This window comes from Streptomyces sp. MAR4 CNX-425 (assembly GCF_048656465.1).
In the GTDB taxonomy this organism is placed as follows: Bacteria; Actinomycetota; Actinomycetes; order Streptomycetales; family Streptomycetaceae; genus Streptomyces.
This window is the reverse complement of record NZ_JBMDLF010000004.1, coordinates 115,344-173,014: the sequence shown is the minus strand read 5'-3', so window position 1 is coordinate 173,014 and position 57,671 is coordinate 115,344. Positions and strand designations below refer to the sequence as shown.

Below are 57,671 nucleotides of genomic sequence, written 5' to 3'. Positions count from 1 at the left end.
GGGGCGACCTCGTTGCCCATCAGCAGGTTGAACACCTGCTCGGCGGCCTCCAGGTCGCTGATGTTGATCCGCCGCAGCGTGCGGTACCGCGGGTCCATCGTGGTCTCGGCGAGCTGGTCGGCGTCCATCTCGCCGAGGCCCTTGTAGCGCTGGATGGAGTCCTTGAAGCGGGTGCCCTTCCGTTGCAGGTCGAGCAGGGTCTCGCGCAGCTCGTTGTCCGAGTACGTGTAGATGTACTTGTCCTGGCCCTTCCTGGGCTGGACCAGCTCGACGCGGTGCAGCGGCGGCACCGCGGAGAAGACCCGGCCCTCCTCGACCATCGGGCGCATGTAGCGCTGGAAGAGGGTGAGCAGCAGGGTGCGGATGTGCGCGCCGTCGACGTCCGCGTCGGCGAGGAAGATCACCTTGCCGTAGCGCGCCTGGTCGATGTCGAACGTCCGCCCCGAGCCGGCCCCTATCACCTGGATGATCGCGCTGCACTCGGCGTTCTTCAGCATGTCCGCGACCGACGCCTTCTGGACGTTGAGGATCTTGCCGCGGATCGGCAGCAACGCCTGGAACTCGGAGTTGCGCGCGAGCTTCGCCGTGCCCAGCGCGGAGTCGCCCTCGACGATGAACAGCTCGGAGCGGTCCACGTCGTCGCTGCGGCAGTCCGCCAGCTTGGCGGGCAGCGAGGAGGACTCCAGCGCGGTCTTGCGGCGTTGCGCCTCCTTGTGCTGCCGGGCGGCGATCCGGGTGCGGGCCGCCGCCACGGCCTTCTCCAGCACCGCGCGGGCCTGCTGCTTGGCGTCCCGCTTGGTGGAGGTCAGGAACGCCTTCAGCTCCTTGGCGACGACCTGCGCGACGATCCGGGACGCCGCCGAGGTGCCCAGGACCTCCTTGGTCTGGCCCTCGAACTGCGGCTCGGCGAGCCGGACCGTGACCACCGCGGTCAGGCCCTCCAGGGCGTCGTCCTTGACGATGTCGTCCTCGGCGACGCGCAGCAGCTTCAGACCGCGCAGGGCGTCGTTGACCGTGCGGGTCAGGGAGCGCTCGAAGCCGGTGACGTGGGTGCCGCCCTTGGGGGTGGCGATGATGTTGACGAAGGAGCGGATCGTGGTGTCGTACCCGGTGCCCCAGCGCAGCGCGATGTCGACGCCGAGGTCGCGGCTGACCTCGGTGGGCGTCATGTGCCCGCGGTCGTCGAGCACCGGGACGGTCTCCTTGAAGGACCCCTGCCCGGCCAGCCGCAGCACGTCGCAGACCGGCCGGTCGGGGGCGAGGAACTCGCAGAACTCGCTGATCCCGCCGTCGTAGCGGAAGGTCTCCCGGGTGTGCTCGCCCTTGTCGGCGGAGCGCTCGTCGCGCACGACGAGCGCGAGGCCGGGGACGAGGAAGGCGGTCTGGCGGGCGCGCGCGTGCAGGTCGTCGATCGAGAGCGCGGCGTCCTTGAGGAAGATCTGCCGGTCCGGCCAGAAGCGGACGCGGGTGCCGGTCCTGGTCTTGGGGATCTTCTTGCCCTTGGTCATGCCGCTGGCCGGCTCGAAGGAGCCGTCGGGGCCCTTGCCGTCGAACCGGCCGGGGACGCCGCGGCGGAAGCTCATCGCGTGCGTCCGGCTGGAGAGGTCGACCTCGACGTCGAGCCGGGCGGACAGCGCGTTGACCACGGAGGCGCCGACGCCGTGCAGCCCGCCGGAGGCCGCGTACGCGCCGCCGCCGAACTTGCCGCCGGCGTGCAGCTTGGTCATGACGACCTCGACGCCGGACAGGCCGGTCTTCGGCTCGACGTCGACGGGGATGCCGCGGCCGTCGTCGTCGACCTGCACGGAGCCGTCGGCGGCGAGCAGGACCTCGATGTTCCGGCAGTACCCGCCGAGGGCCTCGTCGACGGAGTTGTCGATGATCTCCCACAGGCAGTGCATGAGGCCGCGGCTGTCGGTGGAGCCGATGTACATGCCGGGGCGCTTGCGGACGGCCTCCAGGCCCTCCAGCACGAGCAGGTGCCGCGCGGTGTAATTGGAGCCGTCGCGCTCGGCGGCGGCCAGCACGGACGGCACGGACGTGTCGGCGGTCACTCAGTTCGCTCCTCGCTGAATTCGGGCCCGGGTGGCGGTGGCGGGCCTCATCTGCCGGTCAGAGGGTACCGAGGCTCTATAGAGCCGGTACGCAGCCACCCGCATGTGAGTCGATACTAGTCCCGTTTCGAGTGCATGTTCGATCCCTCAGAGGGGTGATTCGTTTATCACGTTCCCTTACGCGCATGAACCATTTAGGCTCCGGGCACGTCCTCATGAACAACCGGCAACCCAGCCGGGGAGGTCAAAAAGGACCAAAGGCGCTCAATACGGCACAAGCACGACAAGCACTACGGCTCATCCGCCGCCACCTGGCGACATCGGGCCTGGTCACGAAGGCTTTCCCGATTGTGGACCACGAGCGGGAACGTTTTCGGCCCGGTTGGATGTTGACCCTGGTACGACAGCTCGTCGAGCTAGAGAAGAGGCGACGTGACTACTGTTCTGACTCCCGCAAGCCCGCTGACGGCCGCCGACCGGTGCGACCGCTGCGGTGCCCAGGCCTACCTGCGCGTTGTCCTGACGAGCGGCGGCGACCTGCTCTTCTGCGCGCACCACGGCCGTAAGTTCGAGCCGGAGCTCAAGAAGATCGCGGCCGAGATACAGGACGAGACGGAGCGGCTGCAGGCCACTCCGGCGTCGGCAACCGCCGACGAACGCTGACGCGCCGACGTCAGCCCGACGAGCCTCGTCCGGTCCCGGGCCGGACACCGGCGGTCACCCCGTGCAGGGGTGGCCGCCTCGTCGGTTTTCGGGGCCCGTCGCCCCGGCCCCGGACGGTCCGCTCCCCCGGCCGCCCCGGCGCCCTCCCGGCCCGTTCCCGGTCCGTTCCTGGCCCGCTCCCGACCGGTTCCGGACGGCTCCCCGGCCCGGTGCGGCCGTGGGCCGTAGCTGGACGGCCTCCGGGCGCCTCACCCGCCCCGGTGCTCCCTGACGGCCTCCACGACCGCGGAGATGCGCGTGTAGACCCCCGGGCGGCCCTTCTCCCCGCAGCCCTCCCCCCACGAGACCAGGCCCACCAGCCGGCCCCGTACGACCAGCGGGCCGCCGCTGTCGCCCTGGCAGGCGTCCCGGCCGCCGCGCATCAGCCCGGCGCAGACCATGGACGCCGCCAGGTAGCGGCCGTCGGGGCTGCCCGGGTAGGCCCGCTCGCAGGCCGCGTCCGGGAGCACCTCGACGTCCGCGGCGTGCAGCGCCGTCGGGTAGCTGGCGTCGCCCTCGGTGTCGCCCCAGCCGTAGACGCGGGCCGGCGACCCCGGCTCGTACGCCGGGTCGTCCGGCTCGGCCGCCAGCTTCAGGAAGCCCCCGGCGCCGGCCGGGCTCTTGAGGCGCAGGACGGCCAGGTCGCCGGCGTTCGTCCAGCTGTCGTAGTCGGGGTTCACCCACACCCGCTCGATGGCCGCCTCCCGCCCGGCGGTGCTCGCGAGGTCCCCGCGGCCGGCCACCACCGCCAGGTCGCCGACCTCGCTCCACGGCACGCCGAGGGTCTCCTCGGCCAGGCAGTGCGCGGCCGTCAGCACGACCTCGGGGGACACCAGCACGCCCGCGCAGAACTGCCCGGACCGCTCGTCGCCGAAGAGCTTCCGGCTGGTCAGCGCGACGGTCCAGGGGCTGTCGTCGATGCTCACCGGCCGCCCGCCGACCACCACACCGTCCGCCGCCGCCGGCGGCGCCTGCCCGAGCACGGCCGCAGGCAGCAGCACGGCGACGGCGGCGGCGACGATCGAGCGTGGACACAGGCGCATGGGGGCTCCCTGGCGACGTGAGGCTGCACGTGGTCGTTCCACTCAGCCTCAGTCAGCAGGGCGCGCCCCGCACCTCAGTCCAGGTAGTCGCGCAGCACCTGGGAGCGCGACGGGTGCCGCAGCTTCGACATGGTCTTGGACTCGATCTGGCGGATGCGCTCCCGCGTGACGCCGTAGACCTTGCCGATCTCGTCGAGGGTCTTGGGCTGCCCGTCGGTGAGCCCGAAGCGCATGGAGACCACGCCCGCCTCGCGCTCGGAGAGCGTGTCGAGGACGGAGTGCAGCTGCTCCTGCAGCAGGGTGAAGCTGACCGCGTCGGCCGGGACGACCGCCTCGGAGTCCTCGATGAGGTCGCCGAACTCGCTGTCGCCGTCCTCGCCCAGCGGAGTGTGCAGGGAGATCGGCTCGCGGCCGTACTTCTGGACCTCGATGACCTTCTCCGGGGTCATGTCCAGCTCCTTGGCCAGCTCCTCCGGCGTGGGCTCGCGGCCCAGGTCCTGAAGCATCTGGCGCTGCACGCGGGCGAGCTTGTTGATGACCTCGACCATGTGCACCGGGATGCGGATGGTGCGGGCCTGGTCGGCCATCGCGCGCGTGATCGCCTGCCGGATCCACCAGGTTGCGTACGTGGAGAACTTGTAGCCCTTGGTGTAGTCGAACTTCTCGACGGCCCGGATCAGGCCCAGGTTGCCCTCCTGGATGAGGTCCAGGAAGAGCATCCCGCGGCCGGTGTAGCGCTTGGCGAGCGAGACCACGAGGCGGAGGTTGGCCTCCAGCAGGTGGTTCTTGGCGCGGCGGCCGTCCTCGGCGATGATCTCCAGCTCGCGGCGGAGCTTGGGCGCCAGCTTGTCGGCGGCGGCCAGCTTGTCCTCGGCGAAGAGCCCGGCCTCGATGCGCTTGGCGAGCTCCACCTCCTGCTCGGCGTTGAGCAGGGGCACCTTGCCGATCTGCTTCAGATAGTCCTTGACCGGGTCGGCGGTGGCACCGGCGGCGGCGACCTGCTGGGCGGGGGCGTCGTCCTCGTCCTCGTCGGAGAGCACGAAGCCCTCCGCCTCGGCCTCGGCGGGCGGCTGCTCGTCCTTCTCCGGCGGCACGTCCTCGGGGCCCTCGGCCACGACGGCCTCGCCGTCCTTCTCCGCGGGCTTGCGGGCGGCGGCCTTCTTGGCCGGGGCCGCCTTCTTCGCCGCGGGCTTGCGGGCGGCCGTCTTCTTGGCGGTGGTCTTCTTCGCGGCGGCCTTTTTCTCCGGCTCGTCCGCCGGGTCGCCCAGGCCCGCGGGCACCGGATCGTCCATGGGGGCCTCCTGGACCGCGTGCGCCGCGACCGTGGCCGTCGGCTTCTTCGTCGCGGTCTTGGCGGGGACGGCTTGCTTGGCGACCGCCTTGGTGGCGGTCCGTTTCGCCGGGGTCTTCGCCGGCACGCTCTTGCGGGTGCGCTTGGGCGCCTCTGCGGCACTGACCATCAGTGTCACACCCTCCTCTTCGAGGATCTGGTTGAGGCTGCGCAGGACACTCTTCCACTGGGTAGGCGGAATCTGGTCAACCTCGAAGGCACGACGCACGTCATCACCGGCGATCTGCCCTTCGGCCTTCCCCCGCTCGATGAGTGCCATCACGGACTCAGCTTCGGCGATCTCCGGCGGGAGCGTACGGGATGTGCTGGCCGACACGAACAACCTCTCGAAACGATGGGTAATGACCGGCGGCGGGGATGGACCACCGGCGTAGAGGCGGAACCGCGGTACGCGCGCCACCACCTCTTAGGTCATCGCGCTTTCCCGCACAGCGTTACGCCCAATCCACGTGGCCCAGGTCACAATCTACCGCCACCGGGCCGGCCGCACGAAAGCAGCCGGGCGGGCGCCCGCCCGTCCGGGCGGCCGGGGGGGCGCGTGGGCGCCCGTGCGCGGGGTGTCGTGCGCCCGTCGGCTGACTGGGGCACACGGGGTGGGCCGGGGCGTACGGGTGACGCGGGGGGCCGGTGGCGCGGGGACGTGGGCGGGGACGCGCGGGCGGGGGCGCGGGTGCCGGGGGGCGTACCGGCCGGGGAGCGGCGCGTACGGGCCCGGGGGATCCCGCGTCCGGCCGGAGCACGACGCCGCCGTCCCCTGTTCGGGGGGCGGCGGCGGTGTCGGTGCCCGTACCGACGGGGCGCGCGCGGCCGCTGCCGCGCGCCCGTACCCCGTCGTCGGTGTGCGCGGGGGCCGTCAGTGCTCGCGCGGCGCCGGCACGACACGTTCGCCCGCGCCGATCTCGGCGTGCACCGCGAGCAGCTGCCGCATGGCCGACTCGGCGGCGGCGCCGTCGCCGCTGCCGAGCGCCTCCACGATGTGCACGTGGTGGCCCACGGCCGCCTCGCTCGGGCGGTCGCAGCCGCCCGCGGGACCGCCGGAGACCTGCAGCGCCGCGGTGACCACGCCGGCCAGGTGCTCCAGCATCCGGTTCCCGGCGACCTGCAGGACCAGCGCGTGGAACTCGGCGTCGGCGCGGGCGAACGTGACCGTGTCACCCTGCACCAGCGAGTGGCTCATGATCTCGGCCATGTCCGTCAGCCGCTGCTGGACGGCGCCGCGGCCGTGCCCGGCCGCGAGCCGGGCGGCCAGCGGCTCGATCGTCCAGCGCAGCTCGCACAGCTCCCGGCGCTGGTCTTCGCGCTGCGGGCCGAAGGCCCGCCACTCGATGATGTCCGGGTCGAGGAGGTTCCAGTCGCTGACCGGGCGGACGCGGGTGCCGACGTTGGGGCGGGCGCTGACGAGGCCCTTGGCCTCCAGCACGCGCAGGGACTCGCGCACCACCGTGCGCGAGACCTCGAAGCGCTGCCCGATCTCCTCGGGCACGAGCGGACGGTCGGCGCCCAGATCGCCGGAGACGATCATCTGGCCGAGCTGCTGGACGAGTTGGCCGTGGAGCCCACGGCCCCGGCTGGTCGCCGCGCGGCGGCCGACGCGGCCGATCTCCGCGTCCCCGGTGTCCCACGCGGCCGGCGCGGGTGCGGCCGGCGCGGCGGGGCCGGGGGCGGCGGCCGGGGGGACGGGGGCGGCGGGAGCGGGGGCCGCATGGCCGTCCGCGTACGGGTAGCGGTCGAGATCCCCGTGGCCGGCGAAGCCGGACTCGGAGGAACGGGCCGTCATCATGGTCTGCGCAAGGGTACTCACGAATCCTTTGTCGGCGGCCCTCCCGGCCGCCTTGAGGGCTTTGGTGAAAAGCACACGAAAGGGTGATCGCCCAGCGCCCCTCCATTGACGCGGTCCGGGCAGCAAACCGGCGGGAAACCGGCTAATCACCGGGGGAGTTGAAAACCCTCCGTACGAAACTCGGACACCCGCTCCGCCCCAGGGCCCGCCCCAGGGAGCGGGCGCGGCCCGCGGTGAGGACGTACGCGCCCAGCAGAGCGCCGAGGGACAACGCCAGCGCGTGTCCGAAGGGTTGGACGGACGCGTCGAAGACGCCGCCGAGATCCGGTCCGCCGTCCGGCCACGGGATGTGCAGCACGCGCATGAGCTGCAACGGGAGTTCCCCGAGGCGGCGCACCGCGCCGGTCCCGGCGAGCGCGTGCACCCCGGGCGCGACCGCGACGGGCACGGTGAGCACGGCGGCCAGCCCCAGCGACGCCGACGTGAACAGCCCCGCGGCCAGCACCCCCGTCCACGCGCAGCCCACCGTCACGCCCGCCCAGCTCAGCAGTTGCAGGCCGCCGTCCGCGGGCATGTCCACGACGTCCCCGAAGAGCACGAGCAGCGCGGTGGCGTCCGCGAGCAGGACGGCGACGAAGAGCAGGAGCGCCACGGCCGTGCTCACGGCGAGCTTGGCGAAGAGCAGCCCGAGGCGGCGCGGCACGGCGCCGACCGCGGGGGTGAGGGAGGGGAAGCTGAACTCCTGGCCGAAGGCGTACGCGCCGAGCAGCCCGGCGCCGATCGCGGCGGGCGGCAGCGGCAGGACCGGGGCCCAGCCGGTGAGCATGCGGACGGCGGGGTCGTCGGCGACGGCGGAGCCGCCGGCGGAGCGCGCCAGGACGGCGGCGCCGGCGACGGAGGCGGCGAGGGTGGCGGCGGCCGCGACGCGGGGCAGCCGGGAGCCGGAGGTGGTGCGGCGCAGCTCGTAGCGCAGGGGGTGGGCGGGGCCGGGGAGCCAGCGGCGGCGGAGCGGGCCGGCGAGGGGGGCGTCGTCGGAGGCGGGGCGGGGGGCGGCGGCGCGGGGGTCCGCGGGCTCGGGGGCGGCGTCCGCGCGGGGGCCGGTGTCCGCGTGGTCGGGGGCGTGGTCGGCGGCGTGGCCGGCGGCGTCCGGGGCGGTGTCGGTGCCGGGCTCTAGTGTGGCCGTGGCGGTTGCGGCGGGGGCTCCCGGGGCGCCGGCGAGTACGGACTCGTGGGAGGAGGAGGTGAGTTGGTGCAGCAGGATGCCGTTGCGGTACGCCAGCTCGCCGACGGCCGCGCTGTCGGTCCCGTAGACGGCGAGGGCGCCGCCGTCCCGGCGCACCACCTCGATGCGCCGCTCCGGGGTGCTGGCCTGCCGCGTGAGATAGCTGGCGAACCGCTCGGCCTGCGGCGTTCTGATGATCACGCAGGGGCGCAGCCGCAGCCGGGCGAACTCCTCGGCGTCCTCGTCGGCGACGAGCCGGCCGGCGCGCAGCGTCAGCACCCGGTCGGCGAAGCGGGCGGCGACGCGCGGCTGGGCGGTGGCGAGCACGACGCAGACGCCGGCGGCGGCCAGTTCGCGCAGCAGCGCGTAGTAGAACGCCGCCTCGCGGCGCGGCAGATCGCGTACGGGGTCGTCGAGCAGCAGGGAGTGCGGCTGGCCGAGGAGCGCGGTGGCGAGGCCGAGGCGGCGGTCCATGCTGAGCGAGAGGGCGTCGAGCCGGTCGTCGGCGAGCGCGTCCAGACCGACGTGCGTGAGGAGGGCGTCGGCGCGGGCCGCGGGGACGCCGACGGCGGCGGCGAGCATGCGCAGGTGGGCGAGGACGGTGCGGGCGGGGTGGCCGGCGACGTCGCCGAGCACGGCCCCGACCTCGCGGGCGGGGGCGGGGAGCCGGCTCAGCGGGCGGCCGTCGTAGAGCGTGACGCCCCGGCCGCCGTCCAGCTGGAGCATGAGGCGCAGCGCGGCGGTCTTGCCCGCGCCCGGCTCGCCGAGCAGCGCAGTGACGGTGCCCGCCTCGGCCTCGAACGTGAGGTCGCGCACGGCGGGCGGACGGCCGCCGCGGGGCCTGCTCGTGAGTCCGACGGCCTGGATCACAGCGCCTCCCGGAATCGGTTGATTTCCGACATATAGGGATGATTGCGCAGGAGCCACGCCGGACCGGGGATTTCCCGCCCGGACGCGGTGCGGCGTCGCGGATGTGTGGTCGTACGGGCGTATGGCCGGGCGTGGGAGGGTGCCGGCGCGGGAGGACGGGGTCGCGGGCGAGCCCGGGGCGCGGGTGGTGCGGGGTGCGGGGTGCGGCCCGGGCGGTCAGACCTCGGGGCGCAGCATCGGCGGGTTGAGGATCGTCGCGCCGCCGGCCTGGAAGAGCTGGGCGGGCCGGCCGCCCTGGCGGGTGGTGGTGCCGCCGGTGGGCAGCAGGAAGCCGGGGGTGCCGGTGACCTTGCGGTGGAAGTTGCGGGGATCGAGTGCCACGCCCCATACCGCCTCGTACACCCGGCGCAGCTCCCCCACCGTGAACTCCTGCGGGCAGAAGGCGGTGGCCAGCGACGAGTACTCGATCTTCGACCGGGCCCGCTCCACTCCGTCGGCCAGGATCCGGCGGTGGTCGAAGGCCAGCGGCGGCCCCTCGGGCGCGTCGTCGGAGGAGGGGCCGACGAGGGTCCCGACCGGCGCCCAGCGGGCGCCGCCGACGTCGCCGCCGGGGCGCGGCGCGGGGAGGTCCGGGGCCAGCACGAGGTGGGCGACGCTCACCACGCGCATCCGGGGGTCGCGCTTGGGATCGCCGTACGTGGCGAGCTGTTCGAGGTGCGCGGCGTACGCGGGGGCGTCCTCCGCCACCGGGCCGTGCGCGTGCAGACCGGTCTCCTCGGCCAGTTCACGGGCCGCCGCCTCGGCCAGGTCCTCCTCCGCCCGTACGAATCCGCCCGGCAGCGCCCACCGCCCCTGGAAGGGGGCCTCGCCGCGGCGGACGATCAGCGCGCTCAGCGCGTGCCGGCGCACCGTGAGCACGACCAGGTCGACGGTGACGGCGAACGGCGGGTAGGCGGACGGCTCGTAGGGGGGCATGGCGGGGATCATAGTCGTCTGCCTGACGATAATCAGGACTTCGTGCGGAGACGGGCGAGATCCGGACCCTCCGGTTGCCGGGGCACCGCGGCGAGCCGCCGCCCGCGCCGCCGGACGGTGCCCGGCGCCCTCCTTTCGGCCGACCCGGGCCTGGGCGCGAGGGCCGTTTCGCCGGGGCCGGTGCCCACGGCGATCCCCCTGGGCCGGCGGCCGGGGCGCCGTTTCAGGACCCGAGTTGGAGACCGGGGGCGGCTTCCTCGACGACGGCGTGGCCGAGCCGGCTGACCCGTACCGCGAACGGCTCGCCGGCCAGCCGCCAGCCGGTCAGCTGGAGCGCGCCCAGCGGGGCCGTGCCGGGCGGGCGGGCGGAGACCGTACCGCCCGGGACGTCGGGGGCGAGGCCGGCGAGCGCGGTGAGGACGTGCACGCCGGCGGCGGCCGCGACCGCGGACGGGCGGCAGGCGGCCGGGTGCGGGAGAGGCGCGCCGCCCGCCGTGCGCTGGTCGCCTGCGTACATCTCGGGCAGGTGGTGGCCGAAGTGGCCGGCGGCGTCGAGGAGTCCGCGGAGGAGGGCGCCGGCCTCCTTGTCGTAGCCGGCGGCGAAGAGGCCGGCGACAGCGACGGCGGTCTCGTGGACGTGCACGGCGCCGGCGCGGTGGCCGAAGGGGTTGAAGCCGGGCTCGGCGGCGCCGAGGCTGCGCAGGCCCCAGCCGGAGTCGAGGGCGGGGCTGGCGAGGAGGCGGGCGAGCTGACCGGTCTGGGTGCTGTCGAGGAGGCCGGGGGCGGGTACGGCGGCCGTCGGCGGACGGCCGGGGCCGTCGCCCGGGGCGGCGACCGGGTCAACGGCGGTGTCGGCGGCGGCGCTCGGGCCGGTACCGGGATCGGCAGGGCCGGGATCGGCAGGGCCGGGATCGGCAGGGCCGGGATCGGCAGGGCCGGGGCCGCTGAGGTCGGGGCCGCGCAGGAGGGTGTCCGAGGCGGTGGGCAGGAGGTGGGCGGCGGCACCGCCGAGGTGGGTGAGCGGGCGGCCGTCGGCGGTGAGGGCCGCCGCGGGTCTGCCGCCGGCGGCGTCCTCGGTCCAGAAGTCGGCGCGGAAGCGCTCGCGCAGCTCGGCGGCCCACTGCCGCCACCCGGCGGCGCCGGGGCGGCCGCAGGCGTCGAGGAGTTCGGCGCCGAGGAGGGCGGCGCGGTGGGCGTGGGCCTGGGTCTCGCAGCGGTACGGACCGCCGGGGGCCGGATCGGGAACGTAGCCGCGCCCTTCCGCGACGGTGCGCAGCCAGGCGAGGCAGCGCTCGGCGGCGGGCAGGAGCCCGTCGACGTCCCGCTCCGGCAGGCCCCAGCGGCGGGCCTCGGCGAGCACGGCGGGGAAGAGGAGGGTGGCCTCGACGCCGGTGGCGGCCGGCGGCAGGTGCGGGCCGGAGTCCCGGAGGGTGCCGGGCAGCCGGCCGGGATCCGGGGCCCCGGCGACCGGGGGCGCCGGCCAGGTGCGGGCGACGGCGCGGAGGGTGCCCGCGGCCAGGCGCGTACCCAGCGGAAGGAGCATGCGGGCCGCCCAGAGCGCGTCGGCGGGGGCGAGCGCGCAGCGCCACGGCACCCCGGCGACGAGGTGGACGTCGGCCGGGTCGGCGGGGTCGCGGAGCAGCAGGGTCCGCAGGTCGTCGAGCGCGGTGTCGAGCAGCGGGGGCACCGCCGGGTCGTCGCCCGCCGCCGCGGCGGCCGGGGACCACGGCACCGGGGGGAGTTCCCGCGGGTCGGCCCGGTCCGTTCCGATCCGCAGCTCCAGCGTGCGGGACCCGCCCGGCGCCAGCTCCAGCCGCCACCGCAGCAGCCCCGCCGCGGCGATCACGTCGTCGGGCGGGGGCTCCGCGCTCACCAGCGCCCCGATCCCGCCCCCGGGGGCCCCTCCCCCTCCCCCTCCCCCTCCGCCGCCGCCACCGGCTCGGGCACCGTTGCCCGGGGCGCCGCCGCCACGCGCCGGGCCACCGGACGCGGCCACGCCCCCGTCACCCGCCGCGCCACCGCCCTGCGCCGCGCCACCGGCCCGCGCCGCGCCACCCGCCGCGGCACGGGCCCGCGCCGGGCCGTCCGCCGCGCCGCCGGGCACGGCACCGTCCTCCCGCGGCGTGCCGCCGTGCGCGCCGCCGTCCCGCGCCGCGCCGCCGCGTTCCCGGGCCGCGGTGCGCGTGCCCGCGCCGCCGCCTCCCTCGGGACCGGCCGTCTCCCGGGCCGGGTCCGCGGTCGCGGGCGGGCGCCAGCGCAGGCCCGACTCGTGGACGCCGGCCGGGACTTCGCGACGCTCGCGGCCCGCGGCGACCGCGCTCAGCTCGGCCAGGTCCGTGCCGAGCTCGGCCTCCAGCGTCAGCCGCAGCACCCGGGTGGCGCTGCTGTGCAGCGTGATCCGCTCGACGCCGGCGGCGTGCCGCACGCGCTCCACCACCACCGCCGGGTCGGGGCCCGACTCCGCGCCCGTGCGCACGGTGCCCACGAAGCGCACCCGGTCCGCCCCCGCCCGGCGGCCCTGCACCGGCAGCGGCTCCACGCCGCCCACCCGCAGCCGCAGCCGGCCGACGAGCCGGCGCCCGGCCCGGTAGAACCCTTCGAGCCCGTTTCCGTCGAGTTGACCGTGGCGTGCGGAGACGGCGAACGCCGGCATGGCGACGCACACGAGCGCGTCGTGCGCGGGGCTCGGCAGGGGCGGCCGCTGACGCGGAGGGCGGGGGGTGGGAGACACGCGGCGGACCTCTCGGGGAAGCCGTGGACGGACGGGGCGGCGGCCGGCCGCCGCCCTGAGAACGCCCTCAAGCCCCTCCAGGTCACGCAGCGAGCCCGGCCGGCCTCGCCCCGCTCCCTCCTCTCCCCCTCGCTAATCCCCGCTTCGCGCGTTGCGCCGCCGCGCGGTGCGGCGCGACGCGCGGCGGCCGGGCGGGCGCCGGGAGCCCCCGGCCGGCGGCGGCTGGGACGACGGATGGGCCGACGGCCGGGACGACGGTCGCGTCGGCGGCCGGGACGACTCCGCGGCGCAGGCGGTGGACGCCGCCGGGGCCGGCGCGGCGGGCCCGGCCGGCACCGCCGACGTGGACGGCTCGGCCGACTCGGCCGACTCGGTCTCCTGCGCCTCGCGCTGACGGCGCAGGGAGCGGCGCAACGGCTCCGGGTCCAGGCCCTCGTTGACCGCCTGGTGGAGCAGCCGGGCGAACAGGTACTCCGGGTCGGTTTCCAGGGCGCGGCCGAAGGCGACCCGGGCCGCCGCCTCGTCGCCGCCCGACCACGCCACCCATCCGGCGAGCGTCAGCGGCGCCGCGGCGTGTTCCGCGTACGCCCCGACGCAGCGGCGGGCGAGGGCCCGCCAGAGCCGCAGCGCCCCGGCGGCCTCCGGGCCCTCCATCCGCTCCGCCGCGCGGTCGCGGGTGAGCCGGTCCTGGAGGCCGACAATGAGGTCCGCCGCCTCGGTGTCGGTGAGCAGCGTGTCGTCCCGGGCGTCGCTGTCCGCCGCCGCCTCCCCCGCGGGCGGCGGAGTTGCGCCGAGCCGGGCGATCAGCCGGTCCGTCAGCCGCACGGTGTCCTCGCGCACCGTCTCGCGGCCGGTCTGCGCGAGGATCCGGGGCACGAGGGAGCCGCCGGCCGCGTCGAGCGCGCGGGTCTGCCGGTCGACGTCCGGGTGCCGGGGGGTGAGTCTGCCTTCGAGCGCGCGCAGCGACCCGGGCCGCTGCATGCCCGCGAAGGCGGCGGCCGCCGCCAGGGCGGAACGGCCGGGCGGGGCCAGCGCCGTGCCCTCGGGGGGACAGCAGCGCCGGTCCGGGCAGAGGTACGACCAGAAGCGCCCGGCGGAGATGCACAGCGCCTCCACGACCGGCACCTCCAGCCGTCCGCAGGCCACGCGCAGCGCTTGCGCGAGCGGCCGCATGCGCTCCATGACCTCCTGCGGCCGCTCCCCCGGCGCGGGGTCCTGGCAGAGGAAGACGACGATGCCGTCCGGCTTGTCACCGCGCTGGGCGCTGCCTTCGACGAGGCATTCGGCGAGCTGTGCCGCGACGTCCGGCCAGCCGTCGCGGTCCGGCGGGATGCCCAGCCGCAGCCTGCCGCCGAAGCGTCCCCGCGCGCCGTGCAGCGCGGCGAGGACGACGCTGTCGTCGGGGTGGAAACCCATCAGGTACGGCAGGGCGTCGGCCAGCTCGGCCGGGCTGCGGAGCACGACCTGCGTGTCGTTGTGCGTTGTCATGGCTTGAGGTTTTCGTGTCTCCGCGGGTTTCGCGACCCCTGTGGATAACCCCTGGCCTGGCCATGTCATGCCTGTCCGGGCGGCCGGGAATCCGCCCGGCTCGCCCGGCCGTCGGCGCCCGGCCGCGCCGTCTCAGCCCGCGGCCGCGAGGACCAGCGGCAGCACGCCCGCGGCACCCGCCCGCCGCAGCAGGCGGGCCGTGACCGCGAGGGTCCAGCCGGAGTCGGTGTAGTCGTCGACGAGCAGCACCGGGCCGGGCGTGGCCGCCAGGGCGGCGGCGAGGTCGTCGGGGACGGCGAAGGCGCCGGTCAGGGCGGCGAGCCGCTGGGCGGAGTTGCTGCGGCGGACCGGTCGCTGGGCGCCGCCGTCGGGGTGCGCGTACGCCATTGTGCCGAGGTACGGCAGGCGTCCGACGGTCGCGACGCCGCGGGCGAGCGAGTCGACCATCTGCGGGCGGGTCGTGGAGGGCACGGCGACGACCCCGGCGGGCCGCGCCGCCGCGTCGGGGCCGCCGGCGGCCCAGCCGCCCGGGGCGCGCGCCCAGCCGGCGAGGACGTCGACCGCCGCCCGCAGCACGTCGTCCGGGACGGGCCCGTCGGCGGCGTTCTCCGCGAGCAGCGGCCGCAGCCGGTTGCCCCAGCCGATGTCGGACAGACGCCCCAGGGCGCGGCCGGTGCCGCCCTGCTCTCCGGGCGGGATGCGGCCCTTGAGGTCGATGCCCAGGGCCGCCATGCCCGTCGGCCACATCCGCCGCGGCTCGACCTCCGTCCCCGGCCGGTCCAGTTCCTTCGCGGCCCCCGTCAGCGCCTCCGCCGACACGCCCGCGTCGATCCAGGGCCCCGCGCAGTTGTCGCAGCGGCCGCAGGGCTCCGCCCCCTCGTCGTCGAGCTGTCCGCGCAGGAACTCCATCCGGCAGTCCGACGTGTTCGCGTAGTCCCGCATGGCCTGCTGCTCGGCCGCGCGCTGCCGCGCGACCCGCGCGTACCGGTCGGCGTCGTAGTCCCAGTCCCGGCCGGTGGCGGTCCAGCCGCCCTTGACCCGCCGGACGGCGCCGTCGACGTCCAGCACCTTCAGCATCGTCTCCAGGCGGGTGCGCCGCAGGTCGACGGCGGCCTCCAGGGCCGGGACGGACAGCGGGCGGCCGGCGTCCGCGAGCGCCGCGAGGGTCTGGCGGACCCGGGCCTCGGGCGGGAAGGCGGTGTCGGCGAAGTAGCGCCAGATCGCCTCGTCCTCCCGGCCGGGCAGCAGCAGCACGTCGGCGTGGTCGACGCCGCGGCCGGCGCGGCCCACCTGCTGGTAGTACGCGATCGGGGAGGACGGCGAGCCGAGGTGGACGACGAAGCCCAGGTCCGGCTTGTCGAAGCCCATGCCCAGCGCCGACGTCGCGACGAGCGCCTTGACCCGGTTCGCCAGGAGGTCGTCCTCGGCCTGGAGCCGGTCGGCGTTCTCGGTGCGTCCGGTGTACGAGGCGACGGGGAAGCCGCGCTGCCGCAGGAAGGCGGCGGCCTCCTCGGCGGCGGCGACGGTGAGCGCGTAGACGATGCCGGAGCCGGGCAGGTCGCCGAGGTGCTCGGCGAGCCAGGCGAGGCGGTGCGCGGCGTCCGGCAGCCGGACCACGCCGAGCCGCAGGCTCTCGCGGTCGAGCGGGCCGCGCAGCACCAGGGCCTCGCCGCCGCCGGTGCCGAGCTGCTCGGCGACGTCGGCGGTCACGCGCGCGTTGGCGGTCGCCGTCGTGGCCAGCACCGGTACGCCCTCGGGCAGGTCGGCGAGCATGGCGCGCAGCCGGCGGTAGTCGGGGCGGAAGTCGTGTCCCCAGTCGGAGATGCAGTGGGCCTCGTCGACGACGAGGAGGCCGGTGGTGGCGGCCAGCTCGGGCAGCAGGCGGTCGCGGAAGTCCACGGAGTTCAGCCGCTCGGGGCTGACGAGAAGCACGTCGGTCTCGCCGCGCTCGACCTCCTCGTGGACGGCCTCCCACTCCTCGGGGTTGGCCGAGTTGATCGTACGGGCCCGGATGCCGGCCCGCGCGGCGGCCTCGACCTGGTTGCGCATGAGCGCCAGCAGCGGCGACACGATCACCGTGGGCCCGGCGCCACGGCGCCGCAGCAGCGCCGTGGCCACGAAGTACACCGCGGATTTGCCCCAGCCGGTGCGCTGCACCACCAGGGCGCGGCGGTGCTCCCGCACCAGGGCCGCCACGGCCTGCCACTGGTCCTCCCGCAGCCGTGCCGGGGCGCCGGGGGCGCCGACGAGCCCGGCGAGTACGGCGTCGGCTTCGGCGCGCAGCTCCTGATCGTCCATGCCCCCATGCAACCCGATGGCACTGACAGTCAGCCACCTCACGCACGGTGACCGCCGCGGAGTCGCGGCTGACCAGCCGGAGAGCACACCCGGAGAGCACAGGCGAGAGCAGCCGGGCAGAACAGCCGGACAGAACGGCCGAAGAAGAGCGATGTGTCGACAATGCCGCATTGCCGCAGGCCATTTCGGCGGGGAGAATTGACCTCGCTCCCAGCGTCGGCCCGGCCTCCGGGCTGTTCGACGCTGCGCGCCCACGCCCGGTCGCCCCCGCCGGTGCGCTCGTACGTCTCCAGCCCCAGGGAGGGCCCTTGGTCTTCGGTCCCGCCACCGGCGACACCGGTCCGTCCGGTCGCCTGCTCGAACCCGCCGAGTGGGCGGCGGCCGGGATTCCGCTGCTGCGCAACCCCCGCGAGATCGTCACCGGGCTGCACACCCGCCACCGGCCCGCGCCGGGGACGGCGGTGCTCGCCGTGCTCGACCCCGACGAGCGGCTGCGCGCGAGCGCTTCGGTGCCGCGCCGCGGGCCGGGCCGCCCGGAGGCCGCCGCGGACGGCTGGGACCTGCGCAACGCGCTGCTGGACCGGCTCCGCCGGGTCATCCCGCACGACCTGCGCCGCCGCTTCCCCGTCCGCACGGCCGTCCTGCTGAACTGCCGTACGGGGGACGCCGGCTGGACGGAGGAGGACGGCGCGTGGATGTGGGGGCTGCGGGACGCCTGCACGCTGCACGGGCTGCGCTGCGGGGCGTACATCACGCTCACCGGGGACGGCTGGCAGGTGCTGGGCGAGGGCCGCGGGGGGCGGCGGCCGTACGCGGACGGCCCGCCGGCGGACGCCGGGCCCGGCGCGCCCGCCGCCGCTGCCGGTGCGCAGGCCAGGACGGCTCCGGGTCCGCGGGCGCTGCCGCCGCCGGACGCCGTGCCGCGGGACGCGGAGACGCGGGGGGACGCGGATGCGGAGACCGGGGCGCGGCCGGAGCCGGACGTGTCCTGGGCGGTCTGAGGCGCCGCGCGGCGTCCCGCTGCGCCCCCTTCCGCCGCGCACCGTTCCGCGGACGGGGCAGGGGTCTCAGGCGGAGACGCCCAGGAGCCCGTTGATGTAGTCCGCGTCGCCGCAGAGGATCAGCAGGGCCGCCGCGCGCGTCATCGCCGCCGGCAGCGCGGCGGCCGTCGCCTCGTCGCCGCCGCCGTTGACGGCGACGACGACCACCGGCCGCCGTGCCAGCCGCGCCGACGACGCGGCGTCGGCGTAGAACACGTCGTCGCCCGCCGTCTCCTGCGCCCAGTAGCCGTCCTCGCCGAACGACAGCTCGTGCGCGGCCCACGGGTGCAGCTCGCCGGTGGTGAGGACGAGGATCTCGGCCGGTCCGCGGCCGGACTCCAGCAGCCGGTCCACGGCTTCGTCCGCGGCGTCCACGGCCCCGTCGGGCGTCGCGGGGATCAGTTGCAGCTGCGGTCCGGCAGCGGGCCTGCCCTGGCCACCGGAGGGCGCGGGACGGGCGCCGGGCGCGGTGGTGCCGGGGCCGCGGCCGCCGGGGCCGGAACGGGATCCGCCACCCGGCCGCACGGGTCGGGGGCCTGGGATGGGACGAGAGGGCGCACTGCGGCCCGGGACGCTCTCGTGGGTGGGAGAGTCCTCGGCAGGGAGAGGCATGGGCGCATGTCTATCAAACGGAGGTGACAACCACGTCAGCGGGTGGCCAACTGGCGGCCCCCGGAGCCCGCGGGACGCCGGGGGCCCGGCGTCCCGTACCCGCCGCCGCGGCGGGCGGAGGGCCCGAACTGCCGGGCCGCGCACGTCAGATGTCGAACCCCAGCTGCCCGGCGGCCTCCAGCTCCGCGGTCTCCGGGACGATCCGCGGCCGCTTGAGGTGCTGCCACTTGGCGAGGGCGTCCATGTACGCCCAGGAGACCCGGTGCTGGCCCGTCGGCCCGTGCTCCTCCAGCGCGGCGCGGTGCACGGGCGAGGGGTAGCCGGCGTTGTCGCCGAACGCGTACGGCTCGTACTCGGGCCGTTCGGCGCCCAGTTCGGCCATGTGGGCGTCGCGGTGGACCTTGGCGAGCACGGAGGCGGCGGCGACCGCGACGCACGACTGGTCGCCCTTGATCACTGTACGGACCCGCCAGGGCGGCCCGAGGTAGTCGTGCTTGCCGTCGAGGATGACCGCGTCCGGCCGTACGGGCAGCGCCGCGAGCGCCCGGCCCGCGGCGAGCCGCAGGCACGCCGTCATGCCCAGTTCGTCGATCTCCCGGGAAGAGGCGTGGCCCAGCGCGTGCGCGGTGACCCAGCCGGTGAGCTCGGCGGCCAGTTCCCCGCGCCGCTTGACCGTCAGGAGCTTGGAGTCGGTGAGCCCTTCGGGGGCGCGGCGCAGGCCGGTGACGGCCGCGCACACGGTGACGGGCCCGGCCCACGCACCCCTGCCGACCTCGTCGACGCCGGCGACGACCTTGGCGCCCGTGGTGGCGCGCAGGGAGCGCTCGACGCGGTGGGTGGGCGGCTCGTAGGGACTCACGAGGCCAGCTTACGACCCGCCTCCGGCCGCCTCACGGCCGCCCGGCGGGCGCTCCGGTCAGGGCGTGTGCAGCAGCGGCACCATCACCTGGTCGACGATCTCGTCCATGTCCTCGTCGCCGAGGTCGCGCCCGGTGGTCTTGTGCCGGTACATCATCATCGCCGGCAGCACGTCGAGCACCAGGTCCCCGTTCACCTCCGGCCGCACGTCCCCGCGCTCGACCCCGCGGCGCAGCAGCTCCGCTATCAGCTCCTTGCCCGGCTCGATGATCTGCCCCATGATCACCTCGTGGAACTGCTCCGCCTGCTCGCGGTCGCACTCGTCGAGCACGGCGCGCAGCGCCTGGCCGCCGCTGGAGTACATCCGGTCGCGGAGGGCCCGGCAGAACTCGGTGAGGTCGGCCCGCAGGCTGCCCCGGTCGGGCTGCGTCTCCAGCCGCGGGACCCCGGCCCGTAGCGCGTCCTCGACGAGCGCCGACTTGGACGACCACCGCCGGTAGACGGCGGCCTTCCCGGTCTGTGCGCGGGCGGCGACGCCTTCGATGGTCAGCCCCTTCCAGCCCGCGACGCCCAGCTGTTCCAGGGCGGCGTCCAGGATGGCGCGTTCGAGTACGTCGCCGCGGCGGCGCACGCCGCCCGCCTGGCTCTGGCTGGTTCCGGCGCACGCTCCGGCAGCGGTCCGGCGCGAACTACCCATATCGGTCTCTCCGTCAGCGGTCATAGTGAACGCTTGCGTTCCCTCTCGGGGACTCCTACGCTCAATCCATCAGTGAACGCTACCGTTCACTATTTCACATGTATGGGGAACATGGTGACAACCTCTCAACTAGCGAACGAGCCGGAGGCGGGCAAGGCTCCCCGTGGTGACCGGCGCAACATGGCGCTGCTCATCATCGCGGCCTGTCAGCTGATGGTCGTCCTCGACGTCACGATCGTGAACATCGCGCTGCCGCACATCCAGGACTCCCTGGACTTCTCGACGACCGGCCTGACCTGGGTCGTCAGCGCATACACCCTCACCTTCGGCGGCCTGCTCCTGCTCGGCGGCCGGGCCGGGGACATCCTCGGCCGGCGCCGCGTCTTCACCTTCGGCATCGCCCTGTTCATCGCCGCCTCGCTGCTCGGCGGCTTCGCCCAGGAGCCCTGGCAGCTGCTCGTGGCCCGGGCGCTCCAGGGCGCCGGCGGCGCCATCGCCTCGCCCACCTCGCTGGCGCTGGTCACCACCACGTTCCCCGAGGGCCCCGAGCGCAACCGGGCCTTCGGCGTCTTCGCGGCGGTCTCCGCGGGCGGCGGCGCCATCGGCCTGCTGGCCGGCGGCATGCTCACCGAATGGCTCGACTGGCGCTGGGTGCTCTTCGTCAACGTACCCATCGGCATCCTGATCATCGCCGCCGTCCCGCTGTACATCAACGAGTCCGAGCGGCGCCCCGGACGCTTCGACATCTCCGGCGCGCTGACGTCCACCCTCGGCATGGTCGCGCTCGTCTACGGGTTCATCCGCGCCGCCGAGGAGGGCTGGCGGGACGGCCTGACGATCGGCTCGTTCGTGGCGGCCGCCGTCCTGCTCGTGACGTTCGTCTTCGTCGAACGCAACGCGAAGGACCCCATCACGCCGCTGCACATGTTCGCCGACCGCAACCGCTCCGGCACGTACGTGATCATGCTGAGCCTGTCCGCGGCCATGTTCGGCATCTTCTTCTACCTGGTGCTGTTCGTGCAGAACGTCCTCGGCTACAGCCCCATCAAGGCGGGCGTGGCGTTCCTGCCGATCACCGTGGCCATCGTCGTCAGCGCGGGCATCGCGCAGAGGTTCCTGCCGGTGCTCGGGCCCAAGCCGTTCATGGTCGGCGGGTCGGCCATCACCGCGGTCGGCATGGGCTGGCTGGTGCTGCTGGACACCGACAGCACCTTCATGGGCGGGGTGTTCGGGCCCGAGGTCATCTTCGGCTTCGGCATGGGCATGAACTTCGTGACGCTCACCATCACCGCCGTCTCCGGCGTCGCGCAGCACCAGGCCGGCGCCGCCTCCGGCCTGCTCAACGCCACCCAGCAGGTCGGCGGTTCGCTCGGGCTGTCCATCCTGACCACCGTGTTCGGCACCGCCAGCAGGGAGGAGGCGGAGAAGCAGCTCCCGTCGTTCATGGCGGAGGCCACGCCGGAGCAGAAGGCGGTCCTGGAGAAAACCGGCGAGCTGCCGCCGCCGTGGGGCCAGGAGGTGCTCACCCAGGGCATGTCCCAGGGGTTCGTCGCCGGTACGGCCATGGTCGTGCTCGCCGTCGTCGTCGCCCTGGTGGCGATCAAGGTGCGCAAGAGCGACCTCGAAGCGCTGTCCGGCATGGCGGGACCGGGCGCCGGCTGACGCGGCGCTCCCGGAATCCGGTGGCCCCGCCGGTAGCGGGGCGGGGCCACCGGTGTGCCCCGTCCCGGACGGCGGCGTGCGCGAGGACGCGTACGAAGACGCGGCCGGTACGGACACCACCGGCCCGCCGGCGCACCCCGCGGGCTCCGCCCCCGGTACGTGCCGGGGAGGCTCCGCTCCGCACCCGGTCCTCCCCGCCGCGCCGCGGGCCCGCGCCGACGACGCGCGGGCCCGCGGCCGCGCGGTACCGGCGCGGCCGGGGACCGTCATGTCTCCGCGACCGCCGGAACCCACTCCGGCAGCGGCTCCGTGTCCCGTACCCACGCCGCGGGCGGCGCACCGGCCGCCGCGCCCGCGAACACGCCGCCGACGATCGCGCACGTGGTGTCCACGTCCCCGCCGGCCTGCGCCGTCGCCCAGAACGCGCCCGGGAAGTCGCCCAGGTGCCGGGCCGCCGACCAGAGGGCGAAGGGCACGGTGTCGTGCGCGCTGGTGCGGCGGCCGTTGCCCAGCACGGCGGCGACGGTGGCGACGTCGTCGTAGTCGAGCATGTCCCGCGCGCGGCGCAGGCCCTGGGCGACGGCGCTGCGCGGCACGAGTGCGATCACCCGGTCGAGCAGCGCGGCGCCGGCGGCCGGGCCGGCGGCGCCGGAGCCGAGAGTGCCGAGAGTGCCGGGGGCGCCGGGGGCGCCGACGCGGGCGCCGGCGGCCAGCGCCGCCGCGGCGGCCACCGCCATGCAGCCCGTGACGGCCTCGCGGTGCTGGTGGGTGACGTACGACGAGACCTCCGCCTGCCGCACCGCCTCTTCCACGTCCTCCGCGTACCAGGCGCCCAGCGGCGCCACCCGCATCGCCGCCCCGTTGCCCCAGGAGCCCTGCCCGTCGAAGAGGGCGGCGGCGAGCCGGCGCCAGTCCGCGCCCTCGCGCACCTGGCCCAGGATCCGGTTCACCGCCCGCCCGTAGCCGCGGGGCCCGCCGGCGTTCTGCCGGCCGGCGAACGACGCCGCCAGCGCGTCCTGATCGACGCGGCCGTGCGCGGCGAGCACCGCCACCACCGAGGACGCCATCTCCGTGTCGTCCGTCCAGCACCACGGCGCGGGCGGCAGCTCGCGGCGGGCCAGCAGCGGGTAGTTGCCGGGCTCGGAGTACCGGGAGCCGAGCGCGTCGCCGACCGCCAGCCCGCGCAGGCTCGCGAGGGCGCGCGCGAGGCGCGCGTCGGGCAGGCACGCGCCGCCCGTACGGTCGGGCGCGCCGGCGTCCCGGCCCGGTCCGGCCGGGGCGGACGCGGGGTCCTGGGCCGCGGCGGGCGACGGGTCCGGGGCCGGTGCCGCGGACGGGTCCGGCGGCGGGGCGGGGGCGTGGTCCGGAGTCATCTCGGGCACAGCGTAGCGGCCGGGCGCGCGGGTCAGACGGTCCAGGACGACTCCAGATCCACCACGTCCCCCGCCAGCGCCGCCACGTCCGCCGCGGTCTGCGCGCGCAGCGCCAGCCGCTCCACGCGCTCCTCGCGGTACTTGCCGTGCTCGGCCGCCGACGCCCACAGCGACAGCACCAGGAAGTCGCCCTCCTCCGACTGCCCCAGCACCCCCCGCAGCATGCCCGGCGACCCCGCCATCGCCGGATTCCACACCTTCTCCTGCATCAGTGTGAAGTGCTCCACGCGCTCCTCGTGCACGCGGCAGTGCGCGAGGCGCATCACGTCGGCGCCCTGGAAGCGCGGCTCGAACCCCAGCTTCACGTCCATCCGGTGCTCGAAGAGCCGCACCCGCATGTCCTTGAACGTCCCCAGCTGGGCCGCCGCGAGCCGGTCGTGCGAGCGCGCCATGAACGAGTCGTACAGCGCCCTGCTCTCCCAGAAGGCCACCAGGTGCACCACGCCCTCGCGCGCCCGGCTCCATCCCCCGCCCTGCCCGCGGAAACCCGGTTCTCCGGGCAGCCCCGCCCACTTCCGCTGCCCGCGCTCGAAACCCCGGCGGTCCACCACGGTGCAGCGAATCCACTTGACCAGCACCGCGCTATCGTACGGCCTGGCCCAGCGGCGATCACCGGCGTGCGCAGGCAAGTTCACGCCCCCGGCGCGCCGTTCAGCGCGGGGCGGACCGGCTCCGGTTCCGGGGAGGCCGAGGGCGCGGCCGCCTCCCCGGCCGCGGACGCGCCGGAGGGGACCGGCCGGTGGCCGGTCCCCTCCGGAACCTCGACGGTCAGCCGACCTCGCGGGGCCACGCCGCGCGCCGCGGCGGCGCGCCCCCGCCGGGAGTCAGCTGCAGCCGCTGGTCGAGCCGCAGCCCTCGCAGATGTAGCAGCTGCCCGCGCGCTGCATCTTCGTGCCGCACGAGAAGCACAGCGGCGCGTCGGCCTGGATGCCCATCTGCATCTCCACCAGCTCCGCCGAGGTGTGCGCCTCCTGCGGGGCCGGCTTCGCCTGCTCGACCGTCACCGGCGGGGCCGGGCGGGTGGCCGGCTCGCGGGGGGCCGACTGGGCCATGCCCTCGACGTCCAGCTCGTCGTCCGACGGCTCGTACGAACCCGTCTCCAGGTGGCGCTCGCGCTCCTCCGCGGAGTGGATGCCCAGCGCCGAGCGGGTCTCGAACGGCAGGAAGTCCAGCGCCAGCCGGCGGAAGATGTAGTCGACGATCGACTGCGCCATCCGCACGTCCGGGTCGTCCGTCATGCCCGCCGGCTCGAAGCGCATGTTCGTGAACTTCGAGACGTACGTCTCCAGCGGCACCCCGTACTGCAGGCCCACGGAGACCGCGATCGAGAAGGCGTCCATCATGCCCGCGAGGGTCGAGCCCTGCTTGGACATCTTCAGGAACACCTCGCCCAGCCCGTCGTCCGGGTAGGAGTTGGCGGTCATGTAGCCCTCGGCGCCGCCGACGGTGAAGGACGTGGTGATGCCGGGGCGGCCCTTGGGGAGGCGGCGGCGCACCGGGCGGTACTCGACGACCTTCTCCACGGCCTCGCGGATCGTCTCCTCCGCCTTGTCCGCGGCCTTGTCGGCCTCCTTCTTCTTCGCCGACAGCGGCTGGCCGACCTTCGAGCCCTCCACGTACACGGCGAGGGCCTTGACGCCCAGCTTCCAGCCCTGGAGGTAGATCTCCTCGACGTCCTCGACGGTGCTCGTCGCGGGCATGTTGACCGTCTTGGAGATGGCGCCGCTCAGGAACGGCTGCGTCGCCGCCATCATCCGCACGTGCCCCATCGGGGAGATGGAACGTTCCCCCATGGCGCAGTCGAAGATCTCGTAGTGCTCGGGCCGGAGGCTCGGGGCGTTCACGACGCTGCCGTGCTCGGCGATGTGCGCGACGACCGCCTCGATCTGCTCGTCCTGGTACCCCAGCCGCTTCAGCGCCATCGGCACCGTCTGGTTGACGATCTGCATCGAGCCGCCGCCGACGAGCTTCTTGAACTTCACCAGCGCCAGGTCCGGCTCGATGCCGGTGGTGTCGCACGACATCGCCAGCCCGATGGTCCCCGTGGGGGCCAGCACCGACGCCTGGGCGTTGCGGTAGCCGTGCTTGTCGCCGAGGCGGACCACGTCCTGCCAGGCCTCGGTGGCGGCGGCCCAGACGGGGGTGTCCAGGTCGTCCATCCGCTTGGCGGCGCCGTTGGCGTCCGCGTGCTGCCGCATGACGCGCTTGTGGGCGGCGGCGTTGCGGGCGTAGCCGTCGTACGCGCCGACGGCGGTGGCCAGGTGCGCCGAGCGCTTGTAGGCGGTGCCGGTCATCAGGGAGGTGATGGCGCCGGCGAGGGCGCGGCCGCCGTCGGAGTCGTAGGCGTGGCCGGTGGCCATGAGCAGGGCGCCGAGGTTGGCGTAGCCGATGCCGAGCTGGCGGAAGGCGCGGGTGTTCTCGCCGATCTTCCGGGTCGGGAAGTCGGCGAAGCAGATGGAGATGTCCATCGCCGTGATGACCAGCTCGACGACCTTGGCGAAGCGCTCCACCTCGAAGTTCTGCCGGCCGTCGGCGTCCTGCCGCAGGAACTTCATCAGGTTCAGCGAGGCGAGGTTGCACGAGGTGTTGTCCAGGTGCATGTACTCGCTGCACGGGTTGGAGGCGCTGATACGTCCCGACTCCGGCGCCGTGTGCCAGTGGTTGATGGTGTCGTCGTACTGGATGCCGGGGTCGGCGCAGGCCCACGCGGCCTCGGCCATCTGCCGGAACAGCTTCCTGGCGCCGACCTCCTCGATGACCTCGCCGGTCATCCGGGCCCGCAGGCCGAACTGCGCGTCGGTCTCGACGGCCTGCATGAAGTCGTCGGTGACGCGCACGGAGTTGTTGGCGTTCTGGTACTGCACGGAGGTGATGTCGTCGCCCCCGAGGTCCATGTCGAAGCCCGCGTCGCGCAGGGCGCGGATCTTCTCCTCCTCCTTGACCTTGGTCTCGATGAACGCCTCGATGTCGGGGTGGTCGACGTCGAGCACGACCATCTTCGCCGCCCGCCGGGTGGCGCCGCCGGACTTGATGGTGCCGGCGGAGGCGTCGGCGCCGCGCATGAAGGAGACGGGCCCGGAGGCGTTGCCGCCGGAGGACAGCAGTTCCTTGCTGGAGCGGATACGGGAGAGGTTGAGGCCGGCGCCGGAGCCGCCCTTGAAGATCATCCCCTCTTCCTTGTACCAGTCGAGGATCGACTCCATGGAGTCGTCGACGGAGAGGATGAAGCAGGCGCTGACCTGCTGGGGCTGCGGCGTGCCGACGTTGAACCACACCGGCGAGTTGAAGCTGAAGACCTGGTGCAGCAGGGCGTAGGCCAGCTCGTGCTCGAAGATCTCGGCGTCCGCGGGCGAGGCGAAGTACCTGTGGTCCTCGCCGGCCTTGCGGTAGGTCTTCACGATCCGGTCGATGACCTGCTTGAGGCTGGTCTCCCGCCGCGGGGTGCCCACCGCACCCCGGAAGTACTTGCTCGTGACGATGTTGACGGCGTTGGCCTCCCAGAACTCGGGAAACTCCACGCCGTGCTGCTCGAAGTTGACCGAACCGTCGCGCCAGTTGGTCATGACGACGTCACGGCGCGCCCACTCCACCTCGTCGTACGGGTGCATACCGGGGGTGGTGTGGATTCGCTCGATGCGCAGGCCCTTGTTCCCCTTGGCGCCGCCCTTGCGGGAACTGCGCGCCGGGCCGCTCGTCGTCTCTGTCATGCCGCCTCCCTCTACGGGCGTGAACGCCCTGGTGTGCCCGCGTCTTCCCGGGCACGGTTCCTGTTCTTGATCTGCTTGTTCCGCCGGGAGCCGGCGCGTCGCGCCGCGCCCCGGCCGGGTGTGGATGACGGGTGGCCCGCGGTGGGCGTCAGCCGGCCGCTCTGCCGGGTGACGGGACTCCGGGGGCCTCGCCGCGGCCGGGACTGCGGCCGGGGCCGGGCGCGCCGGGGTCGCCCGGCGCGGGAGGTGGGGCCTGGCCGTCCTGTCCGTCCGGGCCGCCGCTGTCGGCGGGGGGCCTGTCCGCGGTCCGCAACTGCGTGATGGCGTCGTCGAAGTCCGCAAGGGAGTCGAAGGCGCGGTAGACGGAGGCGAAGCGCAGGTAGGCGACGAGATCGAGGTCCTGCAGCGGGCCCAGTATGGCGAGCCCGACGTCGTGGCTGGAGACCTCGGCGCTGCCGGTGGCCCGGATCGCCTCCTCGACCCGCTGGCCGAGCTGGGCCAGCGCGTCCTCGGTGACGGGTCGGCCCTGGCACGCCTTGCGGACGCCGGTGATCACCTTGGCGCGGCTGAAGGGCTCGGTGACCCCGCTGCGCTTGATGACCATCAGGGACGCGGTCTCCACCGTGGTGAAGCGGCGCGAGCAGTCGGGGCACTGGCGGCGGCGGCGGATCGCGGCGCCGTCGTCCGTGGTGCGGCTGTCGACCACCCGGCTGTCGGGGTGCCTGCAGAAGGGGCAGTGCATCGTTCTCCCACCCTCCCCTTCTCGCGCACGGCACGTCGGTCCGGCGACCCCCCGCGGTTCGCCGGCGCAGACCCCAAGCATATGGGATGCCCTTCCGCTGAGCGGAAGGGGGACCACAACTTGTGGGCCGCTGACACCCATCTAACCACTAGATCTGGGGTTTGGCTGCCATTGAGGCCGGAGAGCGTGTTGCGGCGCCGCGGGACCGGGCGGAGATATCGGCAGCCTACGGGAGCGCGCCACCGGCGACACGGGTGGGGCGAGGGTGACAAACTGGACGGCGGCCGCGGGGACGGCCCTCCGGGGGACGGGCGGGCCGGGGCGGCACCCCCGCAGGGGGCGGGCCGGGACGGGCCGCGGGCGGCCGCCGGCCAGCGCACTACACCCACTTGATGGATCACGGTAGCGAAACCGAAATTTTTCACTCGAACGTGTGTTTGGCGCAACCTTTCGAAAGCAACTACCGTTGTCCTACGAGAGAGAGACCCGTGTCGAGAGGGGCCGCAGCCGTGACCACCACCGCAGACACCACCGCCATCGCCACCCACGAACGGCCCCCGCAAGGAGCCGAGCAGCAGCTCCCGCCGACGCCCGGGGACGGCCGCGAGGGCGACGGGCAGCCACCCAAGCGCTCCCTGCCGGGACGTCCGCCCGGCATCAGGGCCGACAGCTCGGGGCTCACCGAGCGGCAGCGCCGGGTCATCGAGGTCATCCGCGACTCGGTGCAGCGCCGGGGCTACCCTCCGTCGATGCGCGAGATCGGCCAGGCCGTGGGCCTCTCCTCCACCTCCTCCGTGGCGCACCAGCTGATGGCGCTGGAGCGCAAGGGCTTTCTGCGCCGGGACCCGCACCGGCCCCGGGCGTACGAGGTGCGGGGCGCGGAGACCCCCGCCGGCCAGGCCGCCGCCGACACCACGGGCAAGCCCGCCGCGTCGTACGTCCCCCTGGTCGGCCGGATCGCCGCCGGCGGGCCGATCCTCGCCGAGGAGTCCGTCGAGGACGTCTTCCCGCTGCCGCGGCAGCTCGTCGGCGACGGCGAGCTGTTCGTGCTCAAGGTCGTCGGTGACTCGATGATCGACGCGGCGATCTGCGACGGCGACTGGGTCGCGGTGCGGCGCCAGCCGGTCGCGGAGAACGGCGACATCGTCGCCGCGATGCTGGACGGCGAGGCCACGGTCAAGCGGTTCAAGCGCGAGGACGGCCACGTGTGGCTGCTGCCGCACAACGCCGCGTACCAGCCGATCCCGGGCGACGAGGCCACCATCCTCGGCAAGGTCGTCGCCGTCCTCCGCCGGGTCTGACGCCCCGGTACGGCACACCCGGCCCGGGCACCCGGCCCCGGGCCCGCCGCGCTCGGCGCGGCGTGGAGCAGCGCGAACCGGCCGCGGCGGCGGCCGGCCACGCGGACCGGCCCGCGTGCGCGCCGGCTCAGTCCTCCAGCAGGCCGTCCGTGTCCTCGCCCTCCGCCTCCAGCGCCTCGCGCACGACCCGGAGGGCCAGCCCTTCCCCGTACCCCCGGCGGGCCAGCACGCCCGCCAGGCGGCGGATGCGCCTGTCCCGGTCGAGGCCGCGAGTGGCGCGGAGCTTGCGGGCGACCAGCTCGCGGGCGGTCTCCTCCTCGGTGTCCGCGTCGAGCCGGCCCACCGCCTCGTCGACCACCGCGGCCGCCACGCCCCGGGTGCGCAGTTCGCGCGCGAGCGCGCGGCGGGCGAGGCCCCGGCCGTGGTGCCGGGACTCCACCCAGGCGCCCGCGAACGCCGCGTCGTCGATCAGCCCGGCCCCTTCCAGACGGTCCAGCACCGCCGCCGCCACCTCCGCGTCGACGTCCCGCTTGGCCAGCGCGTCCGCGAGCTGCCTGCGCGTCCGCGGCGAGCCGGTGAGCAGGCGCAGGCAGATCGCCCGGGCCCGCTCCTCCGGGCTCTGCGACGGCTCCCGGCCCCGCTCCCCGGCCGGTCCCCGACGGCCCCGTGACCGCCCGCGCCCCGCCCGCCGGGCGGCGCCGGGCGCCGTCTCCTCGGGGTCCACCGGATCCGGCGACTCCGCGGGGTCCTCCGGGCCGCCCCCGAACGGGGGGCGGCCATCGTCCTGGGGCGGCAGCGGCCAGTCGGTGCGCCGGACCACGGGTCAGCTCTTGGCCGCGGCCTTGGCCGCCTTCGCGGTCTTGGCCGGAGGCGGCACCGTCTTCTTCCCCGCCGGGGCGGCACCGTCCGCGGCCGCCGCCTCGGTGACGCCCGCCGCGTCCGCGGCGGCCGGCTCGCCGTCCGCGTTCTCCGGCTGCGGGCCGATTCCCAGCTTCTCCTTGATCCGCCTCTCGATCTCGTCCGCCAGGTCGGGGTTGTCCTTCAGGAACGTCCGGGCGTTCTCCTTGCCCTGGCCGAGCTGGTCGCCCTCGTGCGTGTACCACGCGCCGGACTTGCGGATGAAGCCGTGCTCCACGCCCATGTCGATCAGGCCGCCCTCGCGGCTGATGCCCTGCCCGTAGAGGATGTCGAACTCGGCCTGCTTGAAGGGCGGCGCGACCTTGTTCTTCACGACCTTGACGCGGGTGCGGTTGCCGACGGGCTCCGTGCCGTCCTTGAGCGTCTCGATGCGCCGGATGTCCAGGCGCACCGAGGCGTAGAACTTGAGCGCCTTGCCGCCGGTGGTGGTCTCGGGCGAGCCGAACATCACGCCGATCTTCTCGCGCAGCTGGTTGATGAAGATCGCGGTGGTCTTCGACTGGTTCAGCGCGCTGGTGATCTTCCGCAGGGCCTGGCTCATCAGCCGGGCCTGGAGGCCGACGTGCGAGTCGCCCATCTCGCCCTCGATCTCCGCGCGCGGCACGAGGGCCGCGACCGAGTCGATGACGATCAGGTCGAGCGCGCCGGAGCGGACCAGCATGTCCGCGATCTCCAGCGCCTGTTCGCCGTTGTCGGGCTGGGAGAGGATGAGCGAGTCGATGTCGACGCCGAGCTTCTTCGCGTACTCCGGGTCGAGGGCGTGCTCCGCGTCCACGAACGCCACCGTGCCGCCGGCCCGCTGGGCGTTGGCCACCGCGTGGAGCGTCAGGGTCGTCTTTCCGGAGGACTCCGGGCCGTACACCTCCACCACGCGGCCGCGCGGCAGCCCGCCCACGCCGAGCGCGACGTCGAGAGCGGTCGACCCGGTGGGGATGACTTCCACGGGCTCGTTCGGCCGCTCGCCGAGACGCATCACGGCACCCTTGCCGAATTGCCGTTCAATCTGGGCGAGTGCGGCGTCGAGCGCCTTCTCGCGGTCAGTCGCTGCCATGGGTTCCACCCGGGATGTCTGATTCGATCGCTTCACGTCAACGACGCTAGCGCCTGCCACTGACAACACGCCTCACGCCGGGGCCGGCCTGTGGAAAACCCGGCCGATCCCCCATGGGAATCGATGTTCGATTTTGGTGTCAACCCGAAGCACCCGCCACATCCGCACCCCGTGTGCCCCGGCGCCCCTTCCCGCTCCCGGCGCTACGGCTTCTCCTGCCGGTAGTAGCGCGCCGCCCCCTCGTGCAGCTCCAGCGGGTCGGTGAACACCGCGGTGCGCAGGTCGACCCGCTGCGCCGCGTGCACCACGCGGCCGATCCGGTCCCGGTCCCTTATCACCGTGCTCGTCACGCTCTCCGTCAGCCGCGGGTCCTCCTGCTCGGTGGTGACCAGCAGGTTCGCCACCGCGAGCGTCGGCACCGCGGTGTCCCGCTGCACCGTGGGGTAGGCGTCGGGCGGCATCACCGCGGCCCGGTAGTAGCGGGAGAGCTCGCCCTGGGCGTGCAGGGCTCCGAGCAGGCCGCCGAGCGGTACGAGCTTGATCCTGGCCCGGTCCGCCAGCCGCTCGACGGCCTCCGTGGGCAGCCCGCCCGACCAGAAGAAGGCGTCGATCTCCCGGTCGCGCAGCAGCTCCGGCAGCGAGTTCAGGCCCTTGCGCACCGCCGTGACGTCGTCGTCGAAGTCGAGGCCGGCCGCCGACAGCAGCCGCCGGGTGATCAGTTGGACACCGGAGCCGTCCTCGCCCACCCCCACCCGGAGGCCGCGCAGGTCGGCGGCGCGCCGGACGGGCGAGTCGCGCAGGACGACGAGTTGCACGTAGTCGTCGTAGAGCCGGGCCACCGCGCGCAGCCGCTGCCAGCCGGGCAGCCGGTCGCGCCGGTACGTGGCCACCGAGTCGGCGGCGGCGATGGCGAAGTCGGCCCGCCCCGCGGTGACCTTCCGCAGGTTGTCGACGGACCCCTCGCTGGGGTGCAGCCGGACGTCCAGGCCCGGCTCGTCCCGGGCGAGACCTTCGCGCAGCAGCCGGCCGTACTCCGCGTAGACGCCGGAGCGCACCCCCGTGGCGAAGACCACCTTCCCGTCCTGGTGTCCGTCGCCGCCCAGCGGCAGCAGCCACCACAGGAGCAGCCCGAGCACGGCCGCCGTCGCGACGGCGGCCCGCAGCGCCCGGCGCCGGCCGGGGCCGCCGGGGCGGTGGAGGAGGGACGGGAGCGAGGGACCCACGCGGCGATCCTGCCAAACCGGGGCACGCGACGGCCAGCGCGCCGGGCTCCCGCGGGGAGCCCGGCGCGCCGCCGGTCACCGTGCGCCGGGCGCCCTCGCGTCCGGCCGTACGAGGGCGGGGCTCAGCCGCCGCTCACCTGGTTGAAGACCTCCTCGGCCTCCTTGTCGAGCCGCGGCCCCGCCAGCCAGGTGGCCTGGAGCGGGCCGATGGACGTGACGGACACGAGCTGTTCCTCGCCGTCGTTCGTCGCGGTCCAGCCGCCGCCGGAGGAGCCGGCGGTCATGGTGCAGCCGATGCGGTACATGGTGGGCTGCGCCGCCTGGATCGACAGCCGGCCCGGCGCGTCGGTGCAGGAGTACATGCGCGCGCCGTCGTACGGCGCGGCCTGCGGGTAGCCGGTGGCGGTCACGTCACCCACGTCCTGCACGGCCGGCGCGTCGAACCAGACGGGCACGGCGGCGCCGACGGTCTCCTCAAGGGATTCGCTGCCGCCGTCCTTCGGCTGCACCTTCATCACGGCGAAGTCGTACGGGGCGCCCACGCCGCCCTGCGTCTTGCCCTGGGAGATCCACTCGTCGGTGGTGCGGGCCTCCTCGGCCCAGAACGTGCCCTGCGGCGCGATCTCCGCCTCCGTGGCCTGCTCGGCCTCCAGCTCGGCCAGGGTCTTGCCCTCGGGGTTGAAGGAGGGCACGAAGATGATGTTGCGCCACCAGCCGCCGTCGGCGCCCTTGTGCACGCAGTGGCCGGCGGTGGCGACCAGGTTGGACTTGCCCGGGTTGGCCGGGTCGGCGACCACGGTGCCGGAGCAGACCATCGGGCCCTCCGGGGTGTCGAAGAAGATCTTGCCCGAGGCCGGGTTCGACTCCGTGTACGGCGTGGCCGCCTCCGCGGCCTCCACCGGCTGCGGCTCCGGGTCGGTGACGCCCTGGTCCTCCGAGACGTCGTTCTCGTCGATCCGGGCCGGCGGCTGCTCCGCGTCCCACATCCGGTCCGCGTCCCACAGGTCCTCGATGATCGGGTTGATGAACTCGCGCGCGTCGCGCAGCCAGTCCTCCTCGGCCCACTCCTGCCAGCCGCCGTCCCGCCACTTGTCGAGGTCGAGATCCTTCAGCGAGTCCGGAAGCCCGTCGGGGAGCTTCAGCTCGTCGTTCTCGGGCGCCTGCGACTGCTGTTCCTGCTGCTTGTCGTCGGCGCCGACGTCGCTCTCGCCGTCCTCGCAGGCGCCCGCGGTCAGCGCCAGCGTGACGGCGAGCGCCGCCGCGGCCAGCGCGTTCCTCGGTATACGACGTTTCCCGTTGGCGGGCATGGATCGACTCCCCCAGTTTCTCGGCTCAGGTGTCCCTGCCGGACACGAGCCCCCACTATGCCGGTGCCGTGGTGGACGGCTCCCACGGGCCCCGTGGTTCCCGCCCGGCCAAGGATCTTGCCGGCGGCCGTGTTCCGGCGGCGGGTGGGTCGTTGGTAGTGCGGGGGATGCAGACCCGTACGCGACCCATCCCGAGGTGCACGTCTGTGAACGCGAAGCCCGCCGGCGACGAACTCCCGGCCGACAGCGGCCGGTCCCCGGTGCACCGGCGGCCGGCCCGGCTCATCGGGCCCGCCGTGCCCCGCCAGGACCGGCGGGGCACCGAGGCCGGCGGCGGGCGGCCCGCGCCGGACCCGCTGGAGCATCCGGACGCCCGGGTCGCCGCCGACGCGGCCGCCGCCGAGAACCTGCTGCGCTGCTGGGTGCGGGAGCAGGGCGTGGCGGCGCCGGAGAACGGCACCCTGCGGCTGCTGCTGCCCGCCAGCGGGGCGTGCCTGCGCGTCCCCGTGCGGTACTGGTCGGCGGCCGGCTGGCACCGCTTCGGGCGGCCCGTGCTGCACGGCGCCCCCGTGGACGCGCCGCCGGTGGACGCCGTGACGCTGGCGTCGCTGCTGGGCCGGGAGGCGGCGTACGCGGCCGCGCGGGCGGGCGGCGCCGGCGGGACGCGCGGCCGCACCGCCCCCGGCCCGTCCGGCGGGGGTGCCGACCTCGTGGGCCGGGTCGCCGACTCGGTGCGCCACACCGCGGTGTTCCTCGCCGCCCGCCGCGCGGAGCCGACGCCCGCGACCGCCGACCCGTTCCTGGCCGGCGAGCAGTCCCTGCTCCTCGGCCATCCCCTGCATCCCACGCCCAAGAGCCGCGAGGGGCTGTCGGAGGCCGAGTCCCGGCGCTACTCGCCGGAGCTGCGCGGCAGCTTCCCGCTGCACTGGCTGGCCGTCCACGACGGCGTCCTCGCCGGCGACTCGGCGTGGACCGAGCGGGGCAGGGGCGTACCCGCGCGCGAGCTGGCCGCCCGGCTGGCGGGCCCCGGACTGCGGGTGCCGCCGGGCTGCACGCCGCTGCCGGTGCACCCGTGGCAGGCCCGGGAGCTGCGCGAACGCCCCGACGCCGGGGCGCTGTTCGACGCCGGTCTGGTGCGCGACCTGGGCCCGTACGGCGATCCCTGGCACCCGACCGCCTCGGTGCGGACCCTGTACCGCCCGGGCGCCCCCGCGATGCTGAAGCTGTCGCTCGGCGTCCGGATCACCAACTCGCGCCGCGAGAACCTCCGCAAGGAGCTGCACCGCGGCACGGAGGTGCACCGGCTGCTGCGCTCCGGCCTGGGCAAGGAGTGGCAGGCGGCCTTCCCCGGCGGCCTGCCGGGCGCGCCGGGTTTCGACGTCGTACGCGATCCGGCGTGGCTGGCCGTCGACACCCCGGAAGGCGAGCCCGTCGCGGGTCTGGACGCGGTCGTACGGCACCAGCCGTTCGGGGCGGGGGACGACGCGGTGTGCGTCGCGGCGCTGACGTCGCCGGTGCCCCGGTCGCCGGCGGGCGCGATGCGCTCGCGGCTGGAGGACGTCGTCGAGGAGCTCGCCGGCCGCACCGGGCGGAGGACGTCCGCGGTGGCCGCCGAGTGGTTCCTGCGCTATCTGGAGGTGGTCGTACGGCCCGTGATGTGGCTGGACTCCGAGGCGGGCGTGGCGCTTGAGGCGCACCAGCAGAACACCGTGCTGCTGCTCGACCGGGACGGCTGGCCGGCCGGCGGCCGCTACCGGGACAACCAGGGGTACTACTTCCGCGAGTCCCACCGCGCCGCCCTGGACCGCCGGCTGCCGGGGCTGGGCGCCGCCAGCGACACGTTCGTCCCGGACGACGTGACCGACGAGCGCTTCGCGTACTACGTCGGCGTCAACAACGTCCTCGGCCTGGTCGGCGCGTTCGGCGCGGCGGGGCTCGTCGACGAGCGCGTGCTCCTCGCCGCCTTCCGCCGCTTCCTGGAGCAGTCCGCCGCGGGCGGCGGCCCGGACGGGGGCCGGAGCGCGCTTGCCGAGCGGCTGCTCGGCGGCGGGACGCTGCGCTGCAAGGCCAACCTGCTGACCCGGGTGCACGGCCTGGACGAGCTGGTCGGCCCGGTGGACACGCAGTCCGTGTACGTCACCGTCCCCAACCCGCTGTCCCCCTGACCGCCCCCGCTCCCCCGCCGCACGGATGACGCGCGGCCTCCGTACGACGACGTGGACGACGAGACGAGAAGACGACAAGACGAGAAAGAGGCTCCCGTGCCCCCCGATCCCCCGGCCCCCGCCAGGCCCCCGGAGCTGCTCCCCGACGACACCATCGACTTCGGCGTCGGCCTCGCGCGGCTTCTCCGGGAGGAAGCCGCCCGGCCCGCCGCCCCGTACCCCGTCGCCGGCTGGCCGTCCGCCGAAACCCCCGCCGGCCCGTTCCGCCTCGAACCCGTCGACCCCGGCGACGCCCGGCGCGACGTGGCGCTGCTGCACCGGTGGATGAACGACCCCGCCGTGGCCGCGTTCTGGAAGCTCGACGGCCCCGTGGAGGTCACCGCGCGGCACGTGCGCGCGCAGTGCGGCACGGGGCACAGCGTGCCCTGTTTCGGCGTGCTCGGCGGGGTGCGGATGAGCTACTTCGAGCTGTACCGCGCCGACCTCGACCCCCTCGCCCGCCACTACCGCGCGCGCCCGTACGACACGGGTGTCCATCTGCTCGTCGGCGACGGCGCCGACCGGGGCCGCGGCCTGGGCAGCCTGCTGATCCGCGCGGTCAGCGACCTCGTGTTCGACAACGCCCCGCCGTGCGCGCGCGTGCTCGCGGAGCCGGACGTGCACAACGTGCCGTCGGTCGCCGCGTTCCTGAACGCCGGTTTCCACTTCCGGGCGGAGCTGGCCCTGCCCGACAAGCGGGCGGCGCTGATGGTCCGCGAGCGCCCGCTGTCCTAGTTACGGAGAACGGAGAGGAGCCCACGCCCTTGTCCGACGCCGCGAACACCACCACCCACGGAACCGACTGGGATCCGGCCGCCCGCCGGCTGCTGGCCAAGATGCTCGGCGAGTTCGCCTACGAGGGCATAGTCGAGCCGGAGCCGGAACCCGGCTCCGCCCCCGCCCCCGGACCCGCGCCCGGCGACACCGCCCCGCGCCCCTACCGCCTGGCCGTCGCCGACGACGTCACGTACCGCTTCACCGCCCGCCGCGGCTCGTACGGCCACTGGCGCGTCGACCCCGCCTCCCTCACCCCCGACGGCGACCCGCTGCGCTTCCTCGCCCGCGCCCACGACGGGCTCCTGCGGCTGGCCGGCGACACCACCGGCCACCTGATCCGCGAGCTGACCGCCACCCTCGCCGCCGACGTCCGCCTCGCCCGCGGCGCCCCGTCCGCCGCCCGCCTCGCCGACCTCGGCTACGCCGAGCTGGAGGGCCACCAGACCGGCCACCCGTGGCTCGTCGCCAACAAGGGCCGCGTCGGCTTCTCCGCGGCCGACGCCGCCGCCTACGCCCCCGAGGCCCGCGTCCCGCGGCGGCTGCCGTGGCTGGCGGTGCACCGCTCCCTCGCCGAGTACCGCGGGGTGCCCGCCCTGGCCCGCCCCGAGCAGCTGTACGCGGAGGAGCTGGGCGCGGACACGCGCGCGTCGTTCGCCGGCGCGGTCACCGCGGCCGGCCGGGACCCGGGCGCGTACCTGTGGCTGCCGGTGCACCCCTGGCAGTGGGACGAGACCGTCGCCACGCTCTACGCGCCGCAGGTCGCCGCCGGGCTGGTGATCCCGCTGCCGGCCGCCGGCGGCCCGCCCGACGTGTGGCTGCCGCAGCAGTCGGTCCGTACGTTCCTCAACCTCAGCCGCCCGCACGCGCGCTCCGTCAAGCTGCCGCTGTCCGTGCTCAACACCCTGGTCTGGCGCGGCCTGCCCACCGAGCGCACCCTCGCCGCCCCCGCGGTGACCCGCTGGGTGCACGGGCTGCGCGACGCCGACCCGTTCCTCGCCGGGGAGACGCGCGTGGTGCTGCTCGGCGAGACGGCGAGCGTGACGGTGCGGCATCCGCTCTACGACGCGCTGCCGGCCGTCCCGTACCAGTACCGCGAGCTGCTGGGCTGCATCTGGCGGGAGCCGATCGGCCCGCTGCTGGACGCCGGGGAGCGGGCCCGGACGCTGGCGGCGCTGCTGTGGACGGACGCCGGCGGGCGTTCGCTGACGGCGGAGCTGGTACGCCGGTCCGGGCTGGCGCCGGCGGCGTGGCTGGCGCGGCTCTTCGCCGCCCTGCTGCCGCCGCTGCTGCACTTCCTGTACCGCTACGGCACCGTCTTCTCGCCGCACGGCGAGAACGCCGTGGTGGTCTTCGACGGCGCGGACGTGCCGGTGCGGCTGGCGGTCAAGGACTTCGTCGACGACGTCAACGTCAGCGCCGAGCCGCTGCCCGAGCACGCCGGGATGCCGGACGACGTGCGCCGCACGCTGCTGACCGAGCCGCCGGAGTTCCTGCCGCAGTTCATCCACTCCGGGCTGTTCGTCGGCGTCTTCCGCTATCTGGCGCCGCTGTGCGCGGACGAGCTGGGCGTGCCGGAGGCGGAGTTCTTCGGCCTCGTACGGGCGGAGATCCTGCGCTACCAGCGGCGGTTCCCGGAGCTGGCGGACCGCTTCGCGCTCTTCGACCTGCTGGCGCCGCGCATCGGCCGGCTGTGCCTGAACCGCAACCGGCTCTACCTCGACGGCTACCGCGACCGGCCCCGGCGGCCGCACGCCGCCGTCGACGGCACCGTACCCAACCCCCTTCACCCGACGTGACGGCCGTCACTGTCGGTGCCGCCCCTTAGGGTGGCGAGCCATGGCAGACCAGAACGCCCTCGCGCCCACCGACGGCGACCCCCCCGACCACGACACCCCCGACGACCGCGGCGAGCTGCGCGGACTACTCCATGCGGCGGTGAGCGCCGTCGGCGGCGTGGAGCGGGAGGGCCAGGTGCGGATGGCCGAGGCGGTCGCGGCGGCGATCGAGGACGGCTCGCACCTCCTGGCGCAGGCCGGGACGGGGACCGGCAAGTCGCTGGGGTATCTGGTGCCCGCGCTCGCGCACGGCGGGCGGGTCGTGATCGCCACCGCGACGCTGGCGCTGCAACGGCAGCTCGTCGAGCGCGACCTGCCGCGCACGGTGGACGCGCTGCACCCGCGGCTGCGCCGCCGCCCCGAGTTCGCGACGCTGAAGGGCCGCTCGAACTACCTGTGTCTGCACCGGGTGCACGAGGGCGTGCCGCAGGACGACCCCGACCTGGGCTCCGGTCTCTTCGACCCGTTCGAGAGCGCCTCGTCGCAGCCGTCGAGCAAGCTCGGCCAGGATCTGCTGCGGCTGCGCGACTGGGCGGACGAGACGGAGAGCGGCGACCGGGACTCGCTGACGCCGGGCGTCTCGGACCGCGCCTGGTCGCAGGTGTCGGTGTCGGCCCGCGAGTGCCTGGGCGCCGCCCGCTGCGCGTACGGGCCGGAGTGCTTCGCGGAGGCGGCGCGCGAGCGGGCCAGGCTGGCGGAGGTGGTGGTCACGAACCACGCGCTGCTGGCCATCGACGCGCTGGAGGACGCCCCGGTGCTGCCGTCGCACGAGGTGCTGATCGTCGACGAGGCGCACGAGCTGATCTCCCGGGTCACCGGCGTGGCGACCGGCGAGCTGACGCCGGGCCGGGTCAACCGCGCGGTGCGGCTGTCGGCGAAGCTCGTCAACGAGCAGGCGGCGGACGCCCTGCAGTCGGCGGCCGAGAGCTTCGAGCGGCTGCTGGAGCTGGCGCTGCCGGGCCGGCTGGAGCCGGTCCCGGAGGACCTGGGGTACGCGCTGATGGCGCTGCGGGACGCCGCGCGTACGGTCATCTCCGCGCTGGGCGCCACGCGGGACGCCTCCGTGCCGGACGAGGACGCGGTGCGCCGCCTGGCGCTGGCCTCCGTGGAGAACGTGCAGGAGGTCGCCGAGCGGATCACGCAGGGCTCCGAGTTCGACGTGGTGTGGTTCGAGCGGCACGACCGCTTCGGGGCGTCGCTGCGGGTGGCGCCGCTTTCGGTGTCGGGGCTGGTGCGCGAGAAGGTGTTCAGCGACCGGTCGGTGACGCTCACCTCGGCGACGCTCAAGCTGGGCGGCGACTTCGCGGGGATCGGCGCCTCGCTGGGGCTGCCCCCGGAGGGCGGCGGCGGTGAGGAGGGCGCCCCGGTCTGGAAGGGCCTCGACGTCGGCTCCCCCTTCGAGTACCGCAGGCAGGGCATCCTGTACGTCGCGAAGCACCTGGAGCGCCCCGGCCGGGACGGTACGCGCAAGGACATGCTCGACGAGCTGGCGGAGCTGGTGGAGGCGGCCGGCGGGCGCACGCTGGGGCTCTTCTCCTCCAAGCGCGCGGCCGAGGCGGCGGCCACGGAGCTGCGCGCCCGGCTCGACGTGCCGGTGCTGCTCCAGGGCGAGGAGACGCTCGGCGAGCTGATCAAGCGCTTCGCGGCCGACGAGGAGACGTGCCTGTTCGGCAGCCTGTCGCTGTGGCAGGGCGTCGATGTGCCGGGCGCCGGCTGCCAGTTGGTCGTGATGGACCGCATCCCCTTCCCGCGCCCCGACGACCCGCTGGCCACCGCGCGGCAGGAGGCGGTGGAGAAGGCCGGCGGCAACGGCTTCATGGCGGTCGCGGCGACGCACGCCGCGCTGCTGATGGCGCAGGGCGCGGGCCGGCTGGTCCGGACGACGGCCGACCGCGGCGTCGTCGCCGTGCTCGACCCGCGGCTGGCCACGGCCCGTTACGGCGGCTATCTCCGCGCCTCCATGCCGGACTTCTGGTACACGACCGACCGCAACCAGGTGCGCCGTTCGCTGGCGTCGATCGACGCGACCGCGCGGTCCGATCGCTCGAAGGGGTGATCTGGACCACGCTGGGCGAGAGCCGTACAGCACTGCGTGATGGGCTCGGTAGCATCAAGTACCGGCACGGGAGCCGGTGAGCTGCCGGAGGTGCCGATTGAGCGCAGAGGTCCACAGTCCGGGCGATCCGGCGGGCGGCGCCCGCCGACGCGGCAGGGCCCGCCTCGATCTCCGCCGGCTGGGCCGCGTGGCCCTGCTGGGCGGCGCGTCGTCCCGCGGCGGCCTGCCGCACGCGCTGGAGCACGTGGCCAAGGCGCACCGCGGTTTCCACCCCGACGCGGACATCGCCGCGCTGCGCACGGCGTACCTGCTCGCCGAGGACGCGCACCGCGGCCAGACGCGCAAGAGCGGCGACCCGTACATCACGCACCCGCTGGCCGTCACCCTGATCCTCGCCGAACTGGGCGCCGAGACCACGACGTTGACGGCCTCGCTGCTCCACGACACCGTCGAGGACACCGAGGTGACGCTCGACCAGGTGCGGTCCGGCTTCGGCGAGGAGGTGGCGTACCTCGTCGACGGCGTCACCAAGCTGGAGAAGGTGGACTACGGCGCCGCCGCCGAGCCCGAGACGTTCCGCAAGATGCTGGTGGCGACGGGCAGCGACGTGCGGGTCATGTCGATCAAGCTGGCGGACCGGCTGCACAACATGCGCACGCTGGGCGTGATGCGGCGCGAGAAGCAGGTGCGCATCGCGAAGGTCACCCGCGACGTGCTGATCCCCCTGGCCGAGCGGCTCGGCGTGCAGGCGATCAAGACGGAGCTGGAGGACCTGGTCTTCGCCGTCCTGCACCCCGAGGACTACGCGCGCAGCCGCGAGCTGCTGCGCGCCCACGCCGGCCGGCCCGACCCGCTCCAGGAGACCGCGGCCGAGCTGCGCGAGGTGCTGCACGCCGCCGGCATCACCGCCGACGTCGCCATCCGGCCGCGGCACATCGTCTCGGTGCACCGCGCGCTGAAGAAGCGCGGGGAGCTGCGCGGTACGGACTTCGGCCGGCTGCTCGTGCTGGTCCCGGAGGCGGCCGACTGCTACGCGGTGCTGGGCGAGCTGCACACGTGCTTCACCCCCGTGCCCGCGGAGTTCAAGGACTTCATCGCGGTACCGAAGTTCAACCTCTACCAGTCGCTGCACACGGCCGTCGCGGACCAGCGCGGGTACGTCGTCGAGACGCTGGTACGCAGCCGCCAGATGCACCGCGTCGCCGAGGCCGGCGTGGTGGCGCTGACGAGCCCGCTGGCGCGGCCCGCGGCCGGTCAGGTCGGCGACTGGCTGAAGCGGCTGCTGGAGTGGCAGCGGTCCACACCCGACCCCGACGCGTTCTGGTCGGCTTTACGCGAGGACCTGGCCCCGGACCAGGAGATCACCGTCGTCTGCGACCCGGGCGGGCCGCTGGTGCTGCCCGCGGGCGCGAGTTGCGTGGACGCGGCGTACGCGGGGCACGGCGAGACGGCGCACACGCTGGTGGGCGCCCGCGTCAACGGGCGGCTGGCCGGCCTCGGGACGCGGCTGGCGGACGGCGACGCGCTGGCGCTGCTGCTGGCGCCGGAGGCGTCGGGCCCGGCGCCGGAGTGGCTGGACCACGCCCAGACGCCGGCGGCGCGGATCGCCATCACGCGCTGGCTGGCGGACCACCCGGCGGCGCACCCCGCCGACCCGGCGCCGCCCGGCGCCGCGCTTCCCGCGGCCCCGCCGCCCGCGCCCGGGTCGCCGGGCGGGAGCGCGGCGGACGGTGCGGAGGAACCCCCGCCCGCGGATCCGCCCGGCGGCGCTCCTGACGGCGCCCCCGACAGCGCTCCGGACGACCGCCGCGTCGGCCCCCACGACGCCCCGCACGACACCCTGCGCGACGACCTGCGCGCCGCCGAGCCCGCCGTCGCCGAGCTGCCGGACGCCACGCTCCGCCTCGCCCGCTGCTGTACGCCCGTGCCCCCCGACGCCGTCACCGGCTTCGTCGTCCGCGGCGGCGCCGTCGCGGTGCACCGGGTGGGGTGCGCCGCCGTCGCCCGGATGGCCACCGCCGGCCGCGCCGAGCTGCGCGTCCACTGGCGTACGGGCGAGGGCGCCCCGCCCGCCGCCCTGCGGGTGACGCTCCGGGCCGAGGCGTTCGTACGCGCCCACCTGCTCGCCGACCTCACCGAGGCCATCGCCGCCGCGGGCGTCGCCATCGTCGCCGCCGACGTCGAGCCGCCGCGCCAGCAGCGGGTGCGGCACACGTACACGCTCCAGCTCCCCGACCCGGCGGAGCTGCCGGGCCTGATGCGCGCGATGCGCCGGGTGCCCGGGGTGTACGACGTCTCCCGGGCCCAGCACCCGCCGGGGGCGGCGCGGCAGGCGCCCGGCCTGCGCGCCCGCACTCGTTAGAGTGCACCGCTGCCGCGTCGGCCCCGCGCGGCGCCGGCCCGCTGATAGCGGTAGCGCATGCTCCGCTCCGTCCGCCGGCGCCGCCCGGTGCGCCACGCCCTGCTCGCCGCCGTCGTCCTCGCCGTCCCCGCCACCCTCGCCGCGGCGCCCGCCGCCTCCACCGCGCCCGCCGCCCCCGCCGACCGGCCGCCGCCCCGCCCCGCCGGTATCGGCGACCCCCTCTTCCCGCACCTCGGCAACCCCGGCTACGACGTCCTCGGCTACGACATCGCGCTCACCTACCGCGGCCGCAACGACGTCCCCCTGACCGCCCGCACCGAGATCACCGCCCGCGTCACCGACCGGCTGTCCCGCGTCAACCTCGACTTCACCCACGGCACCGTCCGGGACGTCACCGTCAACGGCCGCCCCGCCGCACACGCCCGCGCCGGCGAGGACCTCGTCGTCACCCCCGCCCGCGCCCTCCACCCCGGCGAGCGGGTGCGCATCGCCGTACGGCACACCAGCGACCCCCGCGGCACGGGCGGCGGCTGGGTCCGTACCCGCGACGGGCTGGCGATGGCCAACCAGGCCGACGCCGCCCACCGCGTCTTCCCCGGCAACGACCACCCCGCCGACAAGGCCCGCTTCACCTTCCGCGTCACCGCCCCCGAGGACCTCACCGTCGTCGCCAACGGCCTGCGCCTCGGCCGCGAGCGCGGCGGCGCGCGCACCACGTGGACGTACCGCACCGCTCATCCCATGGCCACCGAGCTGGCCCAGGTGTCCATCGGCCGCTCCGCCGTGCTGTACGACACCGGCCCGCACGGGCTGCCGCTGCGCCACGTGGTGCCCGAGCGCGACCGGCGCGCCGCCCGCGCCGTCGTCGACCGCACGCCCGCGCACATCGCCTGGATGGAGCGGCGCGTGGGCCGCTATCCGCTGGCCACGTACGGCGTGCTGTCCGTGGACGCGCCGATGGGCTTCGCGCTGGAGACCCAGACCCTGTCGCTCTTCGGCCGCGACTTCCTGCGGGCCGTCGCCCGGAATCCGGAGCGCGGCGAGGGTGTGCTGGTGCACGAGCTGGCGCACCAGTGGTTCGGGAACAGCGTGACGCCGCGCCGGTGGTCGGACCTGTGGCTGAACGAGGGCCACGCCACCTGGTACGAGGCCCTCTTCACCGACGAGCGGCACGACCCCGGCAGCCTGGAGCGCCGGATGCGCCGCGCGTACGAGCAGTCCGACCGCTGGCGCGCCGACGGCGGCCCCCCGGCCGCGCCGCGGAAGCCCGCGGGCGGCGGGCAGCTGGAGCTGTTCCGGCCGGTGGTCTACGACGGCAGCGCGCTCGTGCTGTACGCGCTGCGCCAGGAGATCGGCGCGGCGGCGTTCGCGGAGCTGGAGCGGGCGTGGGTGACGCGCCACCGGGACGGCACCGCCGGCACCGCGGACTTCGTCGCCCTCGCCTCCGAGGTCGCGGGCCGCGACCTGGAGGGCTTCCTGCACCCCTGGCTGTACGGGGAGCGCACCCCGCCGATGCCGGGCCACCCGCGCTGGCAGGCGGCGGAGCCGGCGCGGTGAGGGGACGCGTACGCGGGGCGTACGGGCCGTAAAGCGGGTGACGCGCGTGCCACGGCGTGCGACCATCATGGATGCCGCGACGCCCGCCGTGCGGGGAATCCTCCCGGTGTGCGGGGCGTTGTCGGTAAGGCACATCTCCTCTCACAGACAAGGATCCGATGACTTCTCCCACCCACCTTCCCCAGGACGACCAGCGTCTTCCGGAAGGCCTGCGTGCCGACGCCCTCATGGAAGCCGAAGCCGCGTGGAGTCCCGGATCCGACGCAGCTCGCGACGGCGACCAGTTCGACCGGGAGGACCGCGCGGCGCTGCGCCGCGTGACCGGTCTGTCGACCGAGCTGGAGGACGTCACCGAGGTCGAGTACCGGCAGCTGCGGCTGGAGCGGGTCGTGCTCGTCGGCGTGTGGACCTCCGGTACGGCCCGGGACGCCGAGAACTCGCTCGCGGAGCTGGCCGCGCTCGCCGAGACGGCCGGCGCGGTCGTGCTCGACGGCGTGGTGCAGCGCCGCGACCGCCCCGACCCCGCGACGTACATCGGCTCCGGCAAGGCGCTGGAGCTGCGCGACCTCGTGATCGAGACCGCGGCCGACACGGTCGTCTGCGACGGTGAGCTGAGCCCCGGCCAGCTGATCCACCTCGAAGACGTGGTCAAGGTCAAGGTCGTGGACCGCACCGCGCTGATCCTCGACATCTTCGCCCAGCACGCCAAGTCCCGCGAGGGCAAGGCGCAGGTCGCGCTCGCGCAGATGCAGTACATGCTGCCGCGGCTGCGCGGCTGGGGCCAGTCGCTGTCCCGGCAGATGGGCGGCGGCGGCTCGGGCTCCGCGGGCGGCGGCATGGCCACCCGCGGGCCCGGCGAGACGAAGATCGAGACGGACCGGCGGCGCATCCGCGAGAAGATGGCGAAGCTCCGCCGCGAGATCGCGGCCATGAAGACCGGCCGGGACGTCAAGCGGCAGGAGCGCAAGCGCCACCACGTGCCGTCGGTCGCCATTGCGGGCTATACGAACGCGGGCAAGTCCTCGCTGCTCAACCGGCTGACGGGCGCGGGCGTGCTGGTGGAGAACGCACTGTTCGCCACCCTCGACCCGACCGTCCGCCGCGCCGAGACGCCCAGCGGGCGGCTGTACACGCTGGCGGACACCGTCGGCTTCGTACGGCACCTGCCGCACCACCTCGTCGAGGCGTTCCGCTCCACGATGGAGGAGGTCGGCGACGCCGACCTGATCCTGCACGTGGTCGACGGCTCGCACCCGGCGCCCGAGGAGCAGCTCGTGAGCGTGCGCGAGGTGATCCGCGACGTGGACGCGACGTCCGTGCCCGAGATCGTCGTGATCAACAAGGCGGACATCGCCGAGCCGGACGTGCTGCGCCGGCTGCTGCGCATGGAGCCGCGGGCGATCGCGGTCTCGGCCGCGACCGGCGACGGCGTCGAGGAGCTGAAGGCGCTCATCGACGTCGAGCTGCCGCGCCCGCAGGTGCAGATCGAGGCCGAGGTGCCGTACACCAAGGGCGCGCTCGTCTCCCGGGTGCACTCCGAGGGCGAGGTGCTCGTCGAGGAGCACACGGCCGCGGGCACGCTGCTCAAGGCCCTGGTGCACGAGGAGCTGGCCGCCGAGCTGAGGCGGTACGCCCCCGCGGGACAGGCCGGCTGAGGCGGCCGCCGAAGCCGTAGACTGACGGACGGGCCGCAGCGGCGGCCCGTCCGGAACCCCCGTCGCCGTTTGGATGATCGCTGGCATGCCCGAGGAAGTCGCACAGCCGCGCACGTACGAGGTCAGGACGTTCGGTTGCCAGATGAACGTCCATGACAGCGAACGGATGTCCGGGCTGCTGGAACAGGCCGGCTACGTCCGCGCGGAGCCGGGTTCCGGCACCACCGCCGACGTCGTCGTGTTCAACACCTGTGCGGTGCGCGAGAACGCCGACAACCGGCTGTACGGCAACCTCGGGCAGCTCGCCCCGCAGAAGGCCGCCAAGCCCGGCATGCAGATCGCGGTCGGCGGCTGCCTGGCGCAGAAGGACCGCGACACGATCGTGCGCCGCGCCCCGTACGTCGACGTCGTCTTCGGCACGCACAACGTCGGCAAGCTGCCGGTGCTGCTGGAGCGCGCGCGGGTGGCCCGGGAGGCGCAGGTCGAGATCGCCGAGTCGCTGGAGGCGTTCCCCTCCACGCTGCCGACGCGGCGGGAGAGCCCGTACGCCGCGTGGGTCTCGGTCTCCGTCGGGTGCAACAACACCTGCACGTTCTGCATCGTCCCCGCGCTGCGCGGCAAGGAGAAGGACCGCCGCAGCGGCGACATCCTCGCCGAGGTCGAGGCGCTGGTCGCGGAGGGCGTCAGCGAGATCACGCTGCTGGGGCAGAACGTCAACGCGTACGGGTCCGACATCGGCGACCGGCAGGCGTTCGGCAAGCTGCTGCGGGCCTGCGGCCGGATCGAGGGACTGGAGCGGGTGCGCTTCACCTCGCCGCACCCGCGGGACTTCACGGACGACGTGATCGAGGCGATGGCCGAGACGCCGAACGTGATGCCGCAGCTGCACATGCCGTTGCAGTCCGGCTCGGACGCGGTGCTGCGCGCGATGCGGCGCTCGTACCGGCAGGAGCGGTATCTGGGGATCATCGGGAAGGTGCGGGCCGCGATCCCGGACGCGGCGATCACCACCGACATCATCGTGGGCTTCCCCGGCGAGACCGAGGCGGACTTCGAGGAGACGCTGCACGTGGTGCGCGAGGCGCGCTTCGCGCAGGCGTTCACCTTCCAGTACTCCAAGCGGCCGGGGACGCCGGCGGCCGAGATGGCCGGGCAGGTGCCGAAGGCGGTCGTGCAGGAGCGGTACGAGCGGCTGGTGGCCCTCCAGGAGGACATCTCCTGGGGCGAGAACAAGAAGCAGGTCGGCCGGGTCCTGGAGGTCATGGTCGCGGAGGGCGAGGGCCGCAAGGACGGCGCCACCCGGCGGCTGTCCGGCCGGGCGCCCGACAACCGGCTGGTGCACTTCGCGCGGCCGGAGGAGCCGGTGCGGCCGGGCGACATGGCGACGGTCGAGATCACGTACGCGGCCCCCCACCACCTGCTGGCCGAGGCCCCGCCGCGGGCGGTGCGGCGGACCCGCTCCGGCGACGCCTGGGCGGCCCGCCAGGAGGGCGGGCCGGCGGCGGGCGACGGCAAGGGTGTGCTGCTGGGGCTGCCGAAGGTGGGCGTCCCGGAGCCGCTGCCGGCGGCGGAGGGCTGCGCGGCGCACTGACCGGCCCCACCGCGTCCGGCGCGGGCCCCGGTCGACCGCCGGGGCCCGCGCCGTCATCCCGGGTCGCTCACGCGGCGCCGGCGCGGGGGCCGGCGGCGTAGAAGGCGCGGAGTTCGGCGGCCAGCACGTCGGGCACCTCGATCGAGGCGAAGTGGCCGCCGCGCGGCTGTTCGGTCCAGGAGACGATGTCGGTGTTGTCGCGCTCCGCGAAGGGCCGCATGGACCTGAAGTCGTCGGCGAAGACCGTGACGCCGATCGGGCCGTGGTTGACGCGCTGGTCGACCGCCCGTTCGGCGTGGTGGTAGCGGACCGCGCCGGCGGAGGTGTTGGTCAGCCAGTAGAGGCTGACCTGGGTGAGGATCTGGTCGCGGGTGAGCAGGCTGGTGCCGTTGCCGAAGTTCTCGAACAGCTCGTTGTACGCGAGTTGTCCCACCGGCGAGTCGCTGAGGGCCGCCGCGATGGTCTGCGGGCGGGAGGCGTTCATCCCGGCGAAGCCGTTGACGGTGCTGAACCAGCCGGCGAACTCCAGCGCCGCGTGGTCGGCGGGGGTCATCTTCTCGAACTCGGCGGGGTCGCCCGAGGGGAAGGAGAACAGCTGCAGGACGTGGGCGCCGAGGAAGCCCTCGGGGTTCAGCATGGCCAGCTCACGGGAGACCATGGCGCCGGTGTCCGAGCCGTGGGCGCCGTACGACCGGTAGCCCAGGGTGCGCATCAGGGTGTCGAAGGTGCGCGCCACCCGCTCCATGGTCCAGCCGCCCTCGGCCACGGGGGTGCTGAAGCCCATGCCGGGCAGGCTGGGGATGACGACGTGGAACGCCTCGTCGGCCCGGCCGCCGTGCGCCTCGGGGTCGGTGAGGGGGCCGATCATGTCGAGGAAGTCGGCGAACGAGCCCGGGTAGGTGTGCGTGAGCAGCAGCGGGGTGGCGTCCCGGTGCGCCGAGCGGACGTGCAGGAAGTGGATGGTCTGTCCGTCGATCTCGGTAAGAAAGTGCGGAAAGGCGTTCATCCGCGCCTCCTGCGCCCGCCAGTCGAAGGACGTGCGCCAGTACTCGACCATGTCGCGCAGGTACGCCACCGGGGTCCCCTGCGCCCAGTCGTCGCCGGGCGCCGCGGCCGGGAAGCGGGTGCCGGCGAGGCGGCGGTCGAGGTCGTCGAGATCCGGCTGCGGGATGGCGATCTCGAACGGGCGGACGGCCGGCCCGGCGGCGGTGATCTCGGTGTTCTCGCTGGTCTGAGCGTTTTCGAAGGTCATGCGGCTAAGGTAGGAGGGGTTCCGGCAGGCTTCGTTCCGGAATTCTCCGGTCTGCTGAAATCTTTTTTCCTGTGGGGGCGGGATGCTCGAAACGTCGGCCCGGCTGCTGGCCGTTCTCGGGCTGCTCCAGACCCGCGGCACCTGGCCGGGCGCGGACCTCGCCGCGCGGGTCGACGTGGGCGAGCGGACGCTGCGCAAGGACATCGAGCGGCTGCGCGAGCTGGGCTACCCGATCGACTCCGTCCGCGGCCCGGCCGGCGGCTACCGCCTCGGCGAGCACGGCCGGCTGCCGCCGCTGCTGCTGGACGACCAGGAGGCCGTCGCCGTCGCGGTGGGCCTCGGCACGGTGCGTACGGTGCGCGGGGTGGAGGAGGCCAGCACGACGGCGCTGGGCAAGCTGGAGCACGTCCTGCCCGACCGGCTGCGGCGCCGGGTCCGCGCGCTGCACGACAGCACCGACGTGGGCCCCGCCGACACCGCCACCAACGTCGAGGCGCCGCCGGTCGACACCGGCCTGCTGGCCGAGCTGGCGGCGGCCGTCCGCGACCACCGGGGGATCAGGTTCCGCTACGGCGCCGGGGAAGAGCCGGCGGAGGCGGACCCGTACCGCCTGGTGAGCTGGCAGCAGCGCTGGTACGTGGTGGCCCGGCAGCGCCCGTCCGGCGGATGGCGCGCCTACCGCGCCGACTGGATCACCCTGCGCACCCCCGGCGGCGCCCGCTTCAGCCCCGAGCCGCTCGACGGCGGCGACTACGCCGCGTTCGTGCTGCGCGACGTCGCCTCGACGGGGTGGAAGGTGCACGCCCGCATCGCCGTCGACGCGCCGGCCGCCGACGTGCTGGCCCGGATCAACCCGGCCGTGGGGGTGGTCGAGACCGTCGACGAATCCCACTCGGTCCTGGTCACCGGCGCCGACAGCCTGGAGACCGTCGCGGTCTGGATCGGCATGCTCGGCTTCGACTTCCACGTCGGCGAGCCGCCGGAGCTGGTCGCGCACCTGCGGGCGCTCGGCCGCCGGTACCTCCGGTCGGACCCGTCGGGAGGCACCGGCGGCCCGGCGTGAGCGGAAGTCCGGCGTGAGCGGGAGCCCGGCGTGACCGGCGGCCGCGCGGGCGGCGGGCGCCGGAGGGCGGCGGTCCGGCTAGGCTGCGGCTCATGCTCGTCGCCGCCGCCTGCTGCCCGTGTCCGCCCCTGCTGGTGCCCGAGGTGGCCTCCGGGGCCGCCGCCGAGCTGGAGGGCCTCAGAGCGGCGTGTATGGACGCCGTGGGGGTGCTGGCGGCGGCGCGGCCGGACGTGCTGGTCGTGGTCGGGCCCGCGGAGCAGGCCGGGCGGGGGCCGCACCCGCGGGGGGCGCGGGGGTCGTTCCGGGGCTTCGGCGTGGACCTCGGCGTACGGCTCGGGGCGGCGGGCGGCGCGGAGCCGGAGCCGGATCCCGGCGAACGGGAGCTGCCGCCGTCGCTGGCGGTGGGTGCCTGGCTGCTGGAGCGGGCGGAGTGGAACGGCACGCCCGTGGAGGGGCTGGGCGTCGGTGAGCCGCTGCCGGGCGCCCGCTGCGCCGAGGTGGGCCGGGAGATCGCCGCGGCGGCGGGGCGGGTGGCGCTGCTGGTCATGGGCGACGGCAGCGCCCGCCGCGGCCCGAAGGCCCCCGGCTACCACGACGAGCGCGCCGCCGGCTTCGACGCGGAGGCCGCCCGCGCCCTCGGCGCGGCGGACACGGCGGCGCTGGCGGCCCTGGACGCGGAGCTGGCCGCCGGCCTCCAGGCCACGGGCCGCGCCTGCTGGCAGGTCGCCGCGGGCGCCGCCGAGAACGCCGGCCTGCGCGGCGCGCTGCTGTACGAGGAGGCCCCGTACGGCGTGGGCTACTTCGTGGCCACCTGGTCCTGACCGCCGGAGGGTCCCCGGCCCGGAGGCCGCGGCCCCGCCCGGGGCCGCGCGCCTCCCGGCGGGCCTACCTGCGGGCCTCGTCGCCCGCGTCGCTGTCCGCGGCCCCCTCGGCCGACTGCTGCTTCGGAATCCCCGCGGCACCCGCGGCCTCCTGTTCCCCGCCGGTCTCCGGCCGCGCCGGGGCCGTCACGGCCGCCCCGGCGGGAGCGGCCTCCGGTTCGGCGGCCGGGGCCTGCTCCCGCGCGGCCTGCCCCTCCCCGCTCGTCCCGCCGCGACGAAGAAGCCTGGCAAAAACGCCCATTTCTACTCCATAACTGACTCGTGAGGGCGAAATCCCGCGCCCGTCCGGAGCGGCTCATTGCGCCACCCCGGGCGCCCGGTCCGTAAACCGGCGTTCGGAACCTCGGAACGGCAAACGACCCCGCGCGCTCCGCGTCACGTCGCTCGTTCGAGGGGCATCCCGTTGTTTGCGAGACTTGCCGCGTGACAGACACCCCACCCCGGGCCCGGGTCGTCGCGGTCGTCGGGCCCACGGCCGCCGGCAAGTCCGACCTGGCCGTCGCGCTCGCCCGGCGGCTCGGCGGCGAGATCGTCAACGCCGACTCGATGCAGCTGTACCGGGGGATGAACATCGGTACGGCCAAGCTGACGCCCGCCGAGCGGCAGGGCGTGCCGCACCACCTGCTCGACGTGTGGGACGTCACCGAGACCGCCAGCGTCGCCGAGTACCAGCGCCTGGCCCGCGCCGAGATCGACCGGCTCGGCGCGCTCGGCCGCACCGCCGTGCTCGTCGGCGGCTCCGGGCTGTACGTGCGCGGGGCCGTCGACGCCATGGACTTCCCCGGCACCGACCCCGCCGTCCGCGCCCGGCTGGAGGCGGAGCTGACGGCCGCCGGGCCCGGCCCGCTGCACGCCCGGCTGGCCGCCGCCGACCCGGACGCGGCGCGCGCGATCCTGCCGGGGAACGGCCGCCGGATCGTCCGCGCGCTGGAGGTGATCGAACTCACCGGCCGCCCCTTCACGGCGAACCTGCCCGCGCACGAGTCGGTCTACGACACGTTCCAGATCGGCGTCGCCGTGCCGCGCCCCGAGCTGGCGGGCCGGATCGGGCGGCGGGTGGACCGGATGTGGCGGGCCGGTCTGGTGGCGGAGGTGCGGCGGCTGGAAGCGGAAGGGCTGCGTGAGGGCCGTACGGCCTCCCGGGCCCTGGGGTACCAGCAGGTGCTGTCGTTCCTGGCCGGCGGGTGTACGGAAGCGGAGGCCCGGGACGAGACCGTCAGGGCCACCCGGAGGTTCGCGCGGCGGCAGGACACGTGGTTCCGGCGCGACCCGCGCGTGCACTGGATCAGCGGCTCGGAGGCCGACCGTGACCGGCTTCCGGACACCGCGTGGGACCTACTCGAACGGTCGGTCACAGGCTGATCACGTGATGGCATCGGGACGCCCCGGTGGCACTGCGGGTGTTCCCGGGCGTGCCATCATCAAAGCGAGCTGTGAAGCCTGAAAGTCGCCGGAGGTTGGGAGGGCGCGTGGCTATGGAGGCCGGCCCTCGTGACAGTCGACGGGAGCCGCGGGACGACCGGATCGCCGGGCCCGTGGCGGAGCCCGCGGACGACCTCGCCGGGGACCTCGCGGAGACCTCGGAGCCCGTGGAGCAGGAGTCGTTCCGCGAGCTGCGGCCGCCGAGCCTGCTGCGCTTCTGGCAGCTCGCCCCCATCGTCGCGCTGGCCGCGCTCGGCTCGCTGATGTTCGCGTTCCCGCTGGCCTTCGAGTTCGGCGGCGGCGGGCCGGTCGTGGCGATGCTCGGGCTGCTCATCAGCTGCTGCGCGGCCGGGTGGGCGCTGATGGCCGCGCGCCGGGTGGGGCTGGCGCTGCCCGGGCTGCCGCGGCGCGGCTCGGGGCGGCGGGCGGACTGGCGGATCGCGCTGCTGTACGCGGCCGCGGTGGCGGCCGTCGTCGCGCTGGCCGTGTGGCGGGTGGCCCGCCTCCAGTGAGCGGCGCGGGCCCCGAGGCGGGCCCGGCACGGGACGCCCGGGCGCTGTCGGCCCGGGCGGTTACGATCGCAGCGTGAGCACCGAGCAGCTGCACTACCTCAAGGGACACGGCACCGAGAACGACTTCGTGATCGTTCCGGACCCCGCCGGTCTCATCGACCTGTCCGCCGACGACGTGGCCCGGCTCTGCGACCGCCGGGCGGGCATCGGCGCCGACGGCCTGCTGCGGGTCGTGCGGTCCGACGCGCACCCGGAGGGGCGGCGGCTGGCCGCCGGCGCCGAGTGGTTCATGGACTACCGCAACGCGGACGGCGGCGTCGCCGAGATGTGCGGGAACGGGGTGCGGGTCTTCGCGCGCTATCTGCAGCGCGCCGGGCTGGTCGAGACCGGCGACCTGACGGTGGGCACGCGCGCGGGCATACGCCGGGTGCACCTGGCGAAGGACGGCGACGTGACGGTCGGCATGGGCCGGGCGGCGCTCGCGGACGGGCCGGACGCCGAGGTCACGGTCACGGTGGACGGCCGCGGCTGGCCCGCGCGCAACGTCGGCATGGGCAACCCGCACGCGGTGGCGTTCGTCGACGCCCTGGCCGACGCGGGACGGCTGTACGAGGCGCCGGAGGTCACGCCCGCGTCGGCGTATCCGGCGGGGGTGAACGTGGAGTTCGTCGTGGACTGCGGCCCGCGGCACGTGGCGATGCGGGTCCACGAGCGCGGCTCCGGAGAGACCCGCTCGTGCGGTACGGGCGCGTGCGCGGTGGCCGTCGCCGCCGCCCGCCGCGACGGCGTGGACCCGGCGGCGACGGGCCGCCCCGAGACGTACACGGTGGACGTGCCGGGCGGGCGGCTCGTGGTGACCGAGCACCCCGACGGCGAGGTGGAGATGACCGGCCCGGCGGTCATCGTCGCCGAGGGCGACACGTCGCCGGGCTGGCTGTAGCTCCGGCGCCCGCCGCCCCCGGCCCGTACGGGACACGGGCGGGCGGCCCGCGAACGCCCCGCGTCCCGCCAGGCCGCGCGCCGGACGCGGCCCGGGCCCGGGCCGCCGCCCTACTCCTCCGCGTCGTCCGCCCGCCCCAGCATCCGGTTCGCGCACAGCCGCAGCGGCCCCTCCCGTACCCCCGCCACCGCCGCCATCAGGTGCCCGTCCGGGCGGATGTACAGCACGGTGTGCGGCGCCGCTCCCGGATACGCCTCCGCGACCAGCAGCCGGGCGCGGACGGGGAGTTCGCCGACCAGCCGGACCAGCCCCGGCATCAGTCCGGCCTGGAGCCACCGGCCGCGGTCGTAGACGCGGGTGCCCGGGGCGACGAGCACCAGCAGCGGGTCACCCCCCAGCCGGTCGGAGAGCCGCCCCGTCCAGCCGTCCGGGGCGGTCACCGGCACGTCGGCGACCCGGGCGCCGGGCGCCGTGTCCACCGCCACCGCCCCGTCCAGGCCGGCCGGCGCCGTGTCGTACACCGGCGGACCGCCGATGCGGCCGCGCCCCAGGTGACCGTCCGTCAGCAGCTCCGCCGCCGTCCGGCCGCGCACCGCCGCCCGCAGCCCGCCCGCGCGCCGCAGCAGCGGGCGGACCTGGTCGGCGGCGCGCAGCCGGGCGCTGATCGCGCCGCGGCGCTCGGTGACGTAGGTGTCGACGAGGTCGTCGCCGGAGTCGTCGCGGCCGGCCTGGTGCCAGGCGCGGCCGAGCTTCCAGGCGAGGTTCTCGGCGTCGGCGAGGCCCTCGTCGAGCGGCTGGGTGCCGAGGGAGCCCACGAGGTGGGCGGCGTCGCCCGCGAGCAGCGCCCGGCCGCGGCGCCAGCGGCGGGCGAGCCGGTGGTGGACCGTGTGCACGCCGGTGTCGAGGAGTTCGTACGACGGGTGGCGGCTGCCCGTCCAGGTGCGCAGCGTGGCCTCCAGCCGGGCGACGAGGGCCTCCGGGGTGACGACGCCGCCGCCGGGCGGCAGCAGCCAGTCGAGCCGCCACCGGTCGTCGCCCAGCGGCCGGGCGACGCACTCGGGGCCGGGCCCGCTGCGCGGCGTGCCGCGGTACAGGACGCCCTCGCCGGGCCACGGCAGGTCGGCCCGGACGGCGGCGACGGCGTGCCGTTCGACGGCGGTGCGGCCGGCGTACGGCACCTCCAGCAGCTTGCGCACGGTCGAGCGGGCGCCGTCGCAGCCGACGAGCCAGCTGCCGCGCCACCATGTCCCGGCCCGGGTGCGGACGTGGACGCCGTACGGCTCCTGCCGCAGCTCCGTCGCCTTGCTGCCGCGGAAGACCTCGACGTGCTTGGAGTGGTCGGCGAGGGCGGCCAGCGCGGTGGTGAGGGCGTGCTGCGAGAGGTGCAGCGGCGCCGGCCCGCCCCGGTCGCCGAACTCCACCCGCACCTGCGTCCGGCCGCCGCGCAGCACGCGCCAGCCGGTGAAGAGGGCGCCGCGCTCCCGGACGCCGGCGGCGCCGAGGCGGTCGAGGAACGCGGTGGTGTGCGGGCGCAGCACGGCGGTACGGGCCGGGCGCGGGCCGGCGGGCCTGCCGTCCTCCTCGGCGTCGCCGGCGGGCCGGTCGTCGAGGAGGACGGTGGGGACCGCGTGCCGTGCCAGAGCCAACGACAGGGCGAGCCCGACCGGGCCCGCCCCGACGATGATCACCGGGTCCACGGTGACGCGCCTCCGGCGCCTTGGTGCCTACGAACTGCGGGGGTTGGAGCCCGGTGCGCGATCACACGAGGTATGCAACCCACTGCCGCACGCCGCAGTCAAGCTGAGGCCCGGGGCCGCCCCTTAGGGCTACGTCCGGCCGCCGCTCCCGCCGCCGCCACCGCCGTCCGGCACGCCGTCCGCGGGGCCGTCACCGGGCTCGCCGTCCGGCACCCCGTCCGGCGTGGCCGGGGCGCCGGCCGCGGCGCCGGTGCTCAGGTCGTCGACCGCCGCGGCGCCGACGACCGCGCCGGTGGTCCGCTTGCCGCGGCGGACGATGCGCTCCAGCCAGCTCGCGAGGGACGTCAGTATGAAGTTCACGATGACGTAGATCACCGCGACGACGATGAAGCTGGCGAACACGTTGGAGTAGTTCGACGCCAGCGTGCGCCGTTCGATGAGCAGTTCGCTGAAGCCGATCATCACGCCGCCGAGCGCGGTGTCCTTCACGATGACGACGAGCTGGCTGACGATCGCCGGCAGCATCGCGGTGACGGCCTGCGGCAGCAGCACGCTGCCCATCATCTGGCCCTTGCGCAGGCCGATGGCCTTGGCGGCCTCGCTCTGCCCCCGGGGCAGGGAGAGGATGCCGGCGCGGACGATCTCGGCGAGCACGGCCGCGTTGTAGAGCACGAGCCCGGTGACGACGGCGTACAGCGGGCGCTGTTCGCTGTCGATGCCGGTGTACTCGGAGTAGAACTGGTTCGCGAACAGCATCAGGATCAGCACCGGGATGGCGCGGAAGAACTCCACCACCGCGGCCGCCGGCACCCGCACCCAGGCGTGGTCGGACAGCCGCGCGATGCCGAACAGGGCCCCCAGCGGCAGCGCGATGACCAGCGAGAGCCCGGCGGCCTTCAGCGTCTCCCCGAGCCCGGGCAGCAGGTACGTGGTCCACGCCTGCGACTCCGTGAAGAACGGCTCCCACAGCGCCCATTCGAGCTGGTTCTTCTCGTTCAGCTTGTCGACGACCCACCAGACGCCGAGCGCCAGCACGACGAGGAAGAGGACGCTGTAGAGGACGTTGCGCGCCCGGGCCCGCGGCCCGGGTGCGTCGTAGAGGACGGAACTCATCGCCTGACCGCCACCTTCTTGCCGACCCAGCCGAGGAAGAGCCCGGTCGGCAGGGTCAGCACGACGAAGCCGAGCGCGAAGATCGCCGAGATGAGCAGGAGCTGCGCCTCGTTCTCGATCATTTCCTTCATGAGCAGGGACGCCTCGGCGACCCCGATGGCCGCCGCCACCGTGGTGTTCTTGGTGAGGGCGATGAGGACGTTGGTGAGCGGGCCGACGACCGAGCGGAACGCCTGGGGCAGCACGATGAGCCGGAGGACCTGGGTGAAGCTCAGCCCGATGGCGCGGGCGGCCTCCGCCTGGCCGACGGGCACCGTGTTGATGCCCGACCGCAGCGCCTCGCAGACGAACGCGGAGGTGTACGCGGACAGTCCGAGCACCGCGAGCCGGAAGTACTGGGCGTCGAAGTTGCCGCGCGCGCCCATGGTGACGCCGAAGACGTCGGCGAGTCCGAGTGCGCAGAAGACGATGATGACCGTCAGGGGGATGTTACGGATGACGTTCACGTAGACCGCGCCGAAACCCCGCATGAGCGGGACGGGGCTGACCCGCATGCCCGCCAGGACCGTCCCCCAGACCAGGGAGAACAGGCCGGAGAGCAGGGTGAGTTTCACCGTGACCCAGAACGCGTCCAGGATCTGTGAGTCGTATTCGGAAATGATGTCCAACGTCAGTCCAGCGCTCTCGCCTCAAGTGGGCACGGTGGTGTGCCACCCGGGCCGGGCGGCACACCACCGCTCTGACAGTGCGGCGCACCGCCGCGGCGGGCGGCGGTGCGTGCGGTCACTCCTTGATGTCGCCGATCTTCGGCGCGGGCTCGTAGTCGTAGTTCGCGGGGCCGAGGTTGGCCTCCATGAACTTCTCCCAGGAGCCGTCGGAGACCATCTTCTCCAGGGCGGCGTCGATGTCGCTCTTCATCTTCTCGTCGCCCTTCTGGACGCCGATGCCGTAGTTCTCGTTGCTCAGGTTCAGCCCGGCGAGCTTGAACTTGCCCTTGTTCTCGTCCTGCGCGGCGTAGCCGGCGAGGATCGAGTCGTCGGTGGTCAGGGCGTCGATCGAGCCGTTGGCGACGGCGTCGAGGCACTCGGAGTAGCCGGCGCGCTCGGCGAGCTGGGCCTTCGGCGCGATGGTGTCCTTGACGTTCTGCGCCGAGGTGGACCCGGTGACCGAGCAGAGGGTCTTGCCGTTGAGGTCCGCGCCCTTGGCGATGGTGTCGTCGGAGCGGATCAGCAGGTCCTGGTGGGCCAGCAGGTACGGGCCGGCGAAGTCGACCTTCTGCTCCCGCTCGTCCGTGATCGAGTAGGTGGCGGCGATCATGTCGACGTCACCGCGCTCCAGCATGGTCTCGCGGTCGGCGCTGATCGCCTCCTTCCACTCGATCTGGTCCGCGGAGTAGCCGAGCTCCTTGGCGACGTACGTGGCGACGTCCACGTCGAAGCCCGAGTACGAGCCGTCGGGCTCCTTCAGGCCGAGACCGGGCTGGTCGAACTTGATGCCGACGGTGATCGAGTCCTTGCTGCCGCCGTCACCGCTGTCGCCGCTGTCACCGTCGTCGGAGCCGCAGGCGGCCGCGGTGACGGAGAGGGCGAGTGCGCAGGCAGCGGCTGCGCTGACCTTGCGGAGATTCATGGTGAGCATCCTTCTGTCTGGTGTGTTGCCGGCAGCTCAGTGGTGCAGGATCTTCGACAG

Annotated in this window: 44 protein-coding genes (2 of these 44 cut by a window edge); 17 read left to right on the top strand and 27 right to left on the bottom strand. The window is 75.0% G+C overall.

Annotated elements, in window-relative coordinates; all coding sequences use genetic code 11:
- Positions 1 to 2,054: the 5' portion of a DNA gyrase/topoisomerase IV subunit B gene (locus tag ACHZ99_RS13800; RefSeq protein ID WP_420304823.1), read on the bottom strand. 61 nt of this gene lie to the left of the window's left edge; the window shows 2,054 of its 2,115 coding nt (coding positions 1-2,054); it begins with the start codon at positions 2,052 to 2,054; its stop codon lies beyond the left edge, outside the window.
- Positions 2,055 to 2,486: 432 nt separating this feature from the next.
- On the opposite strand from ACHZ99_RS13800, the gene ACHZ99_RS13795 reads away from it, so the two are divergent.
- Complete coding sequence (locus tag ACHZ99_RS13795) at positions 2,487 to 2,717, top strand: DUF7455 domain-containing protein (RefSeq protein WP_420304822.1); 231 nt, start codon at positions 2,487 to 2,489, stop codon at positions 2,715 to 2,717.
- A 248-nt stretch (positions 2,718 to 2,965) separates the two neighbouring features.
- Here the strand turns inward: ACHZ99_RS13795 and ACHZ99_RS13790 are convergent, their stop codons facing one another.
- The 8 genes from ACHZ99_RS13790 to ACHZ99_RS13755 all read right to left on the bottom strand — a co-directional run bounded on the left by ACHZ99_RS13790 (position 2,966) and on the right by ACHZ99_RS13755 (position 16,514).
- Positions 2,966 to 3,799 (bottom strand): S1 family peptidase, encoded by an 834-nt coding sequence (locus tag ACHZ99_RS13790; RefSeq protein WP_420304821.1) that lies wholly within the window; start codon positions 3,797 to 3,799, stop codon positions 2,966 to 2,968.
- Between the two features lie 74 nt (positions 3,800 to 3,873).
- Complete coding sequence (locus ACHZ99_RS13785) at positions 3,874 to 5,472, bottom strand: RNA polymerase sigma factor (RefSeq protein WP_420304820.1); 1,599 nt, start codon at positions 5,470 to 5,472, stop codon at positions 3,874 to 3,876.
- Positions 5,473 to 6,003: 531 nt separating this feature from the next.
- On the bottom strand, positions 6,004 to 7,005 hold the full coding sequence (locus ACHZ99_RS13780) for a FadR/GntR family transcriptional regulator (protein WP_420304819.1): 1,002 nt from the start codon (positions 7,003 to 7,005) through the stop codon (positions 6,004 to 6,006).
- A gap of 67 nt (positions 7,006 to 7,072) precedes the next feature.
- Positions 7,073 to 9,022, bottom strand: coding sequence for an ATP-binding cassette domain-containing protein (locus ACHZ99_RS13775; protein ID WP_420304818.1), 1,950 nt, complete (start codon positions 9,020 to 9,022; stop codon positions 7,073 to 7,075).
- A gap of 216 nt (positions 9,023 to 9,238) precedes the next feature.
- Complete coding sequence (locus tag ACHZ99_RS13770; protein ID WP_420304817.1) at positions 9,239 to 9,997, bottom strand: NUDIX hydrolase; 759 nt, start codon at positions 9,995 to 9,997, stop codon at positions 9,239 to 9,241.
- A 223-nt stretch (positions 9,998 to 10,220) separates the two neighbouring features.
- A complete protein-coding gene (locus ACHZ99_RS13765) occupies positions 10,221 to 12,650 on the bottom strand; it encodes a glycogen debranching N-terminal domain-containing protein (RefSeq protein WP_420305203.1) in 2,430 nt (809 codons plus the stop codon).
- 210 nt (positions 12,651 to 12,860) lie between these two features.
- The gene (locus tag ACHZ99_RS13760) at positions 12,861 to 14,216 is read right to left on the bottom strand and encodes a DUF4192 domain-containing protein (RefSeq protein WP_420304816.1); all 1,356 of its coding nucleotides are present in this window, start codon (positions 14,214 to 14,216) and stop codon (positions 12,861 to 12,863) included.
- Between the two features lie 132 nt (positions 14,217 to 14,348).
- Entirely contained in the window at positions 14,349 to 16,514 is a 2,166-nt protein-coding gene (locus ACHZ99_RS13755) for a DEAD/DEAH box helicase (RefSeq protein WP_420304815.1), read from the bottom strand.
- A gap of 308 nt (positions 16,515 to 16,822) precedes the next feature.
- Here ACHZ99_RS13755 and ACHZ99_RS13750 point away from each other — a divergent pair, with 308 nt between their 5' ends.
- Positions 16,823 to 17,515: a hypothetical protein gene (locus tag ACHZ99_RS13750; RefSeq protein ID WP_420304814.1), complete on the top strand. Its 693-nt coding sequence runs from the start codon at positions 16,823 to 16,825 to the stop codon at positions 17,513 to 17,515.
- Positions 17,516 to 17,581: 66 nt separating this feature from the next.
- On the opposite strand, the gene ACHZ99_RS13745 is transcribed toward ACHZ99_RS13750, so the two are convergent.
- The 3 genes from ACHZ99_RS13745 to ACHZ99_RS13735 all read right to left on the bottom strand — a co-directional run bounded on the left by ACHZ99_RS13745 (position 17,582) and on the right by ACHZ99_RS13735 (position 19,721).
- Positions 17,582 to 18,166 (bottom strand): hypothetical protein, encoded by a 585-nt coding sequence (locus tag ACHZ99_RS13745; protein WP_420304813.1) that lies wholly within the window; start codon positions 18,164 to 18,166, stop codon positions 17,582 to 17,584.
- A 145-nt stretch (positions 18,167 to 18,311) separates the two neighbouring features.
- Positions 18,312 to 19,025, bottom strand: coding sequence for a ribonuclease HII (locus tag ACHZ99_RS13740; RefSeq protein WP_420304812.1), 714 nt, complete (start codon positions 19,023 to 19,025; stop codon positions 18,312 to 18,314).
- A gap of 57 nt (positions 19,026 to 19,082) precedes the next feature.
- Positions 19,083 to 19,721 (bottom strand): TetR/AcrR family transcriptional regulator, encoded by a 639-nt coding sequence (locus tag ACHZ99_RS13735; protein ID WP_420304811.1) that lies wholly within the window; start codon positions 19,719 to 19,721, stop codon positions 19,083 to 19,085.
- A 114-nt stretch (positions 19,722 to 19,835) separates the two neighbouring features.
- On the opposite strand from ACHZ99_RS13735, the gene ACHZ99_RS13730 reads away from it, so the two are divergent.
- Positions 19,836 to 21,383: an MFS transporter gene (locus tag ACHZ99_RS13730; protein ID WP_420304810.1), complete on the top strand. Its 1,548-nt coding sequence runs from the start codon at positions 19,836 to 19,838 to the stop codon at positions 21,381 to 21,383.
- Between the two features lie 266 nt (positions 21,384 to 21,649).
- Here the strand turns inward: ACHZ99_RS13730 and ACHZ99_RS13725 are convergent, their stop codons facing one another.
- From ACHZ99_RS13725 to nrdR, 4 genes are all read right to left on the bottom strand, one after another.
- On the bottom strand, positions 21,650 to 22,756 hold the full coding sequence (locus tag ACHZ99_RS13725; protein WP_420304809.1) for an ADP-ribosylglycohydrolase family protein: 1,107 nt from the start codon (positions 22,754 to 22,756) through the stop codon (positions 21,650 to 21,652).
- 32 nt (positions 22,757 to 22,788) lie between these two features.
- Positions 22,789 to 23,394, bottom strand: coding sequence for a YdbC family protein (locus ACHZ99_RS13720; protein WP_420304808.1), 606 nt, complete (start codon positions 23,392 to 23,394; stop codon positions 22,789 to 22,791).
- Positions 23,395 to 23,640: 246 nt separating this feature from the next.
- The gene (locus tag ACHZ99_RS13715) at positions 23,641 to 26,523 is read right to left on the bottom strand and encodes a vitamin B12-dependent ribonucleotide reductase (protein ID WP_420304807.1); all 2,883 of its coding nucleotides are present in this window, start codon (positions 26,521 to 26,523) and stop codon (positions 23,641 to 23,643) included.
- A gap of 148 nt (positions 26,524 to 26,671) precedes the next feature.
- Positions 26,672 to 27,265, bottom strand: coding sequence for a transcriptional regulator NrdR (gene nrdR / locus ACHZ99_RS13710; protein ID WP_420304806.1), 594 nt, complete (start codon positions 27,263 to 27,265; stop codon positions 26,672 to 26,674).
- Between the two features lie 509 nt (positions 27,266 to 27,774).
- Here nrdR and lexA point away from each other — a divergent pair.
- Complete coding sequence (gene lexA, locus ACHZ99_RS13705) at positions 27,775 to 28,566, top strand: transcriptional repressor LexA (protein WP_420304805.1); 792 nt, start codon at positions 27,775 to 27,777, stop codon at positions 28,564 to 28,566.
- 127 nt (positions 28,567 to 28,693) lie between these two features.
- Here the strand turns inward: lexA and recX are convergent, their stop codons facing one another.
- The 4 genes from recX to ACHZ99_RS13685 all read right to left on the bottom strand — a co-directional run bounded on the left by recX (position 28,694) and on the right by ACHZ99_RS13685 (position 33,065).
- Complete coding sequence (recX, locus tag ACHZ99_RS13700) at positions 28,694 to 29,386, bottom strand: recombination regulator RecX (RefSeq protein ID WP_420304804.1); 693 nt, start codon at positions 29,384 to 29,386, stop codon at positions 28,694 to 28,696.
- Between the two features lie 3 nt (positions 29,387 to 29,389).
- Complete coding sequence (gene recA / locus ACHZ99_RS13695) at positions 29,390 to 30,535, bottom strand: recombinase RecA (protein ID WP_420304803.1); 1,146 nt, start codon at positions 30,533 to 30,535, stop codon at positions 29,390 to 29,392.
- A gap of 203 nt (positions 30,536 to 30,738) precedes the next feature.
- Positions 30,739 to 31,758, bottom strand: coding sequence for a TAXI family TRAP transporter solute-binding subunit (locus ACHZ99_RS13690; RefSeq protein WP_420304802.1), 1,020 nt, complete (start codon positions 31,756 to 31,758; stop codon positions 30,739 to 30,741).
- Positions 31,759 to 31,880: 122 nt separating this feature from the next.
- Positions 31,881 to 33,065, bottom strand: coding sequence for a trypsin-like serine peptidase (locus ACHZ99_RS13685; protein WP_420304801.1), 1,185 nt, complete (start codon positions 33,063 to 33,065; stop codon positions 31,881 to 31,883).
- A 206-nt stretch (positions 33,066 to 33,271) separates the two neighbouring features.
- Here ACHZ99_RS13685 and ACHZ99_RS13680 point away from each other — a divergent pair, with 206 nt between their 5' ends.
- From ACHZ99_RS13680 to miaB, 8 genes are all read left to right on the top strand, one after another.
- Positions 33,272 to 35,230, top strand: coding sequence for an IucA/IucC family protein (locus ACHZ99_RS13680; RefSeq protein WP_420304800.1), 1,959 nt, complete (start codon positions 33,272 to 33,274; stop codon positions 35,228 to 35,230).
- Positions 35,231 to 35,326: 96 nt separating this feature from the next.
- Positions 35,327 to 36,004, top strand: coding sequence for a GNAT family N-acetyltransferase (locus ACHZ99_RS13675; RefSeq protein WP_420304799.1), 678 nt, complete (start codon positions 35,327 to 35,329; stop codon positions 36,002 to 36,004).
- Positions 36,005 to 36,033: 29 nt separating this feature from the next.
- Positions 36,034 to 37,842, top strand: a complete 1,809-nt coding sequence (locus ACHZ99_RS13670) for an IucA/IucC family protein (RefSeq protein ID WP_420304798.1) — start codon at positions 36,034 to 36,036, stop codon at positions 37,840 to 37,842.
- A gap of 40 nt (positions 37,843 to 37,882) precedes the next feature.
- Positions 37,883 to 39,937: an ATP-dependent DNA helicase gene (locus ACHZ99_RS13665; protein WP_420304797.1), complete on the top strand. Its 2,055-nt coding sequence runs from the start codon at positions 37,883 to 37,885 to the stop codon at positions 39,935 to 39,937.
- A 97-nt stretch (positions 39,938 to 40,034) separates the two neighbouring features.
- Positions 40,035 to 42,299 (top strand): RelA/SpoT family protein, encoded by a 2,265-nt coding sequence (locus tag ACHZ99_RS13660; protein WP_420304796.1) that lies wholly within the window; start codon positions 40,035 to 40,037, stop codon positions 42,297 to 42,299.
- 57 nt (positions 42,300 to 42,356) lie between these two features.
- Positions 42,357 to 43,856: a M1 family metallopeptidase gene (locus ACHZ99_RS13655; protein ID WP_420304795.1), complete on the top strand. Its 1,500-nt coding sequence runs from the start codon at positions 42,357 to 42,359 to the stop codon at positions 43,854 to 43,856.
- A 158-nt stretch (positions 43,857 to 44,014) separates the two neighbouring features.
- Positions 44,015 to 45,511: a GTPase HflX gene (gene hflX / locus ACHZ99_RS13650; RefSeq protein WP_420304794.1), complete on the top strand. Its 1,497-nt coding sequence runs from the start codon at positions 44,015 to 44,017 to the stop codon at positions 45,509 to 45,511.
- A gap of 85 nt (positions 45,512 to 45,596) precedes the next feature.
- On the top strand, positions 45,597 to 47,102 hold the full coding sequence (gene miaB / locus ACHZ99_RS13645; protein ID WP_420304793.1) for a tRNA (N6-isopentenyl adenosine(37)-C2)-methylthiotransferase MiaB: 1,506 nt from the start codon (positions 45,597 to 45,599) through the stop codon (positions 47,100 to 47,102).
- 67 nt (positions 47,103 to 47,169) lie between these two features.
- Here the strand turns inward: miaB and ACHZ99_RS13640 are convergent, their stop codons facing one another.
- Positions 47,170 to 48,354: an epoxide hydrolase family protein gene (locus tag ACHZ99_RS13640; RefSeq protein WP_420304792.1), complete on the bottom strand. Its 1,185-nt coding sequence runs from the start codon at positions 48,352 to 48,354 to the stop codon at positions 47,170 to 47,172.
- 82 nt (positions 48,355 to 48,436) lie between these two features.
- Here ACHZ99_RS13640 and ACHZ99_RS13635 point away from each other — a divergent pair, with 82 nt between their 5' ends.
- Both ACHZ99_RS13635 and ACHZ99_RS13630 read left to right on the top strand, forming a co-directional pair.
- Positions 48,437 to 49,417, top strand: coding sequence for a helix-turn-helix transcriptional regulator (locus tag ACHZ99_RS13635; protein ID WP_420304791.1), 981 nt, complete (start codon positions 48,437 to 48,439; stop codon positions 49,415 to 49,417).
- Between the two features lie 92 nt (positions 49,418 to 49,509).
- Positions 49,510 to 50,238: a class III extradiol dioxygenase subunit B-like domain-containing protein gene (locus ACHZ99_RS13630; RefSeq protein WP_420304790.1), complete on the top strand. Its 729-nt coding sequence runs from the start codon at positions 49,510 to 49,512 to the stop codon at positions 50,236 to 50,238.
- A gap of 64 nt (positions 50,239 to 50,302) precedes the next feature.
- On the opposite strand, the gene ACHZ99_RS13625 is transcribed toward ACHZ99_RS13630, so the two are convergent.
- Positions 50,303 to 50,539: a hypothetical protein gene (locus tag ACHZ99_RS13625; RefSeq protein WP_420304789.1), complete on the bottom strand. Its 237-nt coding sequence runs from the start codon at positions 50,537 to 50,539 to the stop codon at positions 50,303 to 50,305.
- Between the two features lie 182 nt (positions 50,540 to 50,721).
- On the opposite strand from ACHZ99_RS13625, the gene miaA reads away from it, so the two are divergent.
- The 3 genes from miaA to dapF all read left to right on the top strand — a co-directional run bounded on the left by miaA (position 50,722) and on the right by dapF (position 53,172).
- The gene (miaA, locus tag ACHZ99_RS13620; RefSeq protein WP_420304788.1) at positions 50,722 to 51,660 is read left to right on the top strand and encodes a tRNA (adenosine(37)-N6)-dimethylallyltransferase MiaA; all 939 of its coding nucleotides are present in this window, start codon (positions 50,722 to 50,724) and stop codon (positions 51,658 to 51,660) included.
- Positions 51,661 to 51,773: 113 nt separating this feature from the next.
- Positions 51,774 to 52,232, top strand: coding sequence for a hypothetical protein (locus tag ACHZ99_RS13615; protein ID WP_420305202.1), 459 nt, complete (start codon positions 51,774 to 51,776; stop codon positions 52,230 to 52,232).
- Positions 52,233 to 52,305: 73 nt separating this feature from the next.
- Positions 52,306 to 53,172: a diaminopimelate epimerase gene (gene dapF, locus ACHZ99_RS13610; protein WP_420304787.1), complete on the top strand. Its 867-nt coding sequence runs from the start codon at positions 52,306 to 52,308 to the stop codon at positions 53,170 to 53,172.
- Positions 53,173 to 53,282: 110 nt separating this feature from the next.
- Here dapF and ACHZ99_RS13605 read toward each other — a convergent pair whose 3' ends face one another.
- From ACHZ99_RS13605 to ACHZ99_RS13585, 5 genes are all read right to left on the bottom strand, one after another.
- Positions 53,283 to 54,869 (bottom strand): FAD-dependent monooxygenase, encoded by a 1,587-nt coding sequence (locus ACHZ99_RS13605; protein ID WP_420304786.1) that lies wholly within the window; start codon positions 54,867 to 54,869, stop codon positions 53,283 to 53,285.
- A gap of 129 nt (positions 54,870 to 54,998) precedes the next feature.
- Positions 54,999 to 55,982, bottom strand: coding sequence for an amino acid ABC transporter permease (locus tag ACHZ99_RS13600; protein WP_420304785.1), 984 nt, complete (start codon positions 55,980 to 55,982; stop codon positions 54,999 to 55,001).
- The gene (locus ACHZ99_RS13595; RefSeq protein WP_420304784.1) at positions 55,979 to 56,650 is read right to left on the bottom strand and encodes an amino acid ABC transporter permease; all 672 of its coding nucleotides are present in this window, start codon (positions 56,648 to 56,650) and stop codon (positions 55,979 to 55,981) included. The genes ACHZ99_RS13600 and ACHZ99_RS13595 overlap by 4 nt, the downstream gene beginning before the upstream one ends.
- Before the next feature lie 115 nt (positions 56,651 to 56,765).
- Positions 56,766 to 57,611 (bottom strand): glutamate ABC transporter substrate-binding protein, encoded by an 846-nt coding sequence (locus ACHZ99_RS13590; protein WP_420304783.1) that lies wholly within the window; start codon positions 57,609 to 57,611, stop codon positions 56,766 to 56,768.
- 36 nt (positions 57,612 to 57,647) lie between these two features.
- On the bottom strand, positions 57,648 to 57,671 hold the final stretch of the coding sequence (locus ACHZ99_RS13585) for an amino acid ABC transporter ATP-binding protein (RefSeq protein WP_420304782.1). 756 nt of this gene lie beyond the right edge of the window; 24 of the gene's 780 nt are visible here — the last part of the coding sequence; its start codon lies off the right edge, out of view; it ends in the stop codon at positions 57,648 to 57,650.

What these genes read in the sequence shown, in the direction of transcription:
- ACHZ99_RS13790 (WP_420304821.1), bottom strand. Translation starts at nt 3,799, where the DNA reads ATGCGCCTGTGTCCACGCTCGATCGTCGCCGCCGCCGTCGCCGTGCTG.
- ACHZ99_RS13770 (WP_420304817.1), bottom strand. Translation starts at nt 9,997, where the DNA reads ATGCCCCCCTACGAGCCGTCCGCCTACCCGCCGTTCGCCGTCACCGTC.
- ACHZ99_RS13765 (WP_420305203.1), bottom strand. Translation starts at nt 12,650, where the DNA reads ATGCCGGCGTTCGCCGTCTCCGCACGCCACGGTCAACTCGACGGAAAC.
- ACHZ99_RS13760 (WP_420304816.1), bottom strand. Translation starts at nt 14,216, where the DNA reads ATGACAACGCACAACGACACGCAGGTCGTGCTCCGCAGCCCGGCCGAG.
- ACHZ99_RS13755 (WP_420304815.1), bottom strand. Translation starts at nt 16,514, where the DNA reads ATGGACGATCAGGAGCTGCGCGCCGAAGCCGACGCCGTACTCGCCGGG.
- ACHZ99_RS13745 (WP_420304813.1), bottom strand. Translation starts at nt 18,166, where the DNA reads ATGCCTCTCCCTGCCGAGGACTCTCCCACCCACGAGAGCGTCCCGGGC.
- ACHZ99_RS13735 (WP_420304811.1), bottom strand. Translation starts at nt 19,721, where the DNA reads ATGGGTAGTTCGCGCCGGACCGCTGCCGGAGCGTGCGCCGGAACCAGC.
- ACHZ99_RS13725 (WP_420304809.1), bottom strand. Translation starts at nt 22,756, where the DNA reads ATGACTCCGGACCACGCCCCCGCCCCGCCGCCGGACCCGTCCGCGGCA.
- ACHZ99_RS13715 (WP_420304807.1), bottom strand. Translation starts at nt 26,523, where the DNA reads ATGACAGAGACGACGAGCGGCCCGGCGCGCAGTTCCCGCAAGGGCGGC.
- nrdR (WP_420304806.1), bottom strand. Translation starts at nt 27,265, where the DNA reads ATGCACTGCCCCTTCTGCAGGCACCCCGACAGCCGGGTGGTCGACAGC.
- recA (WP_420304803.1), bottom strand. Translation starts at nt 30,535, where the DNA reads ATGGCAGCGACTGACCGCGAGAAGGCGCTCGACGCCGCACTCGCCCAG.
- ACHZ99_RS13685 (WP_420304801.1), bottom strand. Translation starts at nt 33,065, where the DNA reads ATGCCCGCCAACGGGAAACGTCGTATACCGAGGAACGCGCTGGCCGCG.
- ACHZ99_RS13665 (WP_420304797.1), top strand. Translation starts at nt 37,883, where the DNA reads ATGGCAGACCAGAACGCCCTCGCGCCCACCGACGGCGACCCCCCCGAC.
- ACHZ99_RS13655 (WP_420304795.1), top strand. Translation starts at nt 42,357, where the DNA reads ATGCTCCGCTCCGTCCGCCGGCGCCGCCCGGTGCGCCACGCCCTGCTC.
- hflX (WP_420304794.1), top strand. Translation starts at nt 44,015, where the DNA reads ATGACTTCTCCCACCCACCTTCCCCAGGACGACCAGCGTCTTCCGGAA.
- miaB (WP_420304793.1), top strand. Translation starts at nt 45,597, where the DNA reads ATGCCCGAGGAAGTCGCACAGCCGCGCACGTACGAGGTCAGGACGTTC.
- ACHZ99_RS13640 (WP_420304792.1), bottom strand. Translation starts at nt 48,354, where the DNA reads ATGACCTTCGAAAACGCTCAGACCAGCGAGAACACCGAGATCACCGCC.
- ACHZ99_RS13635 (WP_420304791.1), top strand. Translation starts at nt 48,437, where the DNA reads ATGCTCGAAACGTCGGCCCGGCTGCTGGCCGTTCTCGGGCTGCTCCAG.
- ACHZ99_RS13630 (WP_420304790.1), top strand. Translation starts at nt 49,510, where the DNA reads ATGCTCGTCGCCGCCGCCTGCTGCCCGTGTCCGCCCCTGCTGGTGCCC.
- ACHZ99_RS13625 (WP_420304789.1), bottom strand. Translation starts at nt 50,539, where the DNA reads ATGGGCGTTTTTGCCAGGCTTCTTCGTCGCGGCGGGACGAGCGGGGAG.
- ACHZ99_RS13615 (WP_420305202.1), top strand. Translation starts at nt 51,774, where the DNA reads ATGGAGGCCGGCCCTCGTGACAGTCGACGGGAGCCGCGGGACGACCGG.
- ACHZ99_RS13600 (WP_420304785.1), bottom strand. Translation starts at nt 55,982, where the DNA reads ATGAGTTCCGTCCTCTACGACGCACCCGGGCCGCGGGCCCGGGCGCGC.
- ACHZ99_RS13590 (WP_420304783.1), bottom strand. Translation starts at nt 57,611, where the DNA reads ATGAATCTCCGCAAGGTCAGCGCAGCCGCTGCCTGCGCACTCGCCCTC.